The organism is Treponema sp., assembly GCF_024696245.1.
In the GTDB taxonomy this organism is placed as follows: Bacteria; Spirochaetota; Spirochaetia; order Treponematales; family Treponemataceae; genus Treponema_D.
Window position 1 is genome coordinate 1 of the sequence record NZ_JAILGZ010000150.1, and the last position, 54083, is coordinate 54083.

41 protein-coding genes and 1 pseudogene are annotated in these 54083 nt (G+C 39.0%); 7 read left to right on the forward strand and 35 right to left on the reverse strand.

The features are described 5' to 3' along the window. The 4 genes from K6D58_RS10530 to K6D58_RS10545 all read right to left on the reverse strand — a co-directional run. The coding region (locus K6D58_RS10530; protein WP_296830453.1) for a hypothetical protein at positions 1 to 702 on the reverse strand (702 nt) is incomplete at its 3' end. Between the two features lie 70 nt (positions 703 to 772). Next, entirely contained in the window at positions 773 to 991 is a 219-nt protein-coding gene (locus K6D58_RS10535) for a hypothetical protein (RefSeq protein ID WP_296830454.1), read from the reverse strand. 29 nt (positions 992 to 1020) lie between these two features. Next, positions 1021 to 4029, reverse strand: a complete 3009-nt coding sequence (locus K6D58_RS10540; RefSeq protein ID WP_296830456.1) for an insulinase family protein — start codon at positions 4027 to 4029, stop codon at positions 1021 to 1023. 9 nt (positions 4030 to 4038) lie between these two features. Then, entirely contained in the window at positions 4039 to 5412 is a 1374-nt protein-coding gene (locus tag K6D58_RS10545) for a flagellar motor switch protein FliG (protein WP_296830458.1), read from the reverse strand. Between the two features lie 118 nt (positions 5413 to 5530). Here K6D58_RS10545 and K6D58_RS10550 point away from each other — a divergent pair, with 118 nt between their 5' ends. Next, positions 5531 to 7225, forward strand: a complete 1695-nt coding sequence (locus K6D58_RS10550; protein ID WP_296830460.1) for a SulP family inorganic anion transporter — start codon at positions 5531 to 5533, stop codon at positions 7223 to 7225. Positions 7226 to 7318: 93 nt separating this feature from the next. On the opposite strand, the gene K6D58_RS10555 is transcribed toward K6D58_RS10550, so the two are convergent. The 16 genes from K6D58_RS10555 to K6D58_RS10630 all read right to left on the reverse strand — a co-directional run bounded on the left by K6D58_RS10555 (position 7319) and on the right by K6D58_RS10630 (position 31965). Next, positions 7319 to 9712 (reverse strand): ankyrin repeat domain-containing protein, encoded by a 2394-nt coding sequence (locus tag K6D58_RS10555; protein ID WP_296830462.1) that lies wholly within the window; start codon positions 9710 to 9712, stop codon positions 7319 to 7321. A 377-nt stretch (positions 9713 to 10089) separates the two neighbouring features. Continuing rightward, a complete protein-coding gene (locus K6D58_RS10560; RefSeq protein WP_296830464.1) occupies positions 10090 to 11568 on the reverse strand; it encodes a sodium ion-translocating decarboxylase subunit beta in 1479 nt (492 codons plus the stop codon). A gap of 29 nt (positions 11569 to 11597) precedes the next feature. Next, a complete protein-coding gene (gene oadA / locus K6D58_RS10565) occupies positions 11598 to 13670 on the reverse strand; it encodes a sodium-extruding oxaloacetate decarboxylase subunit alpha (RefSeq protein WP_296830466.1) in 2073 nt (690 codons plus the stop codon). Between the two features lie 31 nt (positions 13671 to 13701). Beyond that, complete coding sequence (locus K6D58_RS10570; RefSeq protein WP_296830468.1) at positions 13702 to 13959, reverse strand: OadG family protein; 258 nt, start codon at positions 13957 to 13959, stop codon at positions 13702 to 13704. A 128-nt stretch (positions 13960 to 14087) separates the two neighbouring features. Further along, a complete protein-coding gene (locus tag K6D58_RS10575) occupies positions 14088 to 15305 on the reverse strand; it encodes an HD domain-containing protein (protein ID WP_296830470.1) in 1218 nt (405 codons plus the stop codon). Next, a complete protein-coding gene (locus K6D58_RS10580; protein WP_296830472.1) occupies positions 15305 to 16108 on the reverse strand; it encodes a hypothetical protein in 804 nt (267 codons plus the stop codon). Before K6D58_RS10580 ends, K6D58_RS10575 begins: the two co-directional genes overlap by 1 nt. Next, a complete protein-coding gene (gene recN, locus K6D58_RS10585) occupies positions 16108 to 17823 on the reverse strand; it encodes a DNA repair protein RecN (RefSeq protein WP_296830474.1) in 1716 nt (571 codons plus the stop codon). The genes K6D58_RS10580 and recN overlap by 1 nt, the downstream gene beginning before the upstream one ends. After that, a complete protein-coding gene (locus tag K6D58_RS10590; protein ID WP_296830476.1) occupies positions 17816 to 18670 on the reverse strand; it encodes an NAD(+)/NADH kinase in 855 nt (284 codons plus the stop codon). The genes recN and K6D58_RS10590 overlap by 8 nt, the downstream gene beginning before the upstream one ends. A gap of 13 nt (positions 18671 to 18683) precedes the next feature. Further along, positions 18684 to 19748, reverse strand: coding sequence for a DegT/DnrJ/EryC1/StrS family aminotransferase (locus K6D58_RS10595; RefSeq protein WP_486389762.1), 1065 nt, complete (start codon positions 19746 to 19748; stop codon positions 18684 to 18686). Between the two features lie 158 nt (positions 19749 to 19906). Beyond that, positions 19907 to 20413 carry a chemotaxis protein CheW gene (locus tag K6D58_RS10600; protein WP_296830480.1) on the reverse strand — a complete coding sequence of 169 codons (507 nt, stop codon included), beginning with the start codon at positions 20411 to 20413 and terminating at the stop codon, positions 19907 to 19909. 76 nt (positions 20414 to 20489) lie between these two features. After that, positions 20490 to 21089, reverse strand: a complete 600-nt coding sequence (locus K6D58_RS10605) for a ComF family protein (protein ID WP_296830481.1) — start codon at positions 21087 to 21089, stop codon at positions 20490 to 20492. Positions 21090 to 21299: 210 nt separating this feature from the next. Then, the gene (locus K6D58_RS10610) at positions 21300 to 21812 is read right to left on the reverse strand and encodes a nitroreductase family protein (protein WP_296830483.1); all 513 of its coding nucleotides are present in this window, start codon (positions 21810 to 21812) and stop codon (positions 21300 to 21302) included. A gap of 36 nt (positions 21813 to 21848) precedes the next feature. Beyond that, positions 21849 to 24455, reverse strand: a complete 2607-nt coding sequence (mutS, locus tag K6D58_RS10615) for a DNA mismatch repair protein MutS (RefSeq protein ID WP_296830485.1) — start codon at positions 24453 to 24455, stop codon at positions 21849 to 21851. A 1-nt stretch (position 24456) separates the two neighbouring features. After that, positions 24457 to 24993: an OmpH/Skp family outer membrane protein gene (locus K6D58_RS10620; RefSeq protein WP_296830487.1), complete on the reverse strand. Its 537-nt coding sequence runs from the start codon at positions 24991 to 24993 to the stop codon at positions 24457 to 24459. Between the two features lie 12 nt (positions 24994 to 25005). Next, positions 25006 to 27480 carry an outer membrane protein assembly factor BamA gene (bamA, locus tag K6D58_RS10625; protein WP_296830489.1) on the reverse strand — a complete coding sequence of 825 codons (2475 nt, stop codon included), beginning with the start codon at positions 27478 to 27480 and terminating at the stop codon, positions 25006 to 25008. A 15-nt stretch (positions 27481 to 27495) separates the two neighbouring features. Next, positions 27496 to 31965, reverse strand: coding sequence for a translocation/assembly module TamB domain-containing protein (locus K6D58_RS10630; protein ID WP_296830491.1), 4470 nt, complete (start codon positions 31963 to 31965; stop codon positions 27496 to 27498). A gap of 73 nt (positions 31966 to 32038) precedes the next feature. Between K6D58_RS10630 and tmk the strand changes: the two genes are divergently transcribed. The 5 genes from tmk (at position 32039) to K6D58_RS10655 (ending at position 36226) form a co-directional block, all read left to right on the forward strand. Then, positions 32039 to 32680: a dTMP kinase gene (tmk, locus tag K6D58_RS10635; protein WP_296830493.1), complete on the forward strand. Its 642-nt coding sequence runs from the start codon at positions 32039 to 32041 to the stop codon at positions 32678 to 32680. 43 nt (positions 32681 to 32723) lie between these two features. Continuing rightward, positions 32724 to 33338: a hypothetical protein gene (locus tag K6D58_RS10640; RefSeq protein WP_296830494.1), complete on the forward strand. Its 615-nt coding sequence runs from the start codon at positions 32724 to 32726 to the stop codon at positions 33336 to 33338. Positions 33339 to 33347: 9 nt separating this feature from the next. Then, positions 33348 to 34505: a 3-dehydroquinate synthase gene (locus tag K6D58_RS10645; protein WP_296830496.1), complete on the forward strand. Its 1158-nt coding sequence runs from the start codon at positions 33348 to 33350 to the stop codon at positions 34503 to 34505. 1 nt (position 34506) lies between these two features. Then, on the forward strand, positions 34507 to 35682 hold the full coding sequence (locus K6D58_RS10650; protein ID WP_296830498.1) for a cysteine desulfurase family protein: 1176 nt from the start codon (positions 34507 to 34509) through the stop codon (positions 35680 to 35682). 91 nt (positions 35683 to 35773) lie between these two features. Further along, complete coding sequence (locus tag K6D58_RS10655) at positions 35774 to 36226, forward strand: DUF3276 family protein (protein WP_296830500.1); 453 nt, start codon at positions 35774 to 35776, stop codon at positions 36224 to 36226. A 19-nt stretch (positions 36227 to 36245) separates the two neighbouring features. On the opposite strand, the gene K6D58_RS10660 is transcribed toward K6D58_RS10655, so the two are convergent. The 14 genes from K6D58_RS10660 to cas2 all read right to left on the reverse strand — a co-directional run bounded on the left by K6D58_RS10660 (position 36246) and on the right by cas2 (position 52319). After that, complete coding sequence (locus tag K6D58_RS10660; RefSeq protein ID WP_296830501.1) at positions 36246 to 36836, reverse strand: ribonuclease HII; 591 nt, start codon at positions 36834 to 36836, stop codon at positions 36246 to 36248. 8 nt (positions 36837 to 36844) lie between these two features. Further along, the gene (locus K6D58_RS10665; RefSeq protein WP_296830503.1) at positions 36845 to 38938 is read right to left on the reverse strand and encodes an FN3 associated domain-containing protein; all 2094 of its coding nucleotides are present in this window, start codon (positions 38936 to 38938) and stop codon (positions 36845 to 36847) included. A gap of 3 nt (positions 38939 to 38941) precedes the next feature. Further along, positions 38942 to 39556: a phosphoribosyltransferase gene (locus tag K6D58_RS10670; protein ID WP_296830505.1), complete on the reverse strand. Its 615-nt coding sequence runs from the start codon at positions 39554 to 39556 to the stop codon at positions 38942 to 38944. Between the two features lie 39 nt (positions 39557 to 39595). After that, positions 39596 to 42139 (reverse strand): ATP-dependent Clp protease ATP-binding subunit, encoded by a 2544-nt coding sequence (locus tag K6D58_RS10675; protein ID WP_296830507.1) that lies wholly within the window; start codon positions 42137 to 42139, stop codon positions 39596 to 39598. An 11-nt stretch (positions 42140 to 42150) separates the two neighbouring features. Then, the gene (locus tag K6D58_RS10680; RefSeq protein ID WP_296830509.1) at positions 42151 to 43266 is read right to left on the reverse strand and encodes a hypothetical protein; all 1116 of its coding nucleotides are present in this window, start codon (positions 43264 to 43266) and stop codon (positions 42151 to 42153) included. Continuing rightward, positions 43250 to 43795, reverse strand: coding sequence for a UvrB/UvrC motif-containing protein (locus tag K6D58_RS10685; protein WP_296830511.1), 546 nt, complete (start codon positions 43793 to 43795; stop codon positions 43250 to 43252). Before K6D58_RS10685 ends, K6D58_RS10680 begins: the two co-directional genes overlap by 17 nt. Positions 43796 to 43833: 38 nt before the next feature. Continuing rightward, positions 43834 to 45159, reverse strand: coding sequence for an FtsX-like permease family protein (locus K6D58_RS10690; RefSeq protein WP_296830513.1), 1326 nt, complete (start codon positions 45157 to 45159; stop codon positions 43834 to 43836). Then, positions 45159 to 45842, reverse strand: coding sequence for an ABC transporter ATP-binding protein (locus K6D58_RS10695; RefSeq protein ID WP_296830515.1), 684 nt, complete (start codon positions 45840 to 45842; stop codon positions 45159 to 45161). The genes K6D58_RS10690 and K6D58_RS10695 overlap by 1 nt, the downstream gene beginning before the upstream one ends. After that, complete coding sequence (locus tag K6D58_RS10700; protein ID WP_296830517.1) at positions 45835 to 47112, reverse strand: FtsX-like permease family protein; 1278 nt, start codon at positions 47110 to 47112, stop codon at positions 45835 to 45837. The genes K6D58_RS10695 and K6D58_RS10700 overlap by 8 nt, the downstream gene beginning before the upstream one ends. Before the next feature lie 4 nt (positions 47113 to 47116). Next, a complete protein-coding gene (locus K6D58_RS10705; RefSeq protein ID WP_296830518.1) occupies positions 47117 to 48103 on the reverse strand; it encodes a hypothetical protein in 987 nt (328 codons plus the stop codon). 14 nt (positions 48104 to 48117) lie between these two features. Continuing rightward, positions 48118 to 48993: a signal recognition particle-docking protein FtsY gene (ftsY, locus tag K6D58_RS10710; RefSeq protein WP_296830521.1), complete on the reverse strand. Its 876-nt coding sequence runs from the start codon at positions 48991 to 48993 to the stop codon at positions 48118 to 48120. A gap of 17 nt (positions 48994 to 49010) precedes the next feature. Then, entirely contained in the window at positions 49011 to 50738 is a 1728-nt protein-coding gene (locus tag K6D58_RS10715; RefSeq protein ID WP_296830522.1) for a hypothetical protein, read from the reverse strand. A gap of 3 nt (positions 50739 to 50741) precedes the next feature. Then, positions 50742 to 51884, reverse strand: a complete 1143-nt coding sequence (gene prfB, locus K6D58_RS10720; RefSeq protein ID WP_296830524.1) for a peptide chain release factor 2 — start codon at positions 51882 to 51884, stop codon at positions 50742 to 50744. Between the two features lie 66 nt (positions 51885 to 51950). Next, complete coding sequence (gene cas2 / locus K6D58_RS10725) at positions 51951 to 52319, reverse strand: CRISPR-associated endonuclease Cas2 (protein WP_486389763.1); 369 nt, start codon at positions 52317 to 52319, stop codon at positions 51951 to 51953. Between the two features lie 9 nt (positions 52320 to 52328). On the opposite strand from cas2, the gene K6D58_RS10730 reads away from it, so the two are divergent. After that, the gene (locus K6D58_RS10730) at positions 52329 to 53300 is read left to right on the forward strand and encodes a tetratricopeptide repeat protein (RefSeq protein ID WP_296830526.1); all 972 of its coding nucleotides are present in this window, start codon (positions 52329 to 52331) and stop codon (positions 53298 to 53300) included. On the opposite strand, the pseudogene K6D58_RS10735 reads toward K6D58_RS10730, so the two are convergent. Beyond that, positions 53297 to 54083 (reverse strand): annotated as a pseudogene (locus K6D58_RS10735) (hypothetical protein); the annotation flags it as partial. The gene K6D58_RS10730 and the pseudogene K6D58_RS10735 sit on opposite strands and share 4 nt — an antisense overlap.

Consider the following 54083-nt stretch of genomic DNA (forward strand, 5'->3'; position numbering starts at 1 on the left):
TACAAAAGCCTTTCCCCAGGTCTTATCAAAATAACCGAAACTTTTTTTGGAAGCTACAACGTATTCTTCCCCGTTAAAGATTATTTCACCATTAAAATCTGTTTTTGCACCAAAGGCTGCCCAGTTAACATCTTTTGAAGAATAATTTTTCTGGAATTCAATTTTCTGATCAAACCTAAGGTTCCATTCCATCCAGCCTGCATTGCCTAAATACTCAGGCTTATGAAGAAGTTCATCTTTTGTTACTGCGACCCTTCCTACTGAATAATCATCAGAAAGAACGCATTCCGGTCTTTCTTCCGGACCTACACTGAGAATAAAATTTGCATCATTAATTTTTAACTGACTGAAAGGATAATAATTATTTATCTGACTTCCACCCTTAGAAAGAATACCGGCCTTTACCATAACAAAAGAAGGCTGTACAAGGTTTTCTGTAGTAAAAGTCTTTGCAGATTCCGTACCGGCAAGAGCATACTGAAGGTCTGCCTCATTACCTGAAAATCTATTTTTAAACCCAAGAATAACTTCATCAGGAGATAAGGCCGGATTCACTACATAATATTCAATATAGAAAGTCTTCTCTTCTCCTGTCTTACGGCTTATTCCGCAAGTTATAAGTCTCCAGCAGTCAAAACCTGCCTTACGCAAAGAACCTTTCAGCATGTAGCGGCTGTTACGCCTGATTTTCTTTACATCCATATATAAATCCACCCAAAAACAATGAACTAGCTGTAACTACTCTTATTGTTTTTCGGCAGATTTATTACGGTTATTTAAACATTTTATCTAAAGATTTTGAAAACTCTTTTTTTTCGTCCTGAAAATTTGCTTCAAGATATTCAAAACAATCTACTGCACTTTTCTGACAATGTTCATACCATATTTTATATAATTCAGGTTCAAAATCTTCTCCAGGATAAGGAGCGCCCTGAAGATTTGATACAAGCTGCTTCAATAATTCAACTAAAATTTTAGTTCTTTTATCCATAATTATCTCCTTTCAATACATAACTTTAATTATAAGGTCAAAATGATAATTTTTCCACACCTTTTTTTAATATCTTCCGTTATAAAGCTTTGTGGGGCTGCTATAACGGTTTTTCCTTCTTTTTTTGCCTTTTTATACCTGGCTATTGATTCCTTCATATCATCTACAGTCAATTCAAAAAGTCTGTCGATATATCTTTTATTATCTTCGTTTGTATGACCATAAAGTTCCCTGGTAAGGGCCCTGCTTCCCTTTATTTCCGGAGTATCAGGAGTAATCATGTAAGAATAAAGACCTATTACTGACTTTTCTACCACATCCCTGTCCAGGTTATTTTCATCAAAATTCTTAATTATATCCAGGCAGGTATCTACGGAATCAAAAGGCTTTGGATCCCTGTAAGTAGCAAACAAAGTAGCTTCCCTGTCTCCGCTTACTGACATGGAAACACCATAGGCTCCACCTTCTGTACGAACCCTCTGCCAGAGATCAGTATTTTCAAGATAATGAGAATAAAGCTCATCTTCCATAAATTCCTTAGTATCCCAGCCGGAATTTTTTACAATATGAGCTGCATAACCTACTCCGCCGGTAATAATAAAAACTTCATCAAAATCAGGATTATGTTTATTAATTACCTGAACATCCTTTACATCATTCAAATCTGTAAGGGAATAAAATTTTTCTACAGGAATCTTTCTTTTTGCTTTAAGTGGACAAAGATGAACCTTATCAATAAAGGAAGAAAGCCTGACTTTTGCTCCATCCAGACTCTCTTTTTCTCCAATAACCTGAATAAGGCTGCCACCTTTTTTTACCTGAGCAAAAATCTTTCTTAATTTGCGGGCAATTTTTTTTACCGGCATGGAATTCATTTTTTTAAGGGCAAGAATCTGACTGTAACCGTCTATAAGCTCTGACACGGCTCCGTTTCTTGATGACCTGCTGCAGGCTCTTGTAGAAATATATCCATAAGAAGAAGCAGACAACTGAGAAGCAGCCGCAGAATACATGGCTTTTATAGAAGTCCTGATTCTGTCCAGATCCTTAAAATCTACTTTGTTAAAAAAATCTTCCAAAAGGGCAAAAACTTTTTCTTCATACTCATTTAAATAATTGAATGAGAAAACAATCCATTCCCTTCCGGCTTCCAGAGGATTTTCCTTTACATAGTCCTGACATTTTTTTGCAACATCAGAGGATTTAATATAACAGCTGAAACTTCCTGTAACCTTCTGAATTTTTAAAACCCCCTGATCCCAGGACAGGCCTTTCCATCCGCATTTTGTAACAAGACTGCAGAAAACAGGAAGATACAAATAATCTTCTGCTTTTAGTACATCAGCCGGAAAAAGAATCCTTACGTAAGTAATGCCGTTTGTATTTTCATTATTAAGTAAAAGGGGAATGCCTGATAAAGAAAGCCTTGAAGTTTTAATGAAATTATACTTTTTTTTCAGATCAGATGCTTTAAGATGAGGAATACAGTTAAGCTTAGAAGCTGATTCTTCTTTATTCTGAAAATCATGCATCTCTTCTACAAGAGCTTTTAATTCTTCCGGAGAAGACTTGCTGATTATTTTCTGTATAATCTTTTGTTCATCTTCTTCCCTTTTTTTATTCCAGTCAGGATCAGGTATAGTTGTGACTAATGTCCATAAAGGATTATCAAGGAGATACTTTTTAATAATCTGGTTTATATAGGAAGGATCTTCCTTTATCCTCTTTTTTAACTTTTCAAGAGCCTGAGAAAATAAAATAATCTTCCATGGTTTATCTCCATAACACCAGCTTCTTAAAGCCTGACGCATATAAACCATGGAATAAGGGCCACCCATCCTTACAATTTCCCTGTTCATAAATTCAAAATCCATTAAGGATGTTTCTATTTCATCTTCTGTAAGTCCTTCCCTTACAATTCTTTCCAGTTCTGCAATTACAACCTTTCTGATTTCTTCAGCCTTTTCTTTTTCTACTCCTGCCATTCCCACAGTAATAACAGGATCCAGTCTGGCCAGGGTACAGCCTATGTTAGGACTTAATTCAGCACCCAGACCAGATTTACGAAGGGCTTTTCCAACCGGAGTTGAATCATTACGCCAGAGAGTATTGATTAAAAAGAGCAGTTCAATATTCATAAGTGAAATGTCTTTTTTTGTCTCTTTTGCAGGAACCTTCCAGTTAAGGTCGACCACACATTTACTGTCTTCCTTTTCTTCACAGGGGCCATAAGCTTCTACATAATGTTCAGGCTCATCTTCCGGGCTTTCAAAATCAATTACGGCAGGTTTTCCCCAGGACTTACATTTAGCAATTATATTTTCATTAAGGAAATCCAGCTGTTCCTCTGTTGCTATATCACCGTAAAGAAAAACCCTGCAGTTTGCAGTACAGTAATATTTTTTATGAAAGGCTTTAAATTCCTTATAAGTAAGATTTGGAATTTCCAGAGGATCACCACCTGACACATAGCCATAGCAGGAATCTTTACTTAAAGAATTACAATCAGCTTTATTTGCAAGATAATAAAGACTTGAAAAAACACCCTTCATTTCATTATAAACAACACCCTGAAGGGAAGGCTTATTTTTATTGTCATATTCAAGGCGGCAGCATTCCTGACTGAATATTTCTTTTTTTAATAAAGGAAAAAACACTGCATCTGCATAAACAGACATAAGATTATAATAATCAGCTTTCTCTACTGAACTTGCAGGATATACTGTTCTGTCCACTGAAGTATAGGCATTTAAATAAGTATTTATACTCTGTTTTGAAAGCTGAATAAAAGGATCTTTTAATGGATATTTTTTTGAACCGCACAATACGCTGTGTTCAATAACGTGAGCTACTCCAGTTGAATTTGAAGGAGGTGTATTAAAGGTAAATGAAAATAAATTTTCAGGATCCTTATTTAATAAATGAAAAACTTCCATTCCTGATTCTTTATGCTTAAGATAAATTCCTGTGGACTTACAATCAGGAATTCTTTTTACATCAAGAACTTCAAATCCCTTATATACCTGACCTTTTTTCATTAACAACTCCTATTCAACATACTGCCAGTCATCCCTGCCCTTAATACGCAGCTGACCATTTTCCCAGGCCCTTCTAAGTTCAGAAAAGAATTTTGAAGAAATTTTTTCTACGTCTGACTTTAAGAAAACCTGCATAAGACTTTCTTCCGTAAGAATAACTGACTTTCTGTTTTTAGAAACATTATTTAATATTTTATTACGGAAGTCTTCACTCTTACCGTGAATTAAAAGGGCAATTTCGCTTTCATTCATTACATGAAGTTTATCCTGAATAAAGCGGTCGTCGGCATTAACAATATCATCCTGGGTAAAAAGCCTGTCCCTGAGATCCATGGCTAAAACAGGATTAGATTCACTTATACCTTCAAGAATATTTGTTTCCTTATCCGGACTCATGCGTTTAAGGATTTCTGCAAGAACACTTCTTCCATCAAGATTTTCTGAATTTTCTGTATTCTGGGTAAGCATTTTCTGCCTGAGGCTTTTTGAAATCTGTTCAAGTACATCAGGAGATACACTTTCCATTTTTGCCAGTCTTAGAATAATCTGGGACTTGCTTGCCTTATCCATACTGTTAATTACTGCAGCTGCTTTTTTTGCTTCAAGCTGGGAAAGAACAAGAGCCTGTACTCCAATGCTTTCTCCCTGAATTAAAAGTGATATTCTGTCTCCGTCTGCATCACTTAAAAAATCAAAGGGATTCTGTCTGATATTGCCTATGCTTTTATTTAAAACTTCTTCTGCCTTTTTACTTCCGTAGGCTTTTGTAAGCATGGCCCTGGCTGTGTCAACGCCACCCTCTTCCCGGGATTTTTCTAAAAGGCTGTTAAATTCCTTAAGGATTTCCTGACTTTCTTCCGGACTTACACTTCTTATTGAAGCAAGTTCAGGAATTATTTTTTCTGTCTGCTCTTCTGTAAGATGAGGCAGGATTTTTGCAGCTTCATCAAGGCCAATAATAATAAGAAACTTTGCAACCCTGCGGTAAAGACTGTCTCCCTGAATTTTTTTTTCAGGACTTTCTTCTTCCGGAACTTTTATAAGGCCTCCGGAAATCAAAACATCTGCAGCTTCCTTTACATCCTGACTGTTAACGGATTTTTTTTCTTCAAACCAGACTCCGGTCTTTGCAGCCATTTCTGAATCAGCCCTGGTCTTTTCATCAGCCTTTTTCTTTGCCATAAAGGAATCAAGCTTTGTATTTATTTTTTCAAAAATTGCCCGGTGAATAAGAGGTTCATGTCCCCCTTCTGCATTGCGCCTGATTTGAGAAGAAATACTTTCTACTTTATTTTCTTTTTCCTGGTTAAAACTGAATTTATTACCACTGTCTGGTGAACTGTTTTTTTTATATGCACCTAATGCGTACTCATCAAAATTCATTTTGTCCATTCTATCCCAATAAATACTTTTTGTCATGAAAATTATAGCTTATATGCTTATATTGTAAAAACTCGATAAAAATAGCATTATAGACAGCGTTAAAACATTGGAGAGGATTATGTTTAAACCACAAATCATCAGTTCTTTAAAAAACTATTCAGCATCAAAATTTGCCAGCGATTTTACAGCCGGTATTATTGTAGGAATAGTTGCATTGCCACTGGCAATTGCCTTTGGGGTTGCAAGCGGAGTAACAGCTGCAGCCGGTATATTTACTGCAATCATAGCAGGCTTCTGTATTTCTGCCTTTGGTGGAAGTACGGTACAGATTGGCGGCCCTACAGGAGCCTTTACTGTAATCGTTTACGGAATATTTGCAAAATACGGTATGTCCGGTCTTGCAACAGCAACAGTCCTTGCAGGAATTCTTCTTATTCTCCTTGGCGTTTTCAAAATGGGCGGTCTTGTAAAATTCATTCCATATACAATCGTAACTGGATTTACAGCCGGTATTGCAGTAACAATTGCCGGTGGCCAGATAGGAAGTTTCTTTGGACTTACAGTTGCCATCAGTGAAGCAAATCCTGTAACAATTCTTGGAGAAAGCTACACCAAAATGCCTGGAGACTTTCTTCCAAAAATGATTGCCTTTGGAAAATTCTTCAATACAATTGACTGGTATTCATTTATCATGGCTGCATCAAGCCTTGCCTTCCTTTTTATATGGAACCGCTTTATTAAAAAAATCCCTGGCTCCCTTATTGTAATTATTGTAACTACTGTAGTAAGCGTAATCCTTGCTAAACACGGACTTAAAACAGCTACTATCGGAGCAATTCCTACATCACTTCCAAAACCCAGCCTTCCGGATTTTGGTATAAAGACAATTACTTCACTTTTCCCTACAGCAGTTTCAATTGCAGTTCTTGCAGCCATTGAATCCCTTCTTTCGGCAGCTGTAGCTGACGGTATGACCGGAGACAAACATGACTCTGACACAGAACTTATCGGCCAGGGAATTGCAAATATTGTTTCTCCATTATTTGGTGGAATCCCTGCAACAGGTGCTATTGCCCGTACAGCTACAAACATTAAAAATGGCGGCCGTACTCCTGTAGCCGGAATCATTCATGCCCTTACCCTTCTTGTAATTCTTTTATTTGCAGGAAAATACGCATCCCTTATTCCTATGGCTGCCCTTGCCGCAGTTCTTGTTAATGTTGCATGGAACATGGCAGGCTTTCCTGCTATAAATGCCCTTCTTAAAGGTCAGAAATCAGACATCTGTGTATTTACAGTAACTTTCCTTATTACAGTATTTATTGACCTTACAGTAGCAATTGAAGTAGGACTGGGATTTGCAGCCTTCTTCTTTATTAAGAAAATGATTGACCTGTCAGAAGTTCAGAACAACAGGGAAACCCTTACAGGTGGTATTTCTGCCTCTGCAGATATGCCGGAAGAAAAACTTGATATTCCTGAAGGTGCAGTTGTTTACGAAATTGACGGACCTCTTTTCTTTGGAACAGTAAGAAAGTTTGAAGTTGCAATGGAAAATGCAGGTGTTTCTTATAAAGTCCTTATCTTAAGAATGAGAAAAACAATTTATCTTGACGCCGGCGGAATTAAAGCCCTTGAACAGGCAAAAGCGGCCTGTGACAGAAAGGGAATAACAATCGTTCTTTCCGGTATTCATACCCAGCCTTACATGCTCTGTGAAAAAACAGGAATGGCAGATAAATTAGGCCGGGAAAATATCTGTGAAAACATTAATCTTGCCCTTGAACGTTCAAGACAGATTCTCAACAAATAGATAATAAATCACATAGCTTAAACACCACTAAAGTGTTATATACCCCTTTTACAAAACCAAAAGTAAAGGGGGTAAACCTCAACTGAAATTCAGCTATTTTTCCATTTCAAGATAACCAAGAAAACACCAGCCGATTGTTCCCTTAGGAATCCTTTTTTCTTCGCTGTCAACGCTTCCCGAGAGGATTTCAACCTTAACCCAGCAGGAATGAATGCCGTCAATTATTTCCATGTTTTCTGCATCGAGGACCTTAACTCTGGTACCTTTCCTGATTGCCGTAATGGTAGTACTCTGCCTGTCACTGCTGGAACGAATCCTTAAATTTTCCGTTGCCCTCAAGGTCTTGTTTTTATATTTCTTTATAAGCCCGTTGTACACCGCACATTTTTTGTCATAATCAATGCTTCCATCCGGAAAGTATTTTCTTATAATTGAAAAAGTTTCATACCGCTGAATAGAACGTATATAAGATGTCTGTGTGGCAAAAGGATCTCCGCCGTATTCAATCAGGAGCTGGATTATATCTTCCTCCCCGCCTCTGCAGAGGTCTGCCGTAATGGTCAATCCTTCATCATTAAGCTTAGCGTCAGGATCTGCTCCTGCTTCAAGAAGAGCCTTAACCACATCGTATGAATTGTACTTCCATGCACACATGGAAAGAACGGTTTCGTTTGTCCTGTCCTTGAACATCATTGAAAGGTCAGGCTCGTACTTAAGGAGAAGCTGGACCATTTCAAGGTTCAGCTTCTCTGCTGCAAGATAAAGAACGGTAACGTCATCTTTTTTCTGCCTTTTGTTTATGTCAGCACCTTTATCAAGAATCATTTTTGCAAGCTTCAGGTTTTTGTTGAAAACTGCATAGTACAATGGCGTGTATCCGCTTGAATCATAATCATCAAATCCAGAAGGAATTCCCTTCTTGAGCATTTCTACAGCCCTGTCGGTATAGTTGTATTCAACAAGTTCAACAAAAGAATATTCCTTGTCTTCCTTTATGCTTGCCTTCAATAATTCTATGGAGGCTGAAATTTCAGGATTAAACTTTACATCTTTTTCGCATTCATCAAGACAGGTCAGGTCGTATTCATCCCGAAGGGAAAGATCTGTACCGGCATCAATGAGGAACTTAATCATTCCGGGATGCTTACGGCAGTTGAATACAGGAGTCTGTCCGTAGCGTCCCCTGGCATTAACGTTTGCGCCGTTCTGAACAAGGGCTTCAATAATTTTCGTGTAATCCATAAGGCTTGAGCATGCAATATGAAGTGGAGTCTCCCTGTCGTTCCCGAAAAAATTTATGTCACTCTTTGTTGAAAGGAATTTTATTATTTCAGCAATTTCCTTTTCCTTTTCCATTATCCTGGAATAATAGAAGATTTCGTCCCTGTTTTTACATGTAACAATAGTAACAAAATATAAAAGAGGAGTCATTCCTTCTTCATCCCGGGAATTAAAGTTGAATCCCTTTTTATCAAGGAATTTATAGCAGTCAAGGTCAAGGAGAACAGCACAGGACATGCCCACATTGTAACCATCATTTGCAGATGCATTCACATCTGCCTTATTGTCAGCAAGATACTTGATGATTTCAGGACCGCTGGTCCAGTTCTGTCCTGCATAGATAATGGGGGTATAGCCGCTTTTTGTTACAGCATTTACATCAGCACCCTTTTCAACAAGGAACTTCACAAGCTTCAGGCTGTCTTCTGTGTCTGAGCGGATTGCCAGATGCAGCGGTGTATATTTATATTTATCGTCTGCAAAAGTAACGTCTGCACCTTTTGATACCATAAGCTTTACCAGGGACAGGTCGCCAATTGAACAGGCCTCATTCAGGGGATATCTTCCATCTCCATCCATACGGTTAACGTCAGCTCCGTTTTCCACAAGGAGCTTTGTTAGAGGAACATTCTCGTTATAAAGAGCATAGGTCAAAGGTGTAAATGTATCATCCCGGAAAGTATTTACGGGAGCTCCTGCCTTAATGATTTTTGTTACAAGATTCAGGTCAACGTCCTTGTTCCTGCAAAGTTCAAAAAGAACAGTATCATTTTCATTGTCCTTAACCTTTACGTCGGCTTTGTTTTTCAAAAGATATTCAATGATGCGGATGTCATTTTTATTTCCGATGTGGGAAACTGCATAAAGAAGGGGCGTACTTCCGCTGTCAGAGGCTGCATTAATGTCCGCTCCGTTCTTAACAAGATAATCTGCAAGTTTCAGGAATGTATCTGGTTCATAATTATATTCTTCAAGAGCCTTGAAAAATAAAGTTACGCCCCCCTTATACCTGTAGTTAACATCGATATATTTTTTTTCAAGTGCTTCCTTAAATTCTGAATCTTCACCATAAAGCAGGGCCAGGTTGCTTACTGCCCGAGATTCATTCTGATACCGTCTGATATAATAGTCCTTATCTTTTGCAAAGCAGTTCAATGAAGCAACTGCAAGGAATGTAAGCAGAATCAGTCTGTTAATCTTTTTCATTCGTAATCCTCAATCTCCCGAAGGCTTTTCTAATAGTATATACTTATATTTATATTTTATTAAGGGTTTATTAAGGAATGTGTATAATATTTAAGACCAGCGTAAACTTATATCAATCTTTTATATTTTATACGGGCATGGAGTAAACCCTTAAACCTGCCCCATCATTTAAAAACTATCATAAATTTTCTACATCAGAAGTTATTTAAAAAAGTGTATTCTTACTCACTCCTGCAGCATTTCCATTTTTAGCTGCAGTTCAAATGCCAGGGAAGGAGATCTTTACAAGATTCAGCTAAAAAAAAAGCCCGTACAAAAAAATGCACGGGCTCTTAAGGATATTGCCAGACTTTTACAAGCCCGGCAGTAATCTTTTATTATTTTGCAAATGTAGCGATGAATACACCTGCTGCAATTGCTGTTCCGATAACACCAGAAACATTTGGTCCCATAGCATTCATCAGAAGGAAGTTTGAAGGATCGTATTCAAGTCCTACTTTATTTGAAACGCGGGCAGCCATTGGAACGGCACTAACACCTGCACTACCAATAAGTGGATTGATTTTCTTTCCCTTTGGAAGGAATACGTTCATAAGCTTAGCCATAAGAACACCTGTAGCACTTGCAACACAGAATGCAACAAGACCAAGAATAATAATACCGAATGACTTACCATTAATAATCTTTTCCGGAGTCATCTGGCTTCCTACACCAAGTGAAAGAAGGATAGAAACGATATTCATCATTTCATTTTCCATAGTCTTAGAAAGGCGTTCTACAACACCACACTGCTTAACGAAGTTACCGAATGCAAGCATACCGATAAGTGGAGCAGCAGATGGAAGAAGAAGCATTGTAAGAACAATAAGCATCATTGGGAAGAGAACCTTCTCTGCCTTGCTTACAGGACGAAGCTGATCCATATGAATCATACGTTCCTTTTTAGTTGTAAGGGCCTTCATAATAGGAGGCTGAATCATTGGAACGAGGGCCATGTAAGAATAAGCAGCAACTGCAATTACAGCCATAAGTTCAGGAGCAAGCTTGGCACTAACATAAATTGATGTAGGACCATCTGCACCACCGATAATGGCAATTGCACTTGCCTGAAGAATATTATAGTCAAATACTCCAGGAATAAGGTTAAGAAGTGATACACCGAACAATGTAAAGAATACACCAAACTGTGCAGCACCACCAAGAAGAGCCATCTTAGGGTTAGCAATAAGAGGACCAAAGTCAGTCATTGCTCCAATTCCCATAAAGATAAGCATAGGGAAGAATTCGTTTCCTACACCGGCATTGTAAATGATGCTGAGCATACCATCAGGTGGAAGCCCCATGTTTGCACCAGGAATATTTACAAGTACTGTACCAAATCCGATTGGGATAAGAAGAAGTGGTTCAAAACCTCTTCCTGCACCAAGGTAAATGATAAGAAAGCCGATGGCAATCATTATAAGATACTGATATCCAGGAGCTTTTTTACCTGCAAAAGGATCTTCCTTTTCTACTTCTACAGCTTCTTCAGCTGCAGCAGTCTGACCCTTTGAGTGAATCATCTGATAGATACCTGTAGTTTCCCAGAGATTCTTAAGGAATGAAGCAGGACGGATATCATGCTTTCCATTCCAGTTTTCTGTTCCAGGAATAACACGGTCCATACCAGTATTATCTTTTTCTGCAGCAGCATCTGTCTTTACTTCATCTGACTGAGCAAGTACAAGATTACTGTCTGAAGAAATAACATCTTTTGTAAGTGCAGTCTTCATGATTCCCATGATTCCTGCAACTGCCATGATTGCAATCATTATGAATGCAATTTTTTTATTATTTTCAGTCTTTGAAAAAGGCATCTTTACTTCCTATAAATGTAGTCCCACAATTACTGAATTTCAGCAACTGGCTGTCCATTGGCAATCTGAGTTCCTGCAGTAGCAAGGAAATGAACTTTACCGTCACATGGAGCCTTGATTTCAAGTTCCATCTTCATTGATTCAATGATTACGATATTGTCACCCTTCTTTACTGAAGTTCCTTCATTAACTGCATTTCTAAGATAAACACCTGCAACTGGTGCATTTACTTTTGTTCCACCGGCAGATACTGGTGCAGCAGCTGGAGCTGGAGCAGCAGCTGGTGCTGATACTGGAGCTGCAGCAGGTGCAGGAGCAGCAGCAACGCCACCGATAGAAGCAAGAACCTGACCGTTCTGAATCTGGCTTCCTGTAGCAACAGAGTATGTAATTGTACCTGCTTCAGTAGCCTTAACTTCAAGTTCCATCTTCATTGATTCAATGATGATAACAGTGTCTCCCTTGTTTACTTTTGTTCCGTTAGCAAAGCACTGCTTAAGGAGAGTTCCTGCTACAGGTGCCTTAACGTCAACACCACCTGTTACTACAGGAGCGGCAGCTGCTGCCTGAGCTGGAGCTGCACCGGCTGCACCAAATGCAACTGCATAAGGAGTACCGTTAACGTTAATGTTGCCCTTTCCGTCAGAAGTAACTGCGTAAGAAGAACCATTAACAGTGATTGTATATGAACCGCCGTTAGAAGAAGCAGCAGCTTTTGGAGCTTCTTTAAGGCCGAATGTCTTTTCTGCATCAACAGGACCATTCTTGCGTTCTGCAAAGAACTTAGGAGCTACTTTAGGGAACATTGCATAAGTAAGAGCATCTTCTACAGAACCGTCACCACCATTCTGCTTTGATTCTTCTACCATTTTGTCCCATTCAGGAGCAATATTATCAGCTGGACGGCATGTAATTACAGCATCCATCTTGTTAAGTTCAAGAGCCTTCTTTACAAGGTCAGCATTTGGTTCTGCAGGGAGCTTACCGTATTTTCCAACCAGGAGGTCACGGAATTCACCTGTCATTCTTTCATAACGACCAAAGAGTACGTTAAATACAGCCTGTGTTCCTACAATCTGTGATGTAGGTGTTACAAGAGGAACATAACCAATGTCCTTGTGAACAAGTGGAAGTTCAGCAAGTACGGCATCCATCTTGTCTGCTGCACCCTGCTGCTTGAGCTGTGATTCAAGGTTAGAAAGCATACCGCCTGGAACCTGTGAAAGAAGAATACGTGTATCAGCACCAAGGAACTTAGATTCAAGTGAAGCATAGTGCTTGCGTACTTCGCGGAAGTAAGCTGCGATTTCAAGAAGTGCCTTTACGTCAAGTTCAGTATCGAATTCTGACCCCTTAAGCATTTCTACGATAGTTTCTGTAGGTGAATGTGAAGTACCCATAGACATAGAAGAAATTGCAGTATCAAGAATATCTGCACCAGCTTCTACAGCCTTAAGTTCAGTAGCAACAGAAAGACCTGTTGTTGAGTGAGTATGGATTTCTACAGGAAGGTCACAAGCCTTCTTTACTGCCTTTACAAGTTCATAAGCATCATAAGGCTTAAGAAGACCAGACATATCCTTAATACAGATTGAATCTGCACCAAATTCAGCATATGTTTTTGCAAGTTCTGCATATTTTTCGATTGTATGGAAAGGAGTTACGGCATAAGAAATAGCCATCTGAACATGCTTTCCTGTCTTTTTTGCAGCTTTTGTAGCTCTTTCAAGGTTACGTGGATCGTTACATGCATCAAAAATTCTGAATACATCAATACCGTTTTTAGCAGCTGTTTCTACGAACTTATCAACAACATCATCTGCATAGTGGCGGTAACCAAGAAGGTTCTGACCACGGAGAAGCATCATAATCTTGTTGTTAGGAAGTGCTGCATGAAGTTTGCGGAGGCGTTCCCAAGGATCTTCGTTAAGGAAGCGGATACAAGAGTCATAAGTAGCTCCACCCCATCCTTCGATAAATTTATAACCGATTTTATCAAGCATCGGACATGCAGGAAGCATATCTGCCGTAGTCATACGTGTTGCATGAAGCGACTGATGAGCGTCACGGATTGCAAGTTCTGAAATTCCAACTTTTGCCATAAAAATAAACCCCTTTTATATTATTTTGATTTTATACCGATTCTTTTTCGTGTACAGCAGCGGCAATTGCTGCAATAACTGCACCATTATCCTGGGCACTGGCCACAGGTGCTGTTCCAGATGAAGACGATGTGTCTTTTTTATCAGAAACCTTATCAAGATGACATGCCTTAATAAAAGCATGAAGAAGAGTCATTGCTCCAATCATAATAATAAGGAAGCCGAATACGACACACATACCAAGCAGAGTAAGTATTCCGCTTTGCTCAAGCATTTGTGCTATTGTCATAATTCCTCCAAAAAAAAGCTTTATAGCTTTGGAGATTATAGTTTAAAGAGGCAATTATTACAATAATTGGGACAAAGATAAAATAAAAATTCAGGGTAAGAATCTATTAAAAAAAGAGAATATTTTTTTTATTCAAGGAATTCAGAAAATAAAGAAGCAGCATCTATGCCGTTAATTACCCTTCCCGGACCATAACTTTTTATAAGGTTAGTCCTTCCGTCTTCAAGATGACGGCTTGTAATTCCATGGTGAATTGAAACGTCTGCCTCTAAAAGAGCTGAATAATGATCAGCCAGCCTTACAAGTTTTCCGTCAACAGGTTCAAATTCATCATAGTTATAGTCTGCATTAAGCTTTTCAAAGGAAACGGCAAAAGCCTTGTCATCAAAAATAACCCTGTTCTCAAATTCATCACTTGTAAAATAAAGAATCTCATCCTTATAAAAATCTTCCATAAGTGGAACAAGGTCAGAAGCTACAATCTGATCCTCTATTTTCTTTACGATTTCAGGCAGCCCGTCAGTGGCCTGTTTAACAGGAGAAATAATATCCCTGGTAACGCTTTCCGGCAGGTCATGAAAAAGGGCACTGAAAAAATTATTGTAGATTCTTCTTGAACACATTTTTACAGGAGCTTCCCTTAAAAAAAGCAGGGTAAGGACTGCAACAAAAAAACAGTGTCCCAAAACAGATGTAGCAGGAACTCTTGGAGTCTGATTCCACCTGGTCTGAAACCTGAGCTGTTCTATACGCATAAGGAATTCATAGGGCTTTTGTTTAGTCATAAGAAGCTGCAGGCCCCGCAAATCAAGAAAGCCCTGAAGCTGGGCATTAAGTTCACGGCGGATTTTTTCCATTCTGTCACTTTCATTTACAGGACTTATCATCTCCAGTTCCCGTAAAGTTGAATAACGGTGGGCAGCCTTAAAAATATGAAGGGCAGCTTTCTGTTCTTCAGTAAGGATGCAGTTTCCCCCAAGACTCTCTATATAGGTAGAAAAACGATTGTAAAGATCTTCATCATCAATATAAGGCCGGTACTGCTCTAAAACCCAGTGATTAAGCTTTACATATTCTTCAGGAAAATTCTGCTTTATAAGGGTCTGAACAGGAGCCTTAATGTCACAAAGCTGAATTTTGCGCAGAAGATGGAATACAGATGCATAAATCATCCATTCCCAGTCAATTTTAACACCCCGGTTTTCCTCATATTTTGCAATAATATAAGCAACAACCATTTTTTCTGCTTCCTTATCCATTTCTACAACTTCAAAAGGGCGGACAAGATCTGTCCATCGTTCAATAGAGAAAGCTTCAAATATCTTTAGGGCGAATTCTTTTTTCATTAGCGGCTGGCACCTGTCTTCTGGTCATTTTCCATTTTTTCTTTCCATACAACAGCCTTTTTACGGATTTCTTCTGAATCTTCCTTTTCACCAAGAATCATGGCTATACGGCGTAAAGCAATAAGGAAGTTTATGGCCATACGCATATCGTCAATACGTCTTGTAGAAAGTTCATAACGGTCACGGTATTCTGATGCACTTCTGTCCAGAATCTTCTTTAAAAGCCTGATGTATTTTACAGTATCTTCATAATCAGAACTGCGGGGATCATAATAATCTTTTGCAGCCTGCTTCATATCAAGAAGGTTTTTAGCAACAACGGCAAACCTTCCCCTGAGTTCAACAAAAGACCATTTCCACTTGGAATTATCTCCAAAGGCATCTACCAGCATCTGGGTCACAAGCCCCAGCTTTCGTACAAGATAAAAGCGCTTTTCTAAAGGAGTATTGCTGATAGTCTGAAGTTTAGGTTCAATTTCGCTGTATGGGCAGTCAACTACATTGGATACTACTTCTTCAAGGTAAATAACTGCCTTATAAATCATTTTTCTTGCATCATTAAGGGCATCATTATTCTTTGTTTCCAGAATAGTGACAGACAGACTGTTAATGGAAATATACAGGGTAGCTACATAAATCATCTCTTCACAAAGAAGAAGCTTTTTATATTCAACACCGCCTGAATCACGCTTCATGACAGTAAGAATATCCTTTTCTTTTTTAAGGGACTCTTCGATTTTAGCTTTAACCGGCTTTGCTTTATCTGCAAAGTCTTCACGGCTTTCCTGAGTGATATTTGCCATTAAAATCCTCCGAATTTCTGCAGCATGGCTCTTGCATGGTCAAGGGATTCCCCGGAACTTGAATCTCCAGAAAGCATACGGGCTATTTCCTTAACCCTGTCCTCGCCTTCCACAGGAAATACAGAAGTTGCAGTAGAATTTCCTTCAACACCCTTCTTTATCTTAATCTGATTATCGGCATAAACTGCAATACTGGCAAGATGAGTTATACAAAGAACCTGCAGTTCTGAAGCAAGTTTTTTCATATGTTCACCTACAGCTACTGCAACTTCTCCGCCAATACCTGTATCAATTTCGTCAAAAATAAGGGTTCCTGCTGTATCTGCAGCAGAAAGTATGGTTTTAAGGGCCAGCATTACACGGCTAAGTTCACCGCCGGAAGCTATACGTGCAAGAGGAAGCATAGGGCTGCCCGGATTGGCGCTTATAAGGAATTCAATATTATCAATTCCATAAGGACCACACTTCTGCTCTACAAGGCTGCCTTCCTTTTCTGTAAGGTTAACCTTAAATCTGGTATCCTTCATACCCAGCTTACAGAGAATTGCTTCTACTGCCCCGGACATTTTACTTGAAGCTTCCTGTCTTCTGACACTTATTGCCTTTGCTTCAGTATACACCTCTTTTTCAAGCTGTGCGATTTCTTTTTCCAGAGAAGATTTATCATTACCCTGCCCTGTAAGCTTTTCCAGTTCATCCCTGGCCTTACGGGCATATTCATTTACATCTGCCACAGTAGAATTAATGCCGGATACATACTTTTTCTTAAGTTTATTAATCAGCTCAAGACGGTCCTGTACTTCTGCAAGACGTTCCGGGTCAAAAACCAGTTCATTCTTATACCTGCGGAATTCCCTGGCTATATCTTCTGCTTCGTAATAAGAGTTCTCTACCCTTTCATTAAGGTTCTGCAGTTCCGGATCAAGGGAAAGTGCATGGGAAGAACTGCCCCTGAGCCTCTTATATATAGAAAGAATTCCACTGCCATCTTCACCTTCAAGCATTGAAGTAATTTCTTCTATATCTGAATAAAGCTTTTCATAAGAAGAAAGACGACTTTCTTCTGCAGACAGCTGTTCATCTTCTCCTTCTTTAAGACGGGCTTCTTCTATTTCCGTTACGGCAAAGTTCAGCATATCGATTCTTGCTTCCCTTTCTGCTTCATTTGTATTCATGGAAGAAAGAATTTCCCTTTTTTCTACAAGCCGGTTATAAAGTCCTGTAAATGCCTGAACCTGAGGAACTATATCTGCATAAATATCAAGATAACGGCGGTGCTGACTTACCTTCATAAGGGACTGCTGTTCATGCTGACCGTGAAGATCTACAAGATAAGTTGCAAAATCTGCCAGATCTGCCTTTGTAACCGGAACTCCACCAATCCAGGCGGAAGTTTTGCCTGTATCCCTTACAAGGCGGCGTAAAAGAATACGTCCCTCATCAGCTTCTATACCATGCTCTTCAAGCCAGTCCCAGGCACTTTCCAGACTTCCTTTTTTTTCTTCAAGTAAAAAGCTTCCGCTTACCTGAGCTTCGTGACAGCCTGTCCTGATCTGCTCAAGACCCGCCTTTCCTCCTAAAAGAAAAGCAAGGCTGCCTATGAGAATGGACTTACCTGCACCTGTTTCGCCGCTTAAAACAGTAAAACCTTTATTAAAATCTACATGAGCACTGTCTATCAGGGCAAAATTTTTTATATCAAGTTCTTCAAGCACGGGGACCTCCGGACCAGTTTAGCTTACTTTGAAGGGCACTGTAGAATTTTTCCTGGGTGGAACCAATTATCCGTGCCTTATATTTTGAAATACCAGAAATTATTACATCACCAGTTTGTAATGGAAAATCAATCTGACCGTCTGCCACAAGTACTATATCTACCCTTGAAGGCAGAACCCTCATGGCAATTTCACCTTCCGGCCCTAAAACCAGAGGCCTTGCAGACAGACTGAAAGAACTTATAGGTGTAAGTACAACTGCATTAAGGGAAGGTTCTACAATAGGCCCCCCTGCAGCTGCTGAATATGCTGTCGAACCGGTGGCTGTAGAAACAATAACTCCGGTAGATTTAAATGAACCTAAAAGAGCCCTGTTGTAGGCAACTTCAAGATTAACAAGACCGGAAGCAGTTGTACCAGAAATTACAGTATCATTCATACAGCGGCTTTTAAAAACTGAACGTCCGCCCCTTAATACTTCTGATTCAAGAAGGTTTCTCTCGCTTATAAGAGACTTTCCACTAAGGTATTCTTCCAGTTCTTTCTGCCACATATCCTTCTGAACCCCTGCAAGAAAACCAAATTCCCCAAGATTAACAGGGAAAACAGGTATTCCATAAAGGGCACATTCCCTGGCTGCAAAAAGTACTGTTCCGTCACCTCCAAGGGTAACTGCAAAATCATAGCCGGAAAAATCTACGGGAAGATTCCTTGTATGGGCATCCTTTCCGTCATAGGCATACAAATCTGCCTTAAGTCCCTTTGACTCAAGATAGGTCTTTATGTCACCGGCAATGCGGTCTGCGTCTTTCTTAAATGTATTAACCAGAATAAGACTTTTTTCCATCAGCGCTCCGCTATTACGGTAACGAAGAAAGTACCTTTACGATACGGGAGGCATCCTTCTGACCCAGTCTTGGATACAAAGGAAAAAGAGCACACCTTAAAAGCAGGGAATTGGCACAAATACACTGAGAAGAAAGTTCTTCCTGCTTAAAGGCAATTACAGAGTTTTCAAAAGCCTGACGTACTTCTATTCCTTTTTTCTGGGCATAAAGTTTTACGTCTTTAAAACCGGAATTAAGTACAAGAGGGAATGAGTATATAGTAGAATTATTATCCTGACCCCTTACAAAAGTCTTGTGTCTGCCTGACATAACGGCTCTTGAAAAAAGGGTAAAGAGTTCCTGTCTTACTTTTTCGTTTCTGGTAAATTCCTTAAGTTCAACAAAAGCCAGGGCTGCATTCATATCAGGCATAAAGTCTGTAGAAGGAGCCTGGTCGGCTATTGCCTTAAGGGGACTCCATTCACGGCGTTTAGGAGCAATAACAAGGGCTCCGCCTCCGGCTGTTACAATATCATGCTCTTCCATTCCAAGAATTGCATACAGTCCGTACATACCTGCCCTGCGGCCTTTTTCCTCTTCCTTTGCTGAATCAGAAGAAGATGCAGGTGCAGAATCTGCTTCAGGCTGCTCTTCTTCGTATTCAGCAGGATAATAAGAAAGGGCTGAATGAGATATTTCTTCGATTACAGGTATTTCCAGGGCAAGATACTGCCTTATATCCGGAAGAATTCCCATTGTTTCACTTAAAATAAGAAGTCTTCCGCCGTTTTTTATTGCTTCTTCTACGGTTTCTACACTTACCAGGGCATTTTCTTCCTGAACATCAAGAATCATTGTCTTATACCCAAGCTTTTCAAGAGTTACGTAAAGCCAGTAAGGAGCAAGGGCACTGATCATAACAGCACTGTCTTTATCAAGATTTATTGCTTTAAGAACGTATTCAAGGGCAATTGCAGGACTTCTGACAGCTACAGCACCGTCACAGCCGGTTAATTCTTTGGCTGTCTGTACAAGTCTAAGGGTCATTTCTCCAGGACCGATTTTTTCGTCAACCATACAGGTAAGTACGGCTTCCATTTCCCGTCTCCTGATTGTGGAACTATAAGTCTGTATCATTTTTTAAAATATTCCTTAATTAAAAAATATGAGTGTTTAATCTGTAAGAATTCACTGTTTTAAGAGTAAAATATTTTTAAATACAAGGCAACCGGTTTTTATCCCGGATGCCCTTAGATTTACTTTTCTTCTTCGTCTTCAGAATCATCACCAAGCATCTTCTGAAGTTCTTTTGCACTAAAGAGCTTACGGATGTCCATAATAATAAGGTAGGAATTATCCTGCTGGACAACTCCCTGAATATATTCTGTACCAATACCGCTGAGCATCTGAGGCGGAGCCTTTATTTCTGCTGAATTAACAGGTACTACCCTGGCAATACGGTCAATAATAATACCTATCTTATTACCTTCAATATCAAGGATGATAAATCCACCATCATCATCGGTAAGATCACCGTCTGAGTCCTTAGCAAGCTTTGTAATATAAAAACGCTTATGAAGGTTCATAATCGGGATAATTTCACTGCGAAGATTGATGATTCCTTCTACATAATATGGAGCATTAGGAATCGGACGAACCGGCTGTACCTTTACGATTTCCTTGACGTCCATAATGTCCACGCCGTACAATTCATCACCGAGTTGAAAAGTAACAAGCTGAAACTGAGTATTTTCTTCGGCCATTTAAAATCTCCTGTATTACTATAATTTTAATACACAAATCGCATTCAGACAACTACAAGGGAATAAAAAAAATCCTTCAGTCTACGGTAAAGAGGGTTATTACCTGAATTTTCCTTACTCCTGCAGCCTTTAAAAGAGCAGAACAGCTTTCTGCCGTAACTCCTGTAGTGTAAACATCATCTAAAAGGACAAGCTCTTCCGGAAGACAGCTGCAGTCTTCTGCAAGGACGTAACTTGAACCCCTTTTATTAATTCTGCCGGCCCGGTCAAGCTTTTTCTGCTGCTCACTGTCAACCCTTGCTAAAAAAGTCCCGGTTTTAAATCCATACAGATTTTTCAGATACCAGCATAATTCCTTAATCTGATCCCAGCCTTTTTTATGTAGTTTACCTGGTCTTGGAGGGACACCTGTAATCATGGGATAATTTTTGTCCGGGTAAAGTTTTTTCATTGCAAGAGAAACAAATCCGGCAAAAACAAGTGATAAAAGCCTGCAGTTTTCCATCTTCCACATAAAGAGAAGGTTTTTCTTCCATAACCTGTAAGAAAAAAGAGGAAAAGCTCCGTCTGCACTTACCAGAATCCTTTCCTTACGGCATTCCATGCAGATATCCTTCTCGCTTAAAAGAAGTTTTCCGCATACAGAACATCTGGGGTAATTACTTTCTACTTCCATGCCACAAAGTTCCAGACAGTCTTTACACAAGACCAGACCGGAGCCTGGAGAACCACAGCGGGGACATATCTGACTGGACAATAAACCTGAGAGAAACCGATGTAAAATTGTAACGAGCCAGACATATGCTTTTATCACTTTGTTCACATATATATATTTGCATCGCCACAACAAAAAACACCATTTTCAGGCAAAAAAATAAAAAAATTTTTATAAATAACTTACAGTCTCGCTGATTGCCTTACGAAGGTTATGGTTTGCAAGAGGACCTGCTCCGTCTGCTGCAAATCCAAGGTCAAGGAGCATAAGAACTTCTTCATTTTCTGGAAGGCCAAAAACTGTCCTTACTTTTTCCGGGTCAAAATTATTAAGCCAGCAGGACTGAACTCCAAGAGCCTGGGCTGCCAGCATCATGTGGGTTGCAACAATAGAAGCATCCTCTGCACCGGATGTCCTCTTCTGTCCAGGATAAGTAAAAACATTATTATTATCAAAAGCTACAAGAACAACTGTTGTTGCGCCGTAACGGCATGGAGTTACTTCATCAACTTTCTTAAGGGCATCAGGACTCTGAAGAACATAAATACGCTGTTCCTGAAGATTCTTTGCTGTTGGGGCAAGACGGCCTGCTTCAAGAATTGAATCAAGCTCTTCCTTTGAAATAACCTTACTGCTGTATTTTTTGCAGGAATAACGGTCTTTTGCAAGCTGTAAAAAATCCATAATTCATCTCCTTTGTAATTTGAATATAATACAATCTCAGCGTCCTGATAAAGTATGCTTCCACCTTGCAATAGTCTGCAAAGCCTGAATCGGAGTCATTGCATCAGTTTCTATAGAAAGTATTTCATCAAGAATAAGTTCTTCATCACTAAAAAGCCCTCCGGTAATGGAAAGAGGCTGGGCTTTCTGAGGCTTTTCTTCCTCAAAAGTAACCTGGCCGGCATTTATTACAGGCTTTTCTTCTGCTTCTCCCTGTATTTTTTCAAGAATAGTCTGGGCTCTTTTTATTACAGCCTCAGGGACTCCTGCAAGACGGGCTACGTGAATACCATAGGAATTCTGGCTTGAACCTGGAATAACCTTACGGAGGAATACAACATCACTTGTACTTTCATCTACTGCCATGCAGAGTTTTTTTGCAGCAGCAGCCTCCATTCTTGTAAGTTCATGATAATGGGTAGCAAAAAGAGTCTTGCACTTTATTCTTTCAAGAAGATATTCGCTTACAGCCCAGGCTATGGAAAGACCGTCTTCCGTACTTGTACCACGGCCAACTTCGTCCATAATTACCAGTGATTTTTCCGTAGCGCTTCTTAAAATACGGGCAGTTTCAGTCATTTCTACAAGAAAGGTTGATTCACCCTTGGCAAGATTGTCGCTGGCTCCTACCCTGCAGAAAATCCTGTCTACAATCCCCATATGGGCATAAGAAGCAGGAACGTAACTTCCTGTCTGAGCAAGAAGGCTTATAAGGGCATTCTGTCTTAAGAAAGTACTTTTACCTGCCATATTAGGACCGGTAATCAAGGCAAATGTACATCCGTCTTCAGAACATAAGGAAAGATTATTAGGTACAAATTCACCCTGTGGAATATGAGCTTCTACAACAGGATGGCGGCCATCCCTTACATCAAAAATATTCCCTGTATCAAGAAGGGGCCTTACCCAGTTTTGACGGACAGCTGCTTCTGCAAAAGAAGAAGTAACATCAGCATAGGCGATTTCCCTGGCTGTCTGCTGAAGATAAGGTACATATTCCTTAAGCTTATTTCTTACTTCAAGAAAAAGATCCCTTTCCAGTTCCAGAATTTTTGTATCAGATTCATTAAGGTTTGACTCCAGTTCCTGAAGCTTTTCTGTTGTATATCGGTCTGCATTCACCAGGGTACGGCGCATTATAAAATGAGAAGGGACCTTATCCAGCTTACCCTTGCTTACTTCTATAAAGTAACCCATGTTGCCGCTCTTTTTAATCTTAAGGTTCTGAATGCCTGTGGAATTTCTTTCTTCTTCTGCATAGTCTTCAAGAACCTGATTAAAGTTATCATGAACCTGACGCCAGTGATCCAGTTCCTGAGACCAGCCGCTTTTTATAATACCGCCATCTGTAAGACTTGTTGCCGGATCTTCAAGAATGGAATTCTCTATAAGGTTAATTATTGATAAAGCAGTATTCTGCTCCATTACTGCAAAGTTGCATTCACCAAGAATTCCCTGAATGTTAAGCCACAAAGCAAGACTTGAACGTAAAGCCTGAAGGTCCTTACCGTGAGCCTTATCCATTGCGATTCTGCAGGCAAGTCTTTCTACGTCAAGGATTCCATCCAGTTCATCCCTTACACGACGAAGAAGGGTCCTGTCCTTTACAAAAAGTTCTACGTGATCCTGACGGGCATTTATTGCCTTTACATCAGTCAGGGCAAAAGTAAGCCATTCCCTCATCATGCGGCTGCCCATAGCTGTACGGGTATAATTTACACACTCAAGAAGGGAATACTGACTTGTTCCATCCCTTAAGTTCTGAGTTATTTCCAGATTACGGCGGGATGAATCATCCATAACCACATATTCGCAGTCATTATAAAGCTGTATGGATTTTATATGAGGAGAAGCTGCATTAGTTGTTTTTGAAACATAGTCCAGAAGAAAACCTGCACTCATTACTTCTACAGATGTTTCTGTAAGGGAAAAAGACCTTAAATTTGCAGTTCCAAACTGTTCCGTAAGCCTGGAGTATCCGCTTTCAAGACTAAAGTTCCAGTCAGGATAATAACTTACTGCCATTGAATCAAACAAAGCTATTGTATCCTGAATTACTCTGTTGCTTCTGAGACTTTCAGGAAGAATAAGTTCCCTTGGATTGCAGCGTCCCAGTTCTTTTGGAAAATTTTCCCCAAGGGAAGATGTATCAAAGGAAGTTGCCTTAAACTCTCCGGTTGTAACATCAATAAAAGAAAAAGCTGTTTTTTTCCCGTGAACACAAAGGGAAGCGAGAAAATTATTTATACCGCCGTCCAGGTATTCGCTTTCTACGGCAGTACCCGGGGTAATTATTTCTATAACTTTTCTTTCTGTAAGTCCTTTACCAGGAGCCGGAATATCCCCTACCTGTTCTGCAATAGCAATTTTTTTTCCAAGACGAAGAAGTCTGGCAATATAAATCTTTGCTGCATGATAAGGAATACCACACATAGGATTAGTGCCCCTGTGAGTAAGGGTAAGATTTAAGAGACGTGAAACTTCAACGGCATCTTCGTTGAACATTTCATAAAAATCGCCCAGTCTGAAAAATAAAACTTCACCAGGATGCTGCTGTTTTATTCCAAGGTACTGGGCGAAAAGAGGAGTGATTTCATCAGCCATTCTACTCGCCGCTTATTCCTAAACGGGAAATAACTTCGTCAGTAACATCAACAGAAGGACTGTACCAGAGAATGGCATTATTCTGCTGAAGACTGAGAATCATACTGTAGCCTCCGGTTTCTGCAACCCTTTCAAGAGTGCTGTAGAGCTTTTTGTAAAATTCATTATTATTCTGAAGGGAAGTCTCAAGAGTTTTAAGTTCCATATTCTTTGCATTTGTATACTCATTGAGGTATTCAGTTTTTTTAGTAATCTGCTGTTCTACCTTAAGGGCATCAGAATCTTTACCTGCACGCTGATATTCAAGTTTTTTATCATGAAGACCCTGGATTTCAGAAACAAGCTTATTGATTTCTTTCTGGAACTCAGCTTTTTTACTTTCATAATTACGTACAGAAGAAGAATCCCTGTAGTAAGCCTGATATACACGGGCTGTATCAACTACGGCAAATTTTGTAATCTGCTGAGCAAAAAGACCTGAAGCTGAACATATAAGTGTCAGGCCAAGAACAATAAAATACTTTCTTAAAGATTTCATATTACCCCCGGACTAATAGTTAATATTAGTGAATGAGAACTTAAAGTGGAAATTACTATACCATTTATTTGAATTAGGGTCACCGTCCTGGTCACACCATACAACTTCACCGTTTTCTACCTTAAATGTGTTTGCAAAAAGAAGCCTGATAGGAAGCTGTGGAATAGTAAAGCGGATGCTTGGTCCAAAACTGTAATACCAGTCATCTTCACAAAGATTATTAAAGAAATCATCTACAGAATCTTTAATTGCAATTGCATCAAAGAAGCCGTCTATTGCAAGAACTCCAGGTACTAAAGGCATACGAAGTTCAAGGTAGTTGCTCCATACTGTACAGCCTCTTCCGGCATCAGTGTTGTAGATTTCCCAGCCGCGGCCGTTAAACATACCGTCAATATAAAGCTGATTAGACCTCTTAATTGAAGAATCAAAGAAAGGAAACTGCATTGAAAGTCCTGTGTAGCCCATAAGTACAAGCTTAAAGTTCCAGGTTTCGCTGACTGGAAGATTAAGAAGGGTAAAATAACGTTCAAGCTTGGTATCAGTACGAAGATAGAATTCCTTTTCTCCCCAGTCAGGTGCAAAAGGAAGGAAGCCCTGTGGCAAAAGTCCGTACCAGGCAAGACGCTGACTTCCAAACCATCCTGTAGAAGGATCATAAGAAGAGTCACGGGCATCAAATGAGAAAGAAGACCATACTGAGTTTTTAGGTTCCCAGTTATCACAGTACTGACTTATAGATGAATCGTATGGTACAAAAGCTTCATCATCATAAATATTGTCTATGATACTTCCTGTAACACCACCCTTAAGGGCAAAGGTTCCGTAGTCCTTAACCCAGCGGTATCCCAGTGATGTACCAAGGCTGAATTCATGCTGCTCATATTCCATATAGTAATTATCATCATTAATAGTGCCGGAATAATAATCAAAGAAGTTTCTGAGGGCATAGTTTGTAGAATGAGAATAACCGATATTAAATCCTACACTTATAGGCTTGCCAAAAAGCCAGCTCTGTCCGTATCCCAGGTTAACCGACTGCTCTGTTGTAGAAAGGGTTGTTCCCAGAGAAAGGGTACGGCCTTCTCCAAAGACGTTGGAATTCTGTATTTTTGCATAAAGGGCTACAGGGAAAGCATCAGGGTCACTCATACCGCTGAAGGTAAAACCAAAGTCAAGCTGGGTTGTACCCTGCTCTTCTACGTTAAAGATAATGTCTACAAGATCACTTTCTGAGCCCTGCTGAACATCCGGCTGAACGGAAGAAAAATACTGCAGGTTATTAAGACTCCTGAAAGCAGTCATGATTTTTGCATTTGAAAAAATATCACCTGGTTCAAGAGGAATTTCACGGCGGATAACATAATCCTTTGTTTTTGTATTTCCGTTGATAATTACATGTTCAACATGGCTTCTTGGATTTTCATAAATGCGGAATATATAAGAAATTACTTTATTATCTGTATCCTTATTTACTTCCGGAACAAACTGATTGGAAGTATAGCCGTTTTCGTAATAAAGATTCTGAACAGCCCATCTTGTCCTTAAAAAGCGGGATTCCTTGTAAATATCTCCGGTTTTAAGGTAAACCAGTTCATTAAGGGTATCAGTAGAAAAAACCTTGTTTCCTGTAAAGGTTATTCCACCAAATGTATACTGGGAACCTTCCTGAATTTCAAAAGTAAGGTAGATTTCTTCACGCTGCTTTTTCTTGTTAAGGACATGATCCTGTTTTACATTAAGAACCCTGGCATCAACGTAACCCCTGTCCTTGTAATATTCAACAATTGCCTTTGTATCTGCTGTAAGAGCTGATTCCTGAAAAGCTCCTTCACTAAAAAGACCGGCTTCCTTTAAGGAAATCTTACTCTTAAGGGTCTTTGCAGTAACTACAACATTTCCGTTGAACTTAATTTCCTTTACAACTGTTTTATTTCCTTCACTAATCTGGAAGAATACATTTACACCTTCGGCAGTTTCTTCTTTAGAAACCTTTACAACAGCCTCGTTATAACCTGAATCAATGTAGTGATTTCTTACAGACCTTTCATCGATGTAAAGTTTTGATTCATTAAATACATCTTTTTCCTTAAGGGAAATAACCTCTTTAAGTTCACTGTTGTGAAGGTCAGAATTACCCTTAAAGTAAATCTTGTTTACTACAGGAAGTTCAATTACGGAAATTACAAGGTTTACAGACTTACCCTTGTCTTTTCCCGGCTGAGCCTGAATGGAAACATCCTGAAAATATTCCAGGGCAAACATCTTGCCGTAAAGTTCAACAATGAGTTCATCATTACAGTTTTTATCGATATAGGAACTTGTAATACCTTCAAGGTCCTTCTCTTTTATATTTTTAAGGTTTTTAAACGTTATGGATTTTACTGGTTTATCGTAATACCACTCTTCCTCCTGGGAAAAAGCTGGTAATGTAAAAAAACTTGCCAAAACAACTAATGCTGCAATGAAACTGTGCCTGAAGCGCATAAACTTCCTCTTAAATTAAAAATTAAACCGCCATGAAAGCGTAATAGATGTTGACTGAACCCAGGTCTGCTGCAAACTTTCCATATCAGGAGCAAAACTCCAGCGGATATTTGCAAACGGTGACTCAAGTTCAAGACCCATCTCAGGATGAAAAACAAGCCCTCCAGAGAATTCATCGCCGGTCGTATTTTTATTTTCGTCATACGTCCAGTTCATCATGGCATCAACATAAATATTGCTTCCAAAGTATTTACCAATATAAACAGTCGTATTATCAAATAAGTTACTTATCAGAGCCCCTTTTTCGGTTTCACTGTTCATGTTGAATCCCTGTTTAATGGAATTCTGAACAAGGGTTGTACGAACAGAGAATATATCAAAATTGCACAAATCACGCAACGCACCTTCAAGCTGCCTCATAAATGTAACCTGAACACTATAATCCAGACCACTTACAAGCATTTCTGAGGCAGATGAACTGTCTCCGGAAATAATCTGACCTAAAATTTCCATAAGTTCAGCTTCTGACTTGGCAGGAGAAGAAGAAAGGACCGGGTCAAATTCAGAAACATGCTGCTTTATGGCAGACATGGTTATAAGAACCGGGTCTCCTGTAGCATCACGCTCGTTTATCTGTCCCCTTAAAGTAACCAGAGGGTCAAAATTAGACTGATTTTCATTAAGGCTTATACTTCCCTCTTTAAGATAGAAGTTTCTGTTAAGGTAAGATACCTCTCCTCCCCTTAAGACAACATCTCCCTTAAGGCTCCATAAACCTGCATCCGTATCCATAGTAAGGTAAAGATCCGTATTAGGAGCTATAAGGGTTCTGATAAACGGCTTTACTTCTACCTCTACCTTCTGGGCAATACGGACTTTTGCATCAATATAAAAACTAAGGGTATTAAACCATTCTTCAAATTCTATATCTGCCTGTGTCGGCTGGGAAAAATCTATTAAAGGCATACCTGTATTGGTAATAACATTAGCCTTGGTATCATGGACTGTAAAATCTCCGTCTATGGTAATATCATCACCTTCCCAGACCATGGAACCGTTTCCACTGGCCTGCCCCGTAACCCTTAGGGTAGGAATCTTAACGTCAAAAGGAATATCCTTATTTTTTTCTGTCCTTACATTTACTTCAAAACATTCTATCTTCCAGCGGTCAAGACTGAGTTTTACACTTCCGTTTAAAAGTCCCTTCTTTACTTTAAAGAGGGATTCAGGGAGTTCAATTTCGTCCTGGGTAATCTGAATAAGAAGAGGAGCAGCTGTAAAATGTTCAGGAACATAATCAGGAAAGTTAAAGTCTATATTTTCTACAAGAGCTTCACCATCAAGATTAGGATCTGTCAGGAGTCCGGAAAGATTCAGCTGACCGGAAACAATTCCATCATGTACATAGAATCCGTTGGAATTAAAAAGGAATGAAACTTTTTTAACGTCAACATAAATATTGCTGACGTTAAGGTCTACTATCATATCCTTAAAGCTGCCGGAAGCATCAAAATGAATAGGCTTATCATCCAGGATAGAAAAGTTAAGGGTTCCGTCATCCAGATATTCGCCATAGGCTCCCAGGTATTCGTTGGTCATTACGTCTATACGGCCAGGAGACCTGATTATAGAAAAATGAAGGGGCGGTGCATCCTTACCTAAAGTTCCACCAGGCTGTTCACAGTCAATTTCAAGGGCAAAGGATTCAGGAAGAAAGCCACCATCGTTTTCAAAAGGAGAAAGATTTTCTGCCTTCATGGTAAGGGGAACATTTAAAGTCTGATCACCAAAGACAGCATCCAGTACACACTGCGCATTACCGTCAAAGTCCTTAAGATTAAAGAAACCGGAAAAGTTTTTCATAGAAAAATCCGTCCAGCTGGCAGAAAAATCCGGAACACTAATATTTTCTTCCATATATGCTGCACTTCCTTTAAGGAAAAGTGGTGCCCCGGCAACCTGCATGGAGAAATTAGAAAGATTTACCGTTACATAAGGATTTTCTACAGTACCACTAAAGGTAACAGTGGCAGAAAACTTTTCATCATCAGGCTGGGTAGAAAAAATATGTCTTAAAGAAAAATCAGTAATATCAGCCTGGGCGTTAAAAAAGCAGTTTGTCATAAGATTATCCATGGTAAGCTTTTCCTGAAGGGGATTTGTAAAGGAACCGTTTACAACAATGGATTCACTTGTTAAAGGATTGTTCAGGATAATCTGAGTGTTAAAGGAATCAAATACATCTCCGTTAATATTCCAGAGACCATAGGCACTTCCTTCAAATGTAGAAAAGGAATCTGAATAATTAAGGCTGTTTAATACAAGGCCGGAATAGTCTGCCTTTCCCATAAAGGAAACTTTAGGATGCATGGAAAGATTACCGGTAAACTCTTCTGCTTCAAACTTTGAGATTTCTACGTAAAAGTCATCAGACTCAGGAACGGAAAAAGCTATTTCTGTTGTAAAATCAAAAATAAAGCCTGCTGCACTTACAGGAAGGGAAGTCATTTCTACAGCCCCGGAAATACCACGGTCAAAGTTAACAACAAGGTTAAAGCCATAGTTGCCGCTTATGTTAAGCCACTCTCCCAGGGAATAAATACCGTTAAGCTGATATGGAATATTGTTTACAGTTACATCTGACTGAAAGATAGCCTGCTCATCTTCCGGTGAATATTCAGCATTAAGAACAGCCATAAAGGAATTGGAACCATAGTTAAGACCTGCCTGACTAACATGAAGGGAGCGTTCCGTACCGTCAAAAGAAAGGATAACGAACTGACGGTCTTCCTTTGTGTTTGCAAAGAGGGCGTTAGGACAGTTATAGGTAATGGTTTTAAAGTCTGTAGAAACATACATTTCAGTAGACATAATGTAAGGCTCAAGACTGTCTGCCATGGAAGAAATTGAATCAGATCCCTTTTCATCCAGAAACCAGCCTGCAGCAGAGACGATTCCATCAAGAAAGAAATTATTTACGGATATTACAGCCTGAAAATCCCCTCCGTCTTCCAGGGACAGGGCTCCGTCTATCCTTAAGGAAGAAGGCTTACTGGAAAGGAGATTAAAATCATCATGACTGAAATCATTCATATTGAATGTAAATTCCAGGGAATTCTTTTTATTATAAAGGTCCAGCTCCAGCCATGAAAATTTACGCTGGCCAAAATTAAATTCCGGAATATAAAAGACTGTGGAATTTTTTGCCGGATCCACAAAAAGATCAAAGGAAATGCTGTTACCGTTAGGAAGGTTAAGGTAATGAACCTGACCTGATCCCTTAGGCTGCATTCTTGCAAGATCAAAAGTTCCGGCAAATTCTGCGCTGGCAAATTCACCATCAGCAGTAAAATAATTAAGCCTTACGCTTTTTGAGTCACCCTTTATGTCAAAGTCCAGGCTCTGCCCTTTAGCAAAAATATTTCTTGAAAAGATAAAGGAAGTTTTACTCTTCCAGTCAAGTTCACCACTTAAAAGACCTGCATGAAGGCTTGTTGCCGTAGTAAGCCTTGAACCGTTCCACTGAAGCAGCTCCTCCTCCGTAGAAGGAATCTTTACCATTTTAAAAGGATTAAGTTCCGTACTACGGAATTCTGCATCAAGATTACCGCTGTCTGCATCCACTGAAGCAAAAAGGTTATATGGAAGATTATACTGAACTGTACGGACATTTATTTTTCCGGATGCATAGGTTGCAAGAACAGACAGATCCCTGAGGGAATAAGAAGCAGAAGGAAGATTATCCAGAGAAACAAGAAGGGAGCTGCCGTCAATCTGATTCTGCAATTCTCCCTTCATATCTACAGTAAAGCCTGCCCTTTTATATCCCATCATCTTAAGTTTGCTGCTGGCATTACCGGAAAGAGTACCTGTAAGGGAAGAGCCGGCCTTATTCTTTTTAATCTGGGCTTCATTAATTTTTGCATAGTAATCATCCCCGTCTATGGAACAGTGAAAGTTTACGTTACGCACATCTACATCAAAAGGAAGCCTGAAGAGGATATCCTTTATACTTTTTCTAAGACTGTGGGAAATAAAGGCATCATCCTGATCTTCTTCCTGCATGTCTGCTATAAGAGTCTGAATCTTGTTCTGCACGTTACTGCATTTCTGGCTGTCATAATCAAAGTCTACATCCAGAATGGACAACTCTGTAAAGGCATGTTCCAGATCCTTACGTAAAAATTCCCTGATACTGTAATTAATATTTATCTTATTAATTGTAAGGATTTTTTCTCCTGTACTTACATCGCACACAGATATTCCCCGAATGCGGATTCCTGTAAGAATGGAAGGAGACATGGATTCGTATTTTAAAAGGAGACCGGTTTTTTGAGACAGATAGTCATTAAAGTTTTTTTCGTACTTATTGAATGTGGAATTAATTGCCCTGTAAAAAGGCCGGAGCATAAAAAATACAGCCGTAAGTATGAGAATGAATAGAAGTGTTCCGGTAATAGTCCGTAAAATTACCTTTTTTTTCATTTAAAGTACGCCGTTGCAATTTTATCATCTATCGCTAAAATAATGAAGAAGTTTATACAGGGGGAACAATAAGATGCTGCTGAAGAATTTTATCGTATTTGAAGGAATAGACGGAGCCGGAACCACAACCCAGCTTAATCTCCTTAAAGAAATGCCGGAAAGCAGGGATTTTTTATACACTGCAGAACCGTCAAAAGCACCAACCGGCCTTTTTTTACGCCAGATGCTCAAAGGTGACTTTAAAATTACAAACGAAACTTCAGCCTACCTTTTTGCAGCCGACAGAAACCAGCATGTAAACGGAGACCTTATTACAGAAGGCTCAACCCTTATAAGCGGAATCAAAAATGCCTGTCTGTCAGGAAAAATCGTAATCAGCGACAGATATTTTTTCTCAAGCCTTGCATACCAGAGCATAGACTGCCCTAAGGAACTGCCTGTCAGACTTAACAGCGGATTTCCCCTGCCCCAGCTTCTCTTTTACTTTGACATAGAAGCAAAAGATGCCTTAAAAAGGGTTGATTCCAGGGGAGAAAGGGAAATATACGAAAAGGAAGATTTTCTTACTAAAACTGTAAATGAATACCGCCGTGTTATTGATGAATATGCCCTGTCCGGCAAAAAAGAAGGCATGAAAACCGTTATTATTGATGCCTGCCTTTCAAAAGAAGAAATTGCAGCCCTGATTCAAAAAGAAATAAAAGCCATCCTTTAATTTGCAGCTAATAGAGAAAGACTTAAATGCCGATACTAGAAGCATGAAGAAGGTTCTTAAAATATTCATGCTTCTGGCCCTGCTTTTTTTTACTGCAGCAAGTTCTCCTGCATGGATATGCAAATATAAGGAAGATTATCTTAAACTCTACCATGTTCACTACGGACAAAATTCCGATGACTGCCTTGAAAACATCTACTGGCTGGAACAGGCAGTAAAGGCAGACTTTGCAAACCCTCTTTATGCCTGCACAAAAATCACCAATGAAGAAGAATGGGAAAAATACCGTTATCTCTTTATGCTCCATATAAACCTTAAGCTCATTGAACAGCACCTGCGTCTGGGCCGTATTTACGATAAAAGTGCAGCATATTTTTACGATGCTCCATATAAAGATGAATATCTGAGAAACCTTAAAACAGCAAAAGAAGCCTACACCATCTGCTATACCTACTGGGAAGAAGCAAAAATCTGGGCAGAAAAGGCAAATACTGGAAAATTCAGGTTTCTTATACTTACCGGCATACAGAACTGGGAAGATGAAAGGGAAAGAGTTTCTACAGGCAGCCTTAACTATCAGAAAATTCTTGACCGGGAACTTACCAGACTTAACAAGGTAATTGATGACCTCGTTGCAATGGAAGGCAAAAATTATTAAACTCAATACATGAGTGTAAAAGAAACAGATACTTTCGTTTTAAAATATCCGGAAACTTCAGGTTTTGATAAAAGTACAATCCATTTTTATTCTGGAGAAGCTGATTTAACCTCCATTTACTTTAATCAGGAAGAAAACAGCATTAAAAGGCTTTTTGTTACCGACACAAATATTGCCGGACTGAGCTGCATGAAATCTTTTCTTTGTCACTTTATGAAAGCAGAGGACATTTCTTCCATTAAAATTGACAGCACCTATTCAGCAGGCAATGACTGTCTCCTGATTCTTGGACCAGGGGAATCCTTTAAAACAATACAGAACGTCCTTAAAATAGTAAGTACAGCCCTTGATGCAGACTTTAACAGAAACTCCCTTTTTATTTCTATTGGAGGGGGTGTTCTTTGTGACATGACAGGTTTTGCTGCCAGCATGTTTAAAAGAGGTATTGAAGTTGAATTTGTACCTACCACCCTTCTTGCTGATGTTGATGCAGCAATCGGAGGCAAAACCGGCTGTGACTTTGATTCCTATAAAAATATGATTGGTGCCTTTTATCCTGCAAGAGCCCTTCATGTATTCAGCAGTTTTATAGAAAATCTCCCTCAAAAGGAATATATATCCGGTCTGGCAGAAGCCATTAAAACAGCCTTCCTCTTTTCTCCGGAAATGACAAAGCTCTTTAAAGAAAAAAAAGAAGAAGTACTTAAAAGGGATCCTGTTATTGTAAACCGCCTTATATCTGAATGTGCCAAGGCAAAAGCCTCTGTTGTATATGAAGATTTTAAGGAAAAAGGAAGAAGGGCTTTTCTTAACCTGGGCCATACTTTTGGTCATGCCCTGGAATCAGTAGCAGGTTTAGGTTCCGTTACTCACGGTGAAGGAGTTGCCTGGGGAAGTGCCAGAGCTGCAGACCTTGCCTTTAACCTTGGCCTTTGTACAAAAGAATATGCTGATGAATGCAAGTCTATCCTTGCTTCCTACGGTTATGATACAAAAAGCATTCCATCCTGCCTTTCTGCAGATAAAACTGAAGAACTTCTTAAAGCCATGCACAAGGACAAGAAAAATAATTCATCCTCTGTAAGGGTAATCATTCAAAAAGATTTTCAGGATACCCTTATAAAGGAAGTATCAGATTCTGACATTCTTAAGGTACTGAAGGCATAAAATGTTTAGCAGAGAACACTATTTTGACAGCGCAGCAACAAGTTTTCCTGATGCAGATATTTTAAGGGAAGCTTTAGAATATTCCCTTCAACACTGGGCCAATCCATCCAGTATTCATGCAGCCGGCTCTGATGCAAAAAAAGCTCTGGAAGCCTGCCGTTCAGAATGTGCAGCTGCCCTGGGAGTAAAGCCTCAGACTTTATTTTTTACTTCCGGCGGTACAGAAAGTGACCATATTCCCCTTCTCTCAGTATTATCCCGTCCTCAAAAAGGCAGTGTTATTGTAAGTGCTATAGAACATCCTGCCCTTAGGGAAATGTCTAAGATGATGACAAATACAGGATGGAAGACAATTACGGTTAATCCGGATAAAAACGGCTTTATTCAGCCGGAAAGTATTATAAATGCCCTTCAGGATGATACGGTTTTTGTAACGGTAATGGCTGTTAATAACGAAACCGGTGCGGTTCAGGATATTGAAGGAATAGCAGATGCTTTAAGTGAGTACTCTGCTAATCACAGAAAAGTTTTCTTTCATGTAGACTGTGTCCAGGCTGCAGGCAAGATTCCTTTTGACTTAAACCATAAGGGCATTGATTCTGCTGCCTTTAGCGGTCATAAAATTCACGGTCCAAGGGGAATCGGTCTTCTTTACCTTAACAGGGAAATCAACTCCTTTTTAAAAGGGGGCGGTCAGGAAAAATCCGTTCGCTCAGGAACAGAAAATCTCTTTGGCGCAAAGGCCCTGGCCCTTTGTCTTAAAAAATACCATCTGTCTCAAAAAAATCCTCAGACAATGGAAGCCCTTAAGAATCAGGAAGTAATAACTTCTTCGTTTATACGTAAAATAAGCAGCTTTAAAAACTGCACTATTATTCCCCACTGCAGGGGTCAGGAAGGAGACAGCCACAAGTTTTCTCCTTATGTTCTCCAGGCTTCTTTTGCAGGGATACCGGGACAGGTAATGGAAAGGGCTTTAAGTGAAAAAGGCTTTTATATTTCTACTGGAAGTGCCTGTTCTTCAAATCATGCAGGCCGTCCTGTCCTTGATACAATGCAGCTGAGTGCAAAAGAAAAGGAAAGTGCCGTTAGGTTCAGTTTTGATTCAAAGTGCAGTCAGCAGGACATTGACCAGCTCTATCAGGCTCTGGAAGAAATCGTAAAATTATTCACTTGATATTAAAAGTGCAATCTGCTATATTAGCCCAAGTCGGGTGCATTTCTGCACGTTTTATTAAATCATCTTATCTTTAGGGAAGGACAGTAAAATGGCTATCAGAGGAGAACTTTTTACAAATCAGGTAAATCTTGATAACAGAAGCTATTACTTTAATGTGAAGGAAAATCGTAACGGAGACATCTTCCTCCAGATCGTAGAAAGCAAAATTAAAGACGGAGAAGAACGTCGTGACATCGTTGTATTTGCAGATGACATGAAGGACTTTTTTAAGGGACTTGATGAATCTCTTACTTACATCGACAAAGTAAAGAAAGAAAGAGCAAAACTCAGGGCAGAAAAAAAGGCTGCCAAGGCTGCTAAATTCAATCCTGATGGAGCAGAAGCAGAAAAAACAGCAAAGAAGGTTTACCGCCGTAAGGGAGAAAGCCGTCTTGTTGCAGAAAAAAGAGCAGAAAAAAAGGATGATGGAATCAAGCGCACAGGAAAAGTAATCCACATTACTTCTAAAAGAAGCGCTGATTCAGAAAAAACAGAATACTAATAAAAGCCCTTAAAAAGCTTTAGTATTTGAATGAAAGCCGCTGGATGGGAGAAGGTCCTATCTGGCGGCATATTTGTTTATGGGCAGGTGTAGGATATCCCTTGTGTTTTGCATAACCATATTCCGGATAAAGCTTGTCATAATCCATCATTATTGCATCACGGCAGGTCTTTGCAAGAATACTGGCAGCCATTACGTAAGGATATTTTCCGTCTGCCTTAGGTTCACACCTTACAGTACATTCAACATCAGGAACAAAAGTACCATCAGTTACAGCAAGTATTTCTTTTTCTGAAGGCATCTGAATTGAATTCTTTTTACACCATTCAGGAAGTTTTATCAGCATCATTTTATAGGCAAGCTGCATGGCTTTAAGGCTGGCATTTAAAATATTAATTTTATCTATTTCTTCGTGATTAATAAGACCTATACCCCAGCAGGCCTTTTCTTTAATAACTGCTTCTGCAGCCTGACGCTTTTTTTCTGAAAGTTTTTTACTGTCATTAAGTATTTCTACAGGAAAATCTTCTGGCAATATAACACAGGCAGCACTTACAGGACCGGCAAGAGGCCCCCTGCCTGCTTCATCAAAACCGGCATAAAGGTTCATAAAATACCTCAATTAAGATTAATGATTGTATTTTCTGACAGGGAACGGATATTAGTGTTAATGTCCTGCCAGAGATAGGCTTCACTGGAATTTTTTGTATCAAGCTGAAGATTAAATGTATTTCCGCTTATATAAGCTGCAGCTGATGCAAGTTCAAGGCTGTGTCCGCTTCTTCCAATAAGGTAAAACTGATTGGACGCTGCATTAAGGATTCCACCGTGAATGGTAAAGTTTACACAGTTTGGTGCAGAAGAAGTAATCCTGCTGTCCTGTACCTGAAGATCTGAATCAGATGCAGAAAGGACACAGGCATAAGACTGGGACTGAAGGGTAAGACCGGTCTGACTTAAATTTAACTTAGATGATAAGGAATCAATCAGTATACCGTCACCAATATAAATACCTACTAATTCGCAGTTAACAAGATTAAGCTCTGCGTTTTCAAGACTTATAAGGGGAAGTTCTCCATCCCGGGAAGAATCATCGCTTCGTTCAATTATACAGCCTGATATTTCTGCATTTGCTCCCTTTATCTTTATGGCAGCCTGCGGCGGAAGAATAAAACGGGCATTTGTACAAATAAAAGAACAGTCTTTTTCTATTACGGACAGAGGACGACTTATATTTATCTCGCCGCTTACATGAAGTCTTGTAGATTTTCTTGAATTAATTACAGAAAGGGCTTCTTCAAAAGTAGTAAAAGGATTTGACCAGCTTCCATCATGTTCAGAAGAAATGCTTTCTGAAGAAGGCCTGAGGTAATAGTTATACTGGTCTACAACTACATTGTATTCAGAAACAGGACTTACATTCCCTGCCTTATCTTTAGACCAGGCACTTACCTTAAAATAGGCAGCCTTTCTTGAAGGAGACTGAAGGACAATTACAGAATCATCATATTCCTTAAAAGTGCCGGAATAATACTTTGAAAGTTCGGGGAATGAAGATTCTTCAAAACCAGTATCAGATTCTACAGGTTCACTTACTGAATAAAAAATCTTACATCCTTCTTCTTCTGATTTTATCTTAACGTTAACTTCCTTTCTTGCAAAAGCTGATTCAGCAGAAGATACAAATACAGGAGGCAGAGGCTTTTCCCTGTCTACATAAAAATCAGCCTTAACGGTTCCATGATAAACATTGTCACAGTAAACCTTTAAAGTACAGGTACGTTCCAGAGTATTTCCTTCAAAAGTATCAGCCTGTATAGTCTGATAAAGTCTGTCTGAATTAAGGGCAAATCTGTAGGAAGTATCCGAACATAAAAACTGACAGCTGCCGTCTGGATTATTCTTTACGGTAAAAAGGGGTTCCGGAGGAATAATGTATTCAGACACAGGATTACCCTCTTCATAGGCAATTGACTGCCAGCGTACGGTATGGGGAATGCTTCTGTCCAGGTACACTTTATCCCTGGAAGCAGTCCAGAACTCATCATCTATCTGATAAATAAGGTTTTCACCGGTATAAGTAAATTCAGTCCAGTTATCAATTGTAAAGGGAATACTGCGGCTGATAAGTTTTTCTGTTGAAGAAGCTTCGTAAATCCTGATTACAAAATGCCATTTAAGGGAGCCCTTACTTAAAGTACAGGCAGCATAATGTTCAAGAATATTACTTTTGTTTATAAAAAGACTGCGTCCTTTTTCCATTACAGGAGAGTTATTTAATGAATAATAAAAATCTTCCGGAATATAAAACTCACTGCCGGGAGTATATTTTAGAATAGGATTTGAATTAATGTTCTGAATTAAAAGGGCCGTATCAGAATCTGCCGTAGAAAAAGAAGAAGGCCTTACACTGTAATTAACAGTATAGTCTGAACGTACTCCGTTTTTAGAAACAGCGGCAATCCTTACCTTTACATCCCCTATCTCGTCAATTACCACCGGTCCGTCATAAGAAAAACCGGAAACAAGAGGATCGCTTCCTGTAAGGGAATAATAAACTTCACTTCCATCAGAAGTATTAATAACCAGAGGCTGAACATTAACCCACTGACCTGGAGCAGGAGAAAGAATATCGCTGGAAGAAAAAGCTGCAGCTGATGAAAGGCATAAAGAGAAAAGTAAAGAAGTAACAATAGCGGCAGTCTTTTTCATTTTTTATTTTTTATCCTGTTTAAAAAGTGGTTCAAGAATATTTCTAAGTTCCGGGTAAGGCTTATAATAATTCTCTTCAAGTTCAGTTTCTGTAAGTCCCACCAGTTCATGGCTGTTATAGTTAATCCATGGATTCTGTTCCGGATTATTGATTTCAAACTTTCTGCACCAGTAATCAGGACGTACAGGAGGCTGTTCCTTATAATGATAAACCTTATAATCGTGTACAACAACCTTAATATTTTCTCTTGGCACACCTTTTTCAAGAAGAATGCTTACAAGGTAATTAAGGGTTCTGCCTGAATCATAAATATCGTCAACCAGCATAACCTTATCACCCATACGAAGATATTCCGGAGAATAAGTCCATCCGTCAATTCTTACTGATTCATGTTTTGAAACATCAGTATAACTTCTGGCAACAACTGCTGCATACAAAACCGGTTTATGATCCTTAAGGGCAACCTTGTAATATTCACTTATTACATTTGCCATGTAGGCACCACCCCTTAAAGATGTGTAAATAATATCAGGTACAAAGTTATCCTGACGGTAAATTTTATCTGCAAGTATGAGGGCATTATTTCTTACTTCGTCATACTGTAAAAATTCTTTCATTTATTTTATCTCCTGCTCTTATTTTAATTATACAAGGTTTTAAACATTTTCAACAAGTAAAGCCTGTTGTGTTTTATTTTCGTGCTTTTCCTTCTTAAACTTAACGGTGAGTTTTTCGCCATTGTAATCTACCATTACAGTTGCCGAACTTCCCCTCTTACCGGAAAGAATAAGGGTTGCAAGTTCATCTTCGATTTCCCTTTCTATAAGGCGGCGCAGCGGGCGGGCACCCATAGAAGGGTCATAGCCGTGTTCAATAAGATATTCCCTGGCCTTTGGTTTTATGCAGAGGGAAAGGTCCTGCTCACCCAGTCTCAGTTCCAGTTCCCTGAGCTGAATGTTAAGGATGGCATCAATCTGCTTTTTATCCAGAGGGTTAAAGACAACAATATCATCTACACGGTTAAGAAGTTCCGGTGTCATAATACGCTTAAGTTCTTCCATTGCACTGGACTTAATGTCCTCGTAAGGAAGTACACCGGTAGAAGATGTAGAAAAGCCCATTCTGTTTTCTGCCATAATGTTTCTTGCACCGGCATTACTTGTCATAATGACGATAGTATTCCTGAAGCTTATGGTGTGTCCCAGGTTATCAGAAAGTTCACCTTCTTCAAGCATCTGTAAAAGAAGATTAAATATATCTGAATGAGCCTTTTCAATTTCATCAAGAAGAACTACGGAATATGGATGCTGCCTTACTTTTTCTGTTAAAGTACCACCTTCGTCATAACCAATGTATCCCGGAGGTGCACCTACCAGTCTTGAAGCATTATGCTTTTCCATATAGTCACTCATATCAACCCTGATAAGGGCATCTTCCGTTCCAAAAAGAAATTTAGCAAGAGTCTTTGCAAGCTGAGTTTTACCAACACCTGTAGGTCCAAGGAAAATAAAGGAACCGATAGGACGCTTAACCGAAGACACCCCTGCCCTGTTTCTTCTTACGGCACTGCAGATAAGCTTAACTGCATCATCCTGACCAATCACAGTCTGATGAATATAATCTTCCATCTTTACAAGACGATGGCTTTCTCCATCATCCAGCTGTTCAACATCGATGCCTGTATTAAGGCTGATAATTGAAAGCACATCATCAAGAGTAACATGCTTTGCATTAGAGTTGCCGCTGTTTTTCCATTCACGGTTAACTTCATCAAGACGATGTTTAAGCTGGCCGACTTTGTCACGGATAAGGGCTGCCTTTTCATAATCCTGCTGCTGAACAAGAAGGGATTTTTCTTCTACAAGTTCCTGGATATTTTTTTCTATCTCATAAAATTCTTCAGGACGTTCATCATCAAGTATTTTCTTTGCAGCACCAGCTTCATCAAGAACATCAATTGCCTTATCAGGAAGATAGCGTTCAGAAATATAACGGGCACTGTACTTAACTATTGCAGGAATAACATCATCATCGTAAATAACATTGTGGAATTCTTCATACTTACGTTTTAATCCCTGAAGTATGGCAATGCTCTCTATCTGGTCAGGTTCATTTACAACAATCTTCTGAAACCTTCTGGCAAGGGCACTGTCCTTTTCAAAGTACTTTCTGTACTCCTTACTGGTTGTAGCTCCAATAACCTGAATCTCACCACGGCTCAAAGCAGGTTTCATCATGTTACTTGCATCCATTGAACCTTCCGGTCCGCCGGCACCAATTATAGTATGAATTTCATCAATAAAAAGAATTACATTCTTACTTTCACTGATTTCCTTCATAACTCTTTTCATTCTTTCTTCAAATTCACCACGGTACTTTGTTCCCGCAATCATTGCAGCAAGATCAAGACAGAGCACCCTTTTATCAAGAAGATTCTTAGGAACCATACCCTTTACGATTCTTGCAGCCAGTCCTTCTACAACAGCTGTTTTTCCAACACCTGGTTCACCTACAAGAATAGGATTATTTTTCTGCCTTCTGCTTAAAATCTGAATAAGACGCTGAATCTCATTACCACGGCCTATTACAGGATCTGCCTCATCTTCCTGAGCCTTACGGGTAAGGTCACGGCTGAAAGTTTCAAGAACTGAATTAGCATTGGCCTTTCTTCTGCTGCTGCCGTCTGACATAAGAAGTTCACCGTCAGCTCCTGGAATTCCAGGCTTAAAGGAAGAATCAATTCTTGCAGAAGAAGGAACTTTCTTTTCTACATCTGCAACTGCACTTCTAAGCTGATCATAAGTTATTCCAGCCTTCTTAAAATAATTATTCATTAGGGAAGGATTTTCGCATACTGCACCTAAAAGAAAATGTTCAGTACCAATATAAGAAAGGTTTGACCTTAAAGCTTCTCCCTGGGCAAGTTCCAGAACATTCTTAAGACGCTGGGACTGAGGAAGATCGTATACTTCTATGTCTGCAATCTTAGCTGTCATGCTCTGTTCAATTGCAAGCTGAAGGGTAAGAACATTCATTCTTAAAGTACGGAGGGTAATATAACCAAGACCATCCCCTGATTTTAAAAGTGCAAGAATAAGATGCTCAGGTTCAAGAGTTGTACTTCCCAGTTTATATGCTTCATCCGGAGCAAGTGCTACAAGAAGACGTTTTGCTCTTGGGGAAAAATTCAAATTGATCATCATAAGCCTCCTTAAACCGTAAGTATTACGTTGTCAAAAGCTTCCTGCAAAGTAAGGGCACGAAGCATTTCTATTTTTCTTACAGGCTTTTCGTTAAAATCATTTTCATATTTAAAGGACCCGTTTTTCATTACAAACTCAAGGTGTCCGTTTTGTATTCTATATAATAACGCATGCAGCTGCTCATCATCGATCCCGCTTAAGACACCAAGATCCCTGGCAAACTTAAGCATGCTTATTATATCTATGGCTTCCCTTAAGGTAATAAAAATACTTGCCCTTGCTACAGCCATACTGCGTTTCATGCTGTTCCTTATATCGGTCTTTAATAAAGCAAAGACCTGACTTCTGGCATTTCTTTCCATATCTATAATCTTTTTAATTTCAGAAGCAGCACTGGCTGTCTGTTCAAATTCACTGCCGGATACACTGCTGAAATTTTCCAGATTATAAAAATAACCAAGGGCTGCACCGGAAGAATTAAGGGAAGTAATGGCTGTTGCTCCTCCTGACCCGAAAGATGCAGAAAGAATAAAACCATCTTCTGCACATTCCCTTACCAGTGCCGGAATCTTCTTTAAAAGTGACAGAGATGGAAGATGAAGCCTTACAGAAATTTTCATACCGCTGCCTGAATCAAGAAGACTGGAGTTTAAATAACCAAAGTCATAACTTGCAGCAAACTGCACATACTTCTGTATCTTATCATCAAAGGAACTAACCTTATCGTAAGTCTTTTCTATATCAAATCCTGCAGTATAGGAAGACATACAAATATGATCCTTTACATTTACTGTTCCTGAAAACCTTCCGTCGTTACGAAGAATGATTCCCCCTTCTGTCTGAAGTTCAGATTCCAGGATTTCCCTTTCTGCCATTATCCTTGAACTTACCTTGTCTAAGGCACTTATATTTATGGCATGAAAATTTTCTCCGTCTACTTTATTAAAAGCATCCATAAGTATTGCCTGAATCCTTTCATTTTCTCCAGGAGAAAGTCTTGAAGGAAAAGGAAAGTTTGCAAGATTACGGGAAAGCCTTATCTTTGTAGAAAGAGCAACATCGTTTTCGTTACCACACTGGGCATACCAGGCATCATTGAGATTAGTCTCAGTCTTCACCTTCATGCCTCCATCTTTCACTGTCATCACCTTCAGAAACTGAAGTTTTTTCCAGAGCCTTAAGATAATCCCTGTACATGGCAGCCTTTTCATAATCTTCCTTTTCCAAGGCAGCATTAAGTTTGTTCTGCAATGCTATTCTGTCCGTTAAAACAGAGTGAAAGCTTGCCAGTCGGGAAGGCATCTTTCCTGTGTAACTTCCTGTAACACCCCGACTTTCATAAAATTTTTTTATGTCATCCTTAAAAATAGCATAGCACTCAGGACAACCGGCATTACCTGTCTTTTTTATACTGCCAAGACTTGTTCCGCACACAGGACACATTTTATTATCCTGAGCTGCAATTTTTTTAGAAACAGAAGCAAGTTCCTTAAAAAGATTACCAATGGAAGAGGAAATTGAGGATGGATCAGATGTAATACCACGCTCCAGTGCACATTCCATACAAATGTTCACCTTGCGCTTCTGACCATTTACAGTGGTCTGCTCCAGAAAAATTACTGCTTCTCTCTCGTGACAAAAATCGCAAATCATATTAAATCCTCATTTAAATGATTCTATTTTATCATATATCAGTTTTTACGCAAAGTATCCATTGGTTTTTCTTTTGCGGCCTTAAGGGCAGGTAAAAGTGAAACTAAAAGTGAAAGAATAAGGGTAAAGAAAACAATAAATATAAGTTCTCCTCCGGGAATCTCTATTTCTATTTTCTGAATATAATAAGAAGGGTCCAGCAGATGAAAATCAGAAGAAGAACCCAGCCCTGTAAAGAAATTAACGATTCTTTCTATAAAAGTAATTATATAATTAATATTAACGGCAGCAAATAATCCTGCAGGAAGTCCTATAAGTACACCCCCAAGACCACAGCCCAGTCCTGTAATTATAAAAGCCAGGGCTATTCCATAAGGAGATGCCCCTGTACTTTTAAGGATTGCTATTTCCCGGCTCCTTTCCATTACAATCATTACTAAAGCTGAACTTATGTTAATGCTTGCCACCAGAACAATAAGAAGCATTATAAGAAGAAGCATAAGCTTTGTAGAAGAAAAGTTTTCTGTCTGGGAAGCATTTAATTCCTTCCAGGTATAAAGCTTTGCAAAATCAAAGTATGCATTTTCCTTATCAGATTGGAGCCAGGCATTTACATTCTGGTAAACCCGGTTTAACTCAGGAGAAAAAGGATCTTCCGTAGAAAGATTAATACAGTATTCCCTTCCCGATAAAGACAGGGCAGAAAAAGAATCAGAAATAGAAATAAAAATCCAGAGCTGGTCCAGTTCCTGATAACCTGAAGAAATAATTCCTTTAACCTTAAAAACAGAGGCTTTTGGAGACATTTTTCCTGTACTTGAATTAATGGTTATTATAGTAAGGCTGTCCCCGGTTTTTAAAGAAAGCCTTTCTGCCATTTTATTACTTACAAGAGCACTTCTACCTTCTGACAAATCACAGCTTCCTTCTACTAAGTCAAAAAGGGAAGAAAAATATTTGTTTTTAGAAAAAAGATCACTCTCTACCCCTCTTACCATAGCTCCTGTTCTTATACCACCTTTAGAAGCAAGGGCCTGACTTCTTACTTCCGGCACAGCATCCTTTACACCATCAATTTTTTTTACGGAAGAAGCTGTCATAAGAAAATCACTTTCTCCGGAAACATGTCGGGACATGGAATCATAAGTAATCTGAAGATCTCCTGTTGCAAGATGAATCATACGGCTTGTCATTCCCTGAATCATACTCTGGCTTATTACCAGAACTGCAATAAGGGGAACAAGACTTATTCCAATACAAAGCATGGCTCCCTTTAAACTTTTACGTCCAAGGAGATCCCTGCCATCTCTTGACCGGGGAAAAAGTATTCTTGATGCATAAAAAAAACTTGCTGCTGCTTTCATCAGTTTTCCTTTACAAGTTTTCTGTTTTCAAGAAAGTAAGTAATGCTGCCTTTTTTAGCAAGCTTCATATCGTGAGTTACCATAAGAAGGCTTTTTTTATAGCGTTTTGTAATATTAAAAAGAAGGTCTCCGATTAAAAGGGCATTCTCAGGATCAAGGTTTCCTGTTGGCTCATCAGCAAGAACAATCTGAGGATCATTAATTAAAGAACGGGCAACAGCAACCCTCTGCCTTTCTCCACCGGACAACTGACCTGGAAGATGAGAAGCCCTGTCAGCAAGTCCCACATCCTCAAGAAGAGCCCTGGCCTTTTCCATAGCACTTTTTTTAGGTACACCTGCCATATAAGCCGGAAGAAAAACATTTTCCAGTGCAGTAAAATCCTTAAGAAGATGATGAAACTGAAAAACCAGACCAAGAACCTTCTGTCTAAAGACAGTAAGTTCTTCTTCCTTAAGATTATTAAGGTTTTCCCCCTTCATTATTACACTTCCTGAATCAGGATGATCAAGAGCTGCAATAATATTAAGAAGAGTAGATTTTCCACTACCGCTTTTTCCGGCTATAACTACACTTTCTCCTTCATGAACCTGAAGATTAAGGTTTTCAAAAAGGAGAATATTTTCTACAGGAGTTACAAATGATTTTTTTAAATCCTTTACATCAAGAATAAGATTACTCATCTCTGAGAACCTCCGTTACAGAAACTTTTAGAAGCTTTCTACCTGCAAGGAAAGAAGCTGCTACTGATGAAAAAACACCAAAGATAAAAATTAAAAATATTTCACCAAATTCCATACGTGGTGGAATACGGGCATAAACATTAAACATAGTATTTTCAGAAAGATACTCAAGGGAGGCTGGAGAAGAAAGCCAGGTAATAAAATATTCAAATAAATACTGAAGTCTGGACATTACCCTGAATACAAATGACATATTGGATGTAATCACCAGTCCCAGGGCTAAACCGCTGACAGCTCCCTTAAAACCGGTAATAAATCCCTGAAGAAGAAAAATACTTTTTAACTCCCTCTGGTAAGCACCAAAAACTTCAAGAAGGGCACACTCACTTTTTCTCTGATAAATAAGTTTTTTCATACCATTGTGAATGTTAATGGCTACCACTAAAAAAATTAGAAGAACCATTAAGAGAAGAATATTTTTTTCCATACGAAGGGCACCAAAGAAACTTCTGTTAAAATCTGTCCATGGCAAAACCTCTGAATCAGGAAAAGCTTTTTTTATGGAAGGAATAAGGGAATTAACCTGAGAAATATCCTTAAGTTTAAGGCCGTAATTAAGCAGGGCTTTTTTACCAAAATTATTTTTACCTGCTTCAAGATTAACAAAGGAATAAGCTGAATTAAGTTCCGGATAGCCGGAATAAAAAACTCCCCTGACAGTAAAAATACGGGACTGAGATAAAAGGCTTACATCACTGGAACCACTCATGGCTGCAATACAGATTTTGCTTCCTGTATTAACACCAAGAGCACGGGCAATGGAGTTTCCGATTACAATGGAATCAGGTGTATCAAGATTAAAACTTCCGGAAATAATATTAAGTTCCTTCATAAAATTTTTATCTTTAAGGGCAGCGTCAATATCAATACTTCTGATCAGGGATGCACACTGCTGACCTGAATTAACGGCTAAAAGTCCCTGAGCATCATAAAAAGAAGTTACGTTTTTTATTCTATCGTCCTTACTGCACCAGGAAGAAAATTCACTCTCATCTGTAATATTCCTTACATTAACATGGTAAGAAGAAACTTCAAGAATGGCATCTATAAAAGTCATCTGAAAGCCATTCATTACACTCATAATTACGACCAGGGCAAGTACACCAAAACATATACCTAAGGAAGCAAGTCTTGAAGTTCCCCTGGAATCAATTTTAGAAAAACGTCTGGAAATAAAATAAATCCACTTTAACTTTGACGATAAATTCACTCTGCTACCTCTGAACTTCCTGATTATTATAGAAGACAGTTTCCTTTACCTTAATGCCATGTTCGTAAAGAACCTGCATTTTAAAATCATCATCAAAATAATAAGTAATGATTTTTTTCTTATCATCAATATTCTTTTTTGAAACACGGAGAACATTGTTTTCGTAGAAATCTTCATCAGGGCTTTCGGCAAAATCCTTGTAGTCATAAAGATATCTCTGCTTAAACTTTACTTTTGATTTATTGCCGGATGTTATATATTCATTATATTTTTTTTCTTTAATACGGTTTTCTTCATCATAAATAAGAAACTGCTCAGACTGAATCAGCCTTCCCTTTTCTTCGTTCATAACCCATTTTTTTATTGAAGTGCACTTACCATTCTGGTTATAAATATTTTCTGTATAGGTCTGACTTTCCTTATCACTTTCATAAGTTCTGTAAAGATTTTTTTCTTCACTGTCTGAATATTCAAAAATTATTGTTCTTACAGGATCTGCTCCCAGCTGGCTTTTACTCTTCCAGAAAGTTTTTTCCCTTAAAAGATTATCATCTCCGTAAAGCCTTTGAATAATTTCATTACTGTTTACGCTTACTAAAGCAGTCCCCTGAGGAAGTTTTAAAACAGAAAGCTTTTCTTCTCCATACTGAAAGTAAGAAAGGGTGTTGTCATTTTTTCTATAGAAAGCTTCAGGAATATTAACTTCTCCCCCTTCTATAGCCCCTTCGCTTTGAGGACCATAAGCCGGGTTTTCAAGAAGATCTGTCAGTTCCAGACCTGCTTCAGATTCAAGAAGACCGGCATCCTCTACACTGTCATCAGAATAAAAAAGATTTTCCTGAGGAAGATATTCACCATAATCATAATAATGACGGAATGTTTTCTGGTATTCAGCATAGCCGGAGCGTGAAAAATACCACTCCTGAGCTGCAGGTACCTGAGGATTCAAAAAATTTAAAATTGCACCTAAAGACCAGAAAATTATATCCATAAAAAATCCTGCTTTTATTTTGCACTCATAAATTCGTCAATATATTTTTCACAATCCATGGAAGCAATATTTTCGTATTTTTCTCCAGTGCAAACAAAAAGAACCGGAATACCAAGATCCTTTCCAATGGTAACAATTTCTCCACCTTTAGCAGTAGAGTCATATTTTGTAAGGACAAGGGCATCAAGACCTACAGCCTCATTAAATACCTCTGCCTGACGGACTGCATTCTGTCCTGTAGTTGCATCAATTACAAGAATCTTTTTATAACAGGCTTCATCTGCTTTTGAAGAAGCAATTCTGTCAATTTTCTTAAGTTCGTTTACAAGATTTTCTTTATTATGAAGACGACCTGCTGTATCTGCAATTACAAGTCCCCCTCCGGCAGCACGAACAGATTCACAGGCATCAAAAACTACAGCACCAGGATCACTTCCCATCTGATGTTTAACAACCCTTACACCAAGTTTTTCTCCATGCATGGCAATCTGATCTACAGCAGCAGCCCTGAAAGTATCAGAAGCTGACAATACTACATTGATTCCCTTCTGGCTGTAAAACTTAGCCATCTTTGCAGCACTTGTAGTTTTTCCAACCCCGTTTACCCCAAGCAGCATATACACATTTACTTTTGAAGGATCAGGATTAAAGTCAGTTTTTTTAACGTAAGACAAAAGCATTTTTTTAAGCTGGGCAGCAACCTCTTCTTCTCCGGAAATCTTTTCTTCCCTGCAAACTTTTTCCAGGGCATCTACAATTTCTACAGCAGACTTTGCACCAAGATCACCTTCTATAAGGGCATCTGTAAGTTCTTCAAAAAAATCATCCCCGGCCCCCTTGTACAAACCAAAAAGAGATTTTAATTTCTGACCAAAAGTAAGTTTTGCCATTTTTACCATTCCTGTATTTAATTATTTATATCTGTATCTGAAGAAGACTTAACGGAAGTATCTTCTTCAGGATTATTTTTTACGGACAACTTTTCTTCTATCATTGAATTCAGACTGGCCTTATACCAGTCCTCTGCTTTAAGAATATCCCTTTCTTTTGCAGGAACTGCATAAACCGGAAGGGCCTTATTTGCAGTCCTTAAATATCTTACCAGTTCAAAGGCAAATAAACATGCACAGCCTATTGTAACCCCAGTACTTATAGTCTGATATGTATTCCACTTATTAATCTCATCCACATTGGTATAAGTACCAGCATTATAACCGTTAACCATATTCTGATAACGGCCCTGAGAATACAAAGTAAAAGGCAGTGAAAGCACAAGAAGGGAATAGGAACGGTACATCCATATTCTTCTTTTTTCTATCTGGGCTGCCACATCTGTAGATTTTCCCTTTACCATTATATCAGACATGGACTCTGAAAGATTTTCCGGAATGTAATAAAAATAATAGGAAGAATCACTGTCAGAAACAACCTGACCAATAACAGCATTGCCGTTAACCGTAACAGGAACAGAAAGCATGTCATCTGCTATTTTACCGCTTAACTTTCCATCTGCATAAACAGTAGAAAGAACAGGATACCTGAGATAAAGAAGAACCTGCCCCTTATTTTCTTTTTCCATGGGAACTTCAACAGTAAATTTTCTGTCACCTTCAAAATTGTAGGTTATGGATTTTGTCATATAATTTTTTGCAGAAAATTCCAGTGTATGAATTCCTGAATCAAAAATGAGTCTTGAATAATTAGAGAATACAACTCCGTCAACAGTAACAACAGGAATAACTTCTTCTTCGGAAGAAATATTTACATTCACTTCTACAGGACGGCTGTTAAGGATTTTTGGAATCATATAGCGGGCAATGTTTGAAGCAATGGACATACAGTCGTTTAAGCTCCCTACTTCCGTTACAGTTCCTGCATTTTTTGCACCAGGATAAATATAAAGGGAAGCAGTTACAGAGGCGTAGTCACCATAGACTGTAATGCTTCCGCATATAAGGCCGTTAATCTTTTTTGATACAACTTCTTTTTCAAACTTACGGCCTGTATAAGCATCCGCTGTAATTTCATCAGAAAAAGAAAGAAGTGAAGTACTGTCATTATTATAAAAAACAAGGGTTTCTGCGGAAGGATAATCAACAAGATCTTCTTCTTCCTCTGAGTCAGAAAAAGGATTAAATGGAAAAAAAGAAAATCTTCCCTTAGACTCATCTTCTTCTGTATTTTCAGCACCGGCCTTTCTTTTTTCTACCTGAGCCTTTGCCTTTTCACAGTTACTGATATTTTCCTGAATCTGCTGCTGAATCTCTTCTATTTTTTCGTTTTCTGCAGCTATAAGCTTTTTTAATTTACGGGGATTATCTTCCGTTAAAACAAGTGAATCTCTTGTCTGAACTTCCTTGGACAGCTGAAGAAAAAGACTCTGCCTTTCCGTAAGATATTCATTAAGTTTACGGTCCAGCAGTTCTTCATCTGTTGTCATTCTGGCAGGACTGTCTGCTATACGTTCAAGAATAAGGGATGGAAGAATTGTTGCAGCTGATTCCTGGGCAGAAGAAACAGGAGTCTTTCTTGTAAAAGTAAATTTCGTTGCTGCAAGAGTCCAGTTATCACAAAAAGAAACTCCACCTGAAATGAGGAGAAAAAGAACTATACAGCAGCGAAAACTTTTCTTCATTAATTAATCTTCACCAAGGTCATCATCATCATCAATACCGTCAGAAGCAACTCCCTTCCATTTGGCACTAAGATATGAATCAAGGAATCCGTCTATATCACCGTCCATAACACCCTGGATGTTACCAACAGAGTATTTTGTACGGTGATCCTTAACCATTGTATAAGGCTGGAAAACATAAGAACGAATCTGACTTCCAAAAGAAATATCTTTCTTTTCTCCGGCAAACTTTGAATTCTCCTTTTCCTGCTGATCCTTATAATATTCATAAAGTCTTGATCTAAGGATACTCATGGCTGTTGCACGATTCATAAGCTGACTGCGTTCACTGTCACAGGCAACAACTATACCGGTTGGAAGGTGAGTAAAGCGGACAGCAGATTCAGTTTTATTAACATGCTGACCACCCTTACCACCAGAGCGGTAAGTATCAACACGAAGATCCTTAGGATCAATATTTACTTCTATAGAGTCATCAAGTACCGGGAATACATAAACAGAAGAAAAGGAAGTATGACGTCTTGCATTTGCATCAAAAGGAGAAATGCGGACAAGACGGTGAACACCTGCCTCACCCTTTGTATAACCAAATACGTAAGGTCCTGAAATCTTCATATTAATTGATTTAAGACCTCCTTCGGCTTCTTCCTGAGAAAGCACTTCTACCTTATAGCCATGACGTTCAGCCCATCTCTGGTACATACGGGAAAGCATAAAGGTCCAGTCACAGGCCTCTGTTCCACCGGCACCTGCATGAACAGAAAGGAAGCAGTCATTTTTATCAACTTCATCTGAAAGAAGGTTAAGGATGCTCTGATGGTCATATTCAGCCTTAGCCTTTTCGTACATGGATTTAAGTTCGTCTTCTACTCCCTGATCCCCTTCTTCCATTCCAAGTTCGTAAAGGGTAAGAAGGTCATCTGCAGTTTTACGAAGTTCTTCCCAGGGTTCAACACGGCCCTTAAGCATTTTTATATCATTCATTACTTTTGTAGCCTTGTCGTTATCATCCCAGAAACCTTCAGCTGTAGTTAAAGCTTCTTTTTCTGCAATTTTTGCCCGTATTTCTTCCGGATTAAGACGTGACCATACATCTTCAATATCCTTTTTAAGCTGTTCTACGGGTTCTTTTAAATCTTCAAGCATATTACTATCCTAAAAATAAATTTTTCTTAATTTAGATACATTGTTTTGAGAAAAATAATGAGGTATTCAATATTTTGGGGCGCGGTCTGATGGAGAAGCAGGCCTGTCAGGAGCCTTAAACTGGGCTTTTTTCCATTTTTTCTGTTTAAGTTCAGTTATTACAAAAAGACCATTTACAGGAAACTGATACATGCGGATTTTATCATAATAATCAGTTACCCTGTCCACATCTTTTTTAAGGGAAGAAACAGTTTCTTCGTTAATGCTCATACATTCCCAGCAGGAACGCTGAATTTTTTTAAATCCATACATTGTAAGGATATTAACGAGAGACTTTGCACTGTCCATTCCACCTGGTTCCACTATTACAGAAACAAACATAAACATAGGATAATTAAAACTTCCATACTTGTCAAACTGCTTAAATTGAGTCACTATTTAAACATGAAGAAAATTATACTTGCGTTTACAATACTTTTTGCCCTCAGCAACAGTCTTTTTGCCCAGTCCCAGAGACCAATTGTTTCAGGAATCAATACATCTGCCTCATCTAAAAAAATTGTAGTTTCCTGGAAGCTGCCGGAAAAAACAGAAGGGAGCCATATAACTTCCCTTCTTATATATAGAAGAAACAGACCTTTTAACTCTACAAAAGACCTTGATAATCTAAAGCCTCTTGCAAAACTTTCTTCTCAGGCAGAAACCTTTGCAGATACACCGGAAGATTATTCTGAATATTTTTATGCCGTTATTTCTGTAACAGGTGAAGGAAGCTGGACAGGCAGTGACCTTTACTATGACGAAGAACTGGATGCAAAACCAGAAGAAAAAGACGGCAAACCCTTCTATATTATTCTTCCGGGAGTAAACACAACTTCTGAAGGAACAAAACTTAAAAGATATTCAAAAAAGGAAGCTCAGCCTACAGTTCAGGAAAATACACGAAAAAATGAATATAAAGACGGCCAGCTCAGGGAACAGCCCCTGCCTTACATTGATGTCCTTAACAGCCAGACCGAAAAGGAAAGTACAATCTCAAAGGATTCAGAAAATGCAGCCCTTTCCCTTTTAGGAAAAAACTCATCTTCTGCAAAAAAGACCCTGGATATGTATATTTTTGAAGATGACCTTATAAGCCCTTCCGGTGGAGATGATTATCTTCTTTTTGAAGTACTGAGAAAATCTTTCATTAAGGAAGACTTTAAGCTTGCAGAAAGTGAACTTAAAAAATTCCTTGCCCAGAACCGTTCAGAAAATGCCAGCAACAGGGCAAACTTTTACCTGGGAGAATCATATTACTTTACAGGAAAATACGCCTCTGCCCTTTCCTGCTTTCTTCTGGTAGAAGACGAATACCCTGTTCTTGCCAACCGCTGGATTGAAAGTACACTGAATCTTTTTGAAAAAGAAAATTAATAAACCTGTTCAATAAGATTTATAAGGGTTGTTTCCTTTACAGGAGATTTTAAACTCTCCTTAAGGGATTCACGCTCTATTGTTTTAGCCTGCTGTGTAGAAGGAAGGCCCTCCTTATCTGCACCAGGCCGGGTTTCGTTGGCAGCATCTGTCTTTTTAGCTGCTTTCTCTTCCGGAATCTTTACAAGAACAACTTCATCATCCTGGTTAAGGGTGTCATAGAAACCTTTCTTTGTATATTTTCCTTCGCAGATTTCTTCATCAACCCTTTCTACAACAAAGCTTCCTATAATATTGGATTCATTGTAAGTAAGGCCGGGACCTGAATCTTTTGTAACAATAGTGCCCTTTCTTACAACATCAAATTCTGCTCCCTTTACAATGCCGTCACTTTTTCCAAGATCTGTAAGGATGGTTCCATTTGCAATCTGTAAAACCTTTCCCCTTACAGGAAGAATATCAAGAACAGCACTACGGAGACGTCTTAAAGATTTTGCAACCCTGTCATTCCCTGTTCTGTAAATATGAAATTCAGATGTCTTTGTTCCTGTCCTTGCAGAATACAAAACAGCAGAAATAGTAAAGGAACGTTCCGTTTCATCTGTATTAAGAAGAAGGAAATAATCCATACCGGAACTTCTTGCCAGACGATAAGCTTCTCCATATCCAGAAACAGGTTCTGTTTTTACTTCTACAGAAGTGCTGGCTACCCCGTTAAAAATATTTTTTACACTAAGGGCCAGGATTTCTGCTGAATCAGGATGTAAAAGCTGCACTGTTGTA

Bases quoted from the DNA above. Each gene is read 5' to 3' on its own strand.
- K6D58_RS10535 (WP_296830454.1), bottom strand. From the start codon at position 991: ATGGATAAAAGAACTAAAATTTTAGTTGAATTATTGAAGCAGCTTGTA.
- K6D58_RS10540 (WP_296830456.1), bottom strand. From the start codon at position 4,029: ATGAAAAAAGGTCAGGTATATAAGGGATTTGAAGTTCTTGATGTAAAA.
- K6D58_RS10545 (WP_296830458.1), bottom strand. From the start codon at position 5,412: ATGAATTTTGATGAGTACGCATTAGGTGCATATAAAAAAAACAGTTCA.
- K6D58_RS10550 (WP_296830460.1), top strand. From the start codon at position 5,531: ATGTTTAAACCACAAATCATCAGTTCTTTAAAAAACTATTCAGCATCA.
- K6D58_RS10555 (WP_296830462.1), bottom strand. From the start codon at position 9,712: ATGAAAAAGATTAACAGACTGATTCTGCTTACATTCCTTGCAGTTGCT.
- K6D58_RS10560 (WP_296830464.1), bottom strand. From the start codon at position 11,568: ATGCCTTTTTCAAAGACTGAAAATAATAAAAAAATTGCATTCATAATG.
- oadA (WP_296830466.1), bottom strand. From the start codon at position 13,670: ATGGCAAAAGTTGGAATTTCAGAACTTGCAATCCGTGACGCTCATCAG.
- K6D58_RS10570 (WP_296830468.1), bottom strand. From the start codon at position 13,959: ATGACAATAGCACAAATGCTTGAGCAAAGCGGAATACTTACTCTGCTT.
- K6D58_RS10575 (WP_296830470.1), bottom strand. From the start codon at position 15,305: ATGAAAAAAGAATTCGCCCTAAAGATATTTGAAGCTTTCTCTATTGAA.
- K6D58_RS10580 (WP_296830472.1), bottom strand. From the start codon at position 16,108: ATGGCAAATATCACTCAGGAAAGCCGTGAAGACTTTGCAGATAAAGCA.
- K6D58_RS10590 (WP_296830476.1), bottom strand. From the start codon at position 18,670: ATGGAAAAAAGTCTTATTCTGGTTAATACATTTAAGAAAGACGCAGAC.
- K6D58_RS10595 (WP_486389762.1), bottom strand. From the start codon at position 19,748: ATGGAAGCCGTACTTACCTGTATGGTTGACGAAAAAATCGGTCCTGGA.
- K6D58_RS10600 (WP_296830480.1), bottom strand. From the start codon at position 20,413: ATGGCCGAAGAAAATACTCAGTTTCAGCTTGTTACTTTTCAACTCGGT.
- K6D58_RS10605 (WP_296830481.1), bottom strand. From the start codon at position 21,089: ATGGAAGTAGAAAGTAATTACCCCAGATGTTCTGTATGCGGAAAACTT.
- K6D58_RS10610 (WP_296830483.1), bottom strand. From the start codon at position 21,812: ATGGATTTTTTACAGCTTGCAAAAGACCGTTATTCCTGCAAAAAATAC.
- mutS (WP_296830485.1), bottom strand. From the start codon at position 24,455: ATGGCTGATGAAATCACTCCTCTTTTCGCCCAGTACCTTGGAATAAAA.
- K6D58_RS10620 (WP_296830487.1), bottom strand. From the start codon at position 24,993: ATGAAATCTTTAAGAAAGTATTTTATTGTTCTTGGCCTGACACTTATA.
- bamA (WP_296830489.1), bottom strand. From the start codon at position 27,480: ATGCGCTTCAGGCACAGTTTCATTGCAGCATTAGTTGTTTTGGCAAGT.
- K6D58_RS10630 (WP_296830491.1), bottom strand. From the start codon at position 31,965: ATGAAAAAAAAGGTAATTTTACGGACTATTACCGGAACACTTCTATTC.
- tmk (WP_296830493.1), top strand. From the start codon at position 32,039: ATGCTGCTGAAGAATTTTATCGTATTTGAAGGAATAGACGGAGCCGGA.
- K6D58_RS10640 (WP_296830494.1), top strand. From the start codon at position 32,724: ATGAAGAAGGTTCTTAAAATATTCATGCTTCTGGCCCTGCTTTTTTTT.
- K6D58_RS10645 (WP_296830496.1), top strand. From the start codon at position 33,348: ATGAGTGTAAAAGAAACAGATACTTTCGTTTTAAAATATCCGGAAACT.
- K6D58_RS10650 (WP_296830498.1), top strand. From the start codon at position 34,507: ATGTTTAGCAGAGAACACTATTTTGACAGCGCAGCAACAAGTTTTCCT.
- K6D58_RS10655 (WP_296830500.1), top strand. From the start codon at position 35,774: ATGGCTATCAGAGGAGAACTTTTTACAAATCAGGTAAATCTTGATAAC.
- K6D58_RS10660 (WP_296830501.1), bottom strand. From the start codon at position 36,836: ATGAACCTTTATGCCGGTTTTGATGAAGCAGGCAGGGGGCCTCTTGCC.
- K6D58_RS10665 (WP_296830503.1), bottom strand. From the start codon at position 38,938: ATGAAAAAGACTGCCGCTATTGTTACTTCTTTACTTTTCTCTTTATGC.
- K6D58_RS10670 (WP_296830505.1), bottom strand. From the start codon at position 39,556: ATGAAAGAATTTTTACAGTATGACGAAGTAAGAAATAATGCCCTCATA.
- K6D58_RS10675 (WP_296830507.1), bottom strand. From the start codon at position 42,139: ATGATCAATTTGAATTTTTCCCCAAGAGCAAAACGTCTTCTTGTAGCA.
- K6D58_RS10680 (WP_296830509.1), bottom strand. From the start codon at position 43,266: ATGAAGGTGAAGACTGAGACTAATCTCAATGATGCCTGGTATGCCCAG.
- K6D58_RS10685 (WP_296830511.1), bottom strand. From the start codon at position 43,795: ATGATTTGCGATTTTTGTCACGAGAGAGAAGCAGTAATTTTTCTGGAG.
- K6D58_RS10690 (WP_296830513.1), bottom strand. From the start codon at position 45,159: ATGAAAGCAGCAGCAAGTTTTTTTTATGCATCAAGAATACTTTTTCCC.
- K6D58_RS10695 (WP_296830515.1), bottom strand. From the start codon at position 45,842: ATGAGTAATCTTATTCTTGATGTAAAGGATTTAAAAAAATCATTTGTA.
- K6D58_RS10705 (WP_296830518.1), bottom strand. From the start codon at position 48,103: ATGGATATAATTTTCTGGTCTTTAGGTGCAATTTTAAATTTTTTGAAT.
- ftsY (WP_296830521.1), bottom strand. From the start codon at position 48,993: ATGGCAAAACTTACTTTTGGTCAGAAATTAAAATCTCTTTTTGGTTTG.
- K6D58_RS10715 (WP_296830522.1), bottom strand. From the start codon at position 50,738: ATGAAGAAAAGTTTTCGCTGCTGTATAGTTCTTTTTCTCCTCATTTCA.
- prfB (WP_296830524.1), bottom strand. From the start codon at position 51,884: ATGCTTGAAGATTTAAAAGAACCCGTAGAACAGCTTAAAAAGGATATT.
- K6D58_RS10730 (WP_296830526.1), top strand. From the start codon at position 52,329: ATGAAGAAAATTATACTTGCGTTTACAATACTTTTTGCCCTCAGCAAC.